This is a genomic window from Streptomyces sp. NBC_00250 (assembly GCF_036192275.1).
In the GTDB taxonomy this organism is placed as follows: domain Bacteria; phylum Actinomycetota; class Actinomycetes; order Streptomycetales; family Streptomycetaceae; genus Streptomyces.
This window is the reverse complement of sequence record NZ_CP108088.1, coordinates 227258-284928: the sequence shown is the minus strand read 5'-3', so window position 1 is coordinate 284928 and position 57671 is coordinate 227258. Positions and strand designations below refer to the sequence as shown.

50 protein-coding genes and 1 pseudogene (2 of these 51 running past the window's edge) are annotated in these 57671 nt (G+C 72.3%); 16 read left to right on the top strand and 35 right to left on the bottom strand.

Annotated features, from left to right (window positions below; genetic code table 11):
- The 6 genes from OG259_RS01300 to OG259_RS01275 all read left to right on the top strand — a co-directional run.
- Positions 1 to 1750 carry the 3' portion of a discoidin domain-containing protein gene (locus OG259_RS01300; RefSeq protein WP_328940464.1) on the top strand. The gene continues 2258 nt to the left of window position 1, outside the view, so 1750 of the gene's 4008 nt are visible here — the last part of the coding sequence; its start codon lies beyond the left edge, outside the window; the stop codon is at positions 1748 to 1750.
- A gap of 350 nt (positions 1751 to 2100) precedes the next feature.
- Positions 2101 to 3516, top strand: a complete 1416-nt coding sequence (locus OG259_RS01295) for an extracellular solute-binding protein (RefSeq protein ID WP_328940463.1) — start codon at positions 2101 to 2103, stop codon at positions 3514 to 3516.
- 92 nt (positions 3517 to 3608) lie between these two features.
- The gene (locus tag OG259_RS01290; RefSeq protein WP_328940462.1) at positions 3609 to 4577 is read left to right on the top strand and encodes a carbohydrate ABC transporter permease; all 969 of its coding nucleotides are present in this window, start codon (positions 3609 to 3611) and stop codon (positions 4575 to 4577) included.
- A gap of 16 nt (positions 4578 to 4593) precedes the next feature.
- The gene (locus OG259_RS01285) at positions 4594 to 5469 is read left to right on the top strand and encodes a carbohydrate ABC transporter permease (protein ID WP_328940461.1); all 876 of its coding nucleotides are present in this window, start codon (positions 4594 to 4596) and stop codon (positions 5467 to 5469) included.
- 201 nt (positions 5470 to 5670) lie between these two features.
- Complete coding sequence (locus OG259_RS01280; protein ID WP_328940460.1) at positions 5671 to 7281, top strand: glycoside hydrolase family 13 protein; 1611 nt, start codon at positions 5671 to 5673, stop codon at positions 7279 to 7281.
- A 143-nt stretch (positions 7282 to 7424) separates the two neighbouring features.
- Positions 7425 to 9035: a serine/threonine-protein kinase gene (locus OG259_RS01275; RefSeq protein WP_328940459.1), complete on the top strand. Its 1611-nt coding sequence runs from the start codon at positions 7425 to 7427 to the stop codon at positions 9033 to 9035.
- Positions 9036 to 9053: 18 nt separating this feature from the next.
- Here the strand turns inward: OG259_RS01275 and OG259_RS01270 are convergent, their stop codons facing one another.
- The 16 genes from OG259_RS01270 to OG259_RS01195 form a co-directional block, all read right to left on the bottom strand.
- Complete coding sequence (locus OG259_RS01270; RefSeq protein WP_328940458.1) at positions 9054 to 9806, bottom strand: NUDIX hydrolase; 753 nt, start codon at positions 9804 to 9806, stop codon at positions 9054 to 9056.
- Positions 9807 to 9895: 89 nt separating this feature from the next.
- Complete coding sequence (locus tag OG259_RS01265) at positions 9896 to 10192, bottom strand: NUDIX domain-containing protein (protein ID WP_328940457.1); 297 nt, start codon at positions 10190 to 10192, stop codon at positions 9896 to 9898.
- An 81-nt stretch (positions 10193 to 10273) separates the two neighbouring features.
- The gene (locus tag OG259_RS01260) at positions 10274 to 11317 is read right to left on the bottom strand and encodes a phosphotransferase enzyme family protein (protein WP_328940456.1); all 1044 of its coding nucleotides are present in this window, start codon (positions 11315 to 11317) and stop codon (positions 10274 to 10276) included.
- Positions 11318 to 11451: 134 nt separating this feature from the next.
- Complete coding sequence (locus OG259_RS01255) at positions 11452 to 12855, bottom strand: hypothetical protein (protein ID WP_328940455.1); 1404 nt, start codon at positions 12853 to 12855, stop codon at positions 11452 to 11454.
- A gap of 104 nt (positions 12856 to 12959) precedes the next feature.
- Positions 12960 to 14228 carry an NADase-type glycan-binding domain-containing protein gene (locus OG259_RS01250; protein ID WP_328940454.1) on the bottom strand — a complete coding sequence of 423 codons (1269 nt, stop codon included), beginning with the start codon at positions 14226 to 14228 and terminating at the stop codon, positions 12960 to 12962.
- A gap of 5 nt (positions 14229 to 14233) precedes the next feature.
- Positions 14234 to 14827 (bottom strand): phage tail protein, encoded by a 594-nt coding sequence (locus OG259_RS01245; RefSeq protein ID WP_328940453.1) that lies wholly within the window; start codon positions 14825 to 14827, stop codon positions 14234 to 14236.
- The gene (locus OG259_RS01240) at positions 14824 to 16812 is read right to left on the bottom strand and encodes a putative baseplate assembly protein (protein WP_328940452.1); all 1989 of its coding nucleotides are present in this window, start codon (positions 16810 to 16812) and stop codon (positions 14824 to 14826) included. Before OG259_RS01240 ends, OG259_RS01245 begins: the two co-directional genes overlap by 4 nt.
- A gap of 10 nt (positions 16813 to 16822) precedes the next feature.
- Positions 16823 to 17221: a GPW/gp25 family protein gene (locus OG259_RS01235; protein ID WP_030317086.1), complete on the bottom strand. Its 399-nt coding sequence runs from the start codon at positions 17219 to 17221 to the stop codon at positions 16823 to 16825.
- A 49-nt stretch (positions 17222 to 17270) separates the two neighbouring features.
- Positions 17271 to 19085: a VgrG-related protein gene (locus OG259_RS01230; RefSeq protein WP_328940451.1), complete on the bottom strand. Its 1815-nt coding sequence runs from the start codon at positions 19083 to 19085 to the stop codon at positions 17271 to 17273.
- Positions 19082 to 19822, bottom strand: a complete 741-nt coding sequence (locus OG259_RS01225) for a CIS tube protein (RefSeq protein ID WP_328940450.1) — start codon at positions 19820 to 19822, stop codon at positions 19082 to 19084. Before OG259_RS01225 ends, OG259_RS01230 begins: the two co-directional genes overlap by 4 nt.
- 1 nt (position 19823) lies before the next feature.
- Complete coding sequence (locus OG259_RS01220) at positions 19824 to 20261, bottom strand: phage tail protein (protein ID WP_266900547.1); 438 nt, start codon at positions 20259 to 20261, stop codon at positions 19824 to 19826.
- Positions 20262 to 20314: 53 nt separating this feature from the next.
- Positions 20315 to 21061 (bottom strand): hypothetical protein, encoded by a 747-nt coding sequence (locus OG259_RS01215; RefSeq protein ID WP_328940449.1) that lies wholly within the window; start codon positions 21059 to 21061, stop codon positions 20315 to 20317.
- Positions 21062 to 23356: 2295 nt separating this feature from the next.
- A complete protein-coding gene (locus OG259_RS01210; protein WP_266900549.1) occupies positions 23357 to 23509 on the bottom strand; it encodes a DUF6760 family protein in 153 nt (50 codons plus the stop codon).
- The gene (locus tag OG259_RS01205) at positions 23506 to 23925 is read right to left on the bottom strand and encodes a hypothetical protein (protein ID WP_266900550.1); all 420 of its coding nucleotides are present in this window, start codon (positions 23923 to 23925) and stop codon (positions 23506 to 23508) included. Before OG259_RS01205 ends, OG259_RS01210 begins: the two co-directional genes overlap by 4 nt.
- Entirely contained in the window at positions 23925 to 24368 is a 444-nt protein-coding gene (locus OG259_RS01200; protein ID WP_073814308.1) for a phage tail protein, read from the bottom strand. The genes OG259_RS01205 and OG259_RS01200 overlap by 1 nt, the downstream gene beginning before the upstream one ends.
- 92 nt (positions 24369 to 24460) lie before the next feature.
- Positions 24461 to 26047, bottom strand: coding sequence for a phage tail sheath subtilisin-like domain-containing protein (locus tag OG259_RS01195; protein WP_328940448.1), 1587 nt, complete (start codon positions 26045 to 26047; stop codon positions 24461 to 24463).
- A gap of 399 nt (positions 26048 to 26446) precedes the next feature.
- Here OG259_RS01195 and OG259_RS01190 point away from each other — a divergent pair, with 399 nt between their 5' ends.
- Positions 26447 to 28117: a COG1470 family protein gene (locus OG259_RS01190; RefSeq protein ID WP_328940447.1), complete on the top strand. Its 1671-nt coding sequence runs from the start codon at positions 26447 to 26449 to the stop codon at positions 28115 to 28117.
- Between the two features lie 90 nt (positions 28118 to 28207).
- Here the strand turns inward: OG259_RS01190 and OG259_RS01185 are convergent, their stop codons facing one another.
- The 5 genes from OG259_RS01185 to OG259_RS01165 all read right to left on the bottom strand — a co-directional run bounded on the left by OG259_RS01185 (position 28208) and on the right by OG259_RS01165 (position 35138).
- Positions 28208 to 30208, bottom strand: a complete 2001-nt coding sequence (locus OG259_RS01185) for an ATP-binding protein (RefSeq protein ID WP_328940446.1) — start codon at positions 30206 to 30208, stop codon at positions 28208 to 28210.
- Positions 30205 to 30888: a DUF4255 domain-containing protein gene (locus OG259_RS01180; RefSeq protein ID WP_328940445.1), complete on the bottom strand. Its 684-nt coding sequence runs from the start codon at positions 30886 to 30888 to the stop codon at positions 30205 to 30207. Before OG259_RS01180 ends, OG259_RS01185 begins: the two co-directional genes overlap by 4 nt.
- Positions 30888 to 31538, bottom strand: coding sequence for a helix-turn-helix transcriptional regulator (locus OG259_RS01175; RefSeq protein ID WP_266900555.1), 651 nt, complete (start codon positions 31536 to 31538; stop codon positions 30888 to 30890). Before OG259_RS01175 ends, OG259_RS01180 begins: the two co-directional genes overlap by 1 nt.
- Positions 31539 to 31843: 305 nt before the next feature.
- A complete protein-coding gene (locus OG259_RS01170; protein ID WP_328940444.1) occupies positions 31844 to 33991 on the bottom strand; it encodes an FUSC family protein in 2148 nt (715 codons plus the stop codon).
- A 148-nt stretch (positions 33992 to 34139) separates the two neighbouring features.
- On the bottom strand, positions 34140 to 35138 hold the full coding sequence (locus OG259_RS01165; RefSeq protein WP_328940443.1) for an ArsR/SmtB family transcription factor: 999 nt from the start codon (positions 35136 to 35138) through the stop codon (positions 34140 to 34142).
- Between the two features lie 252 nt (positions 35139 to 35390).
- Here OG259_RS01165 and OG259_RS01160 point away from each other — a divergent pair, with 252 nt between their 5' ends.
- Positions 35391 to 36365 carry a hypothetical protein gene (locus OG259_RS01160; protein WP_328940442.1) on the top strand — a complete coding sequence of 325 codons (975 nt, stop codon included), beginning with the start codon at positions 35391 to 35393 and terminating at the stop codon, positions 36363 to 36365.
- Between the two features lie 115 nt (positions 36366 to 36480).
- Here OG259_RS01160 and OG259_RS01155 read toward each other — a convergent pair whose 3' ends face one another.
- From OG259_RS01155 to OG259_RS01135, 5 genes are read right to left on the bottom strand one after another with little or no spacing between them, the layout of a single operon-like run.
- Positions 36481 to 37911, bottom strand: a complete 1431-nt coding sequence (locus OG259_RS01155; protein ID WP_328940441.1) for a cellulose binding domain-containing protein — start codon at positions 37909 to 37911, stop codon at positions 36481 to 36483.
- A gap of 55 nt (positions 37912 to 37966) precedes the next feature.
- Positions 37967 to 39472, bottom strand: coding sequence for a beta-N-acetylhexosaminidase (locus OG259_RS01150; RefSeq protein WP_328940440.1), 1506 nt, complete (start codon positions 39470 to 39472; stop codon positions 37967 to 37969).
- Between the two features lie 9 nt (positions 39473 to 39481).
- Positions 39482 to 40315 (bottom strand): carbohydrate ABC transporter permease, encoded by an 834-nt coding sequence (locus OG259_RS01145; protein WP_328940439.1) that lies wholly within the window; start codon positions 40313 to 40315, stop codon positions 39482 to 39484.
- Positions 40312 to 41238, bottom strand: a complete 927-nt coding sequence (locus OG259_RS01140; RefSeq protein ID WP_328940438.1) for a carbohydrate ABC transporter permease — start codon at positions 41236 to 41238, stop codon at positions 40312 to 40314. Before OG259_RS01140 ends, OG259_RS01145 begins: the two co-directional genes overlap by 4 nt.
- The gene (locus OG259_RS01135) at positions 41235 to 42494 is read right to left on the bottom strand and encodes an extracellular solute-binding protein (RefSeq protein WP_328940437.1); all 1260 of its coding nucleotides are present in this window, start codon (positions 42492 to 42494) and stop codon (positions 41235 to 41237) included. The genes OG259_RS01140 and OG259_RS01135 overlap by 4 nt, the downstream gene beginning before the upstream one ends.
- Before the next feature lie 180 nt (positions 42495 to 42674).
- Between OG259_RS01135 and OG259_RS01130 the strand changes: the two genes are divergently transcribed.
- A complete protein-coding gene (locus OG259_RS01130; RefSeq protein WP_328940436.1) occupies positions 42675 to 43442 on the top strand; it encodes a GntR family transcriptional regulator in 768 nt (255 codons plus the stop codon).
- 34 nt (positions 43443 to 43476) lie between these two features.
- On the top strand, positions 43477 to 44256 hold the full coding sequence (locus tag OG259_RS01125) for a GntR family transcriptional regulator (RefSeq protein WP_328940435.1): 780 nt from the start codon (positions 43477 to 43479) through the stop codon (positions 44254 to 44256).
- Between the two features lie 120 nt (positions 44257 to 44376).
- Here the strand turns inward: OG259_RS01125 and OG259_RS01120 are convergent, their stop codons facing one another.
- Positions 44377 to 45333, bottom strand: a complete 957-nt coding sequence (locus tag OG259_RS01120) for a TIGR03620 family F420-dependent LLM class oxidoreductase (protein ID WP_328940434.1) — start codon at positions 45331 to 45333, stop codon at positions 44377 to 44379.
- A 104-nt stretch (positions 45334 to 45437) separates the two neighbouring features.
- Here OG259_RS01120 and OG259_RS01115 point away from each other — a divergent pair, with 104 nt between their 5' ends.
- Both OG259_RS01115 and OG259_RS01110 read left to right on the top strand, forming a co-directional pair.
- The gene (locus OG259_RS01115) at positions 45438 to 46025 is read left to right on the top strand and encodes a TetR/AcrR family transcriptional regulator (RefSeq protein WP_328940433.1); all 588 of its coding nucleotides are present in this window, start codon (positions 45438 to 45440) and stop codon (positions 46023 to 46025) included.
- 242 nt (positions 46026 to 46267) lie between these two features.
- Entirely contained in the window at positions 46268 to 47119 is an 852-nt protein-coding gene (locus OG259_RS01110; protein WP_328940432.1) for an MBL fold metallo-hydrolase, read from the top strand.
- Between the two features lie 247 nt (positions 47120 to 47366).
- Here the strand turns inward: OG259_RS01110 and OG259_RS01105 are convergent, their stop codons facing one another.
- Together OG259_RS01105 and OG259_RS01100 are read right to left on the bottom strand one after the other, a co-directional pair.
- On the bottom strand, positions 47367 to 47774 hold the full coding sequence (locus tag OG259_RS01105) for a hypothetical protein (RefSeq protein ID WP_328940431.1): 408 nt from the start codon (positions 47772 to 47774) through the stop codon (positions 47367 to 47369).
- A 2-nt stretch (positions 47775 to 47776) separates the two neighbouring features.
- On the bottom strand, positions 47777 to 48685 hold the full coding sequence (locus OG259_RS01100) for an ADP-ribosylglycohydrolase family protein (protein ID WP_328940430.1): 909 nt from the start codon (positions 48683 to 48685) through the stop codon (positions 47777 to 47779).
- Between the two features lie 167 nt (positions 48686 to 48852).
- Here OG259_RS01100 and OG259_RS01095 point away from each other — a divergent pair, with 167 nt between their 5' ends.
- The gene (locus OG259_RS01095) at positions 48853 to 49071 is read left to right on the top strand and encodes a hypothetical protein (RefSeq protein WP_328940429.1); all 219 of its coding nucleotides are present in this window, start codon (positions 48853 to 48855) and stop codon (positions 49069 to 49071) included.
- A gap of 69 nt (positions 49072 to 49140) precedes the next feature.
- Here OG259_RS01095 and OG259_RS01090 read toward each other — a convergent pair whose 3' ends face one another.
- The 4 genes and pseudogenes from OG259_RS01090 to OG259_RS01075 form a co-directional block, all read right to left on the bottom strand.
- Entirely contained in the window at positions 49141 to 50340 is a 1200-nt protein-coding gene (locus OG259_RS01090; RefSeq protein WP_328940428.1) for an ABC transporter permease, read from the bottom strand.
- Between the two features lie 245 nt (positions 50341 to 50585).
- Positions 50586 to 51314, bottom strand: a pseudogene (locus OG259_RS01085) (ABC transporter ATP-binding protein); the annotation flags it as partial.
- Positions 51311 to 52405, bottom strand: coding sequence for an efflux RND transporter periplasmic adaptor subunit (locus OG259_RS01080; RefSeq protein WP_328940427.1), 1095 nt, complete (start codon positions 52403 to 52405; stop codon positions 51311 to 51313). The pseudogene OG259_RS01085 and the gene OG259_RS01080, both read right to left, overlap by 4 nt.
- On the bottom strand, positions 52402 to 52917 hold the full coding sequence (locus OG259_RS01075; RefSeq protein ID WP_328940426.1) for a hypothetical protein: 516 nt from the start codon (positions 52915 to 52917) through the stop codon (positions 52402 to 52404). Before OG259_RS01075 ends, OG259_RS01080 begins: the two co-directional genes overlap by 4 nt.
- Before the next feature lie 89 nt (positions 52918 to 53006).
- Between OG259_RS01075 and OG259_RS01070 the strand changes: the two genes are divergently transcribed.
- Positions 53007 to 53666 carry a response regulator transcription factor gene (locus OG259_RS01070; RefSeq protein ID WP_266900576.1) on the top strand — a complete coding sequence of 220 codons (660 nt, stop codon included), beginning with the start codon at positions 53007 to 53009 and terminating at the stop codon, positions 53664 to 53666.
- 92 nt (positions 53667 to 53758) lie between these two features.
- Positions 53759 to 54979 carry an ATP-binding protein gene (locus OG259_RS01065; protein ID WP_328946957.1) on the top strand — a complete coding sequence of 407 codons (1221 nt, stop codon included), beginning with the start codon at positions 53759 to 53761 and terminating at the stop codon, positions 54977 to 54979.
- 115 nt (positions 54980 to 55094) lie between these two features.
- Here OG259_RS01065 and OG259_RS01060 read toward each other — a convergent pair whose 3' ends face one another.
- Positions 55095 to 55322, bottom strand: coding sequence for a VOC family protein (locus OG259_RS01060; RefSeq protein WP_328940425.1), 228 nt, complete (start codon positions 55320 to 55322; stop codon positions 55095 to 55097).
- A 137-nt stretch (positions 55323 to 55459) separates the two neighbouring features.
- Between OG259_RS01060 and OG259_RS01055 the strand changes: the two genes are divergently transcribed.
- The gene (locus OG259_RS01055) at positions 55460 to 56707 is read left to right on the top strand and encodes a glycosyltransferase (protein ID WP_328940424.1); all 1248 of its coding nucleotides are present in this window, start codon (positions 55460 to 55462) and stop codon (positions 56705 to 56707) included.
- Between the two features lie 58 nt (positions 56708 to 56765).
- On the opposite strand, the gene OG259_RS01050 is transcribed toward OG259_RS01055, so the two are convergent.
- Positions 56766 to 57671, bottom strand: the 3' portion of a protein-coding gene (locus OG259_RS01050) for an MFS transporter (RefSeq protein WP_328940423.1). It continues 384 nt past the right edge of the window; 906 of the gene's 1290 nt are visible here — the last part of the coding sequence; its start codon lies beyond the right edge, outside the window; the stop codon is at positions 56766 to 56768.

Below are 57671 nucleotides of genomic sequence, written 5' to 3'. Positions count from 1 at the left end.
TGCCGACGACGCCGACGAACTCCCGGTCAAGCGCGCCAACAACACCTCCACCCAGCCCCTCTTCGTCGGCCGCGGCGCGAACATGCCGTACGACATGTACGAGGCCGAGGACGGCACCGTCGGCGGCGGAGCCACCGTCGCCGGGCCCAACCGCACCATCGGCGACATCGCGGGCGAGGCCTCCGGCCGCAAGGCCGTCAGCCTGGACGCGACGGGGGAGTACGTCGAGTTCACCACCCGGCGCTCGACCAACACCCTGGTGACCCGCTTCTCGATCCCGGACTCCGCGGGCGGCGGCGGCATCGACTCCACCATCAACGTGTACGTCGACGGGGTGTTCAAGAAGTCGCTCCCGCTGACGTCGAAGTACGCCTGGCTGTACGGCGCCGAGGCCGGACCCGGCAACTCCCCGGGCTCGGGCGCGCCGCGCCACATCTACGACGAGGCGCACCTCCTCCTCGGCGAGACCGTCCCGGCGGGCAGCAGGATCCGGCTCCAGAAGGACGCCGCGAACACCTCCACGTACGCGATCGACTTCGTGAACCTGGAGCAGGTCGCCCTGGTCGGGAACCCGGACCCGGCCACCTACACCGTGCCTGCCGGATTCGGGCACCAGGACGTGCAGAACGCCCTGGACAAGGTCCGGATGGACACCACCGGCACGCTCGTGGGTGTCTATCTGCCGCCGGGCGACTACCAGACGGCGAGCAAGTTCCAGGTGTACGGGAAGCCGGTCAAGGTGGTCGGCGCCGGACCGTGGTTCACGAGGTTCCACGCGCCGTCGACCCAGGACAACACCGACATCGGCTTCCGCGCCGAGGCGGCGGCCAAGGGCTCGCTGTTCAAGGGCTTCGCCTACTTCGGCAACTACACCTCGCGCATCGACGGACCGGGCAAGGTGTTCGACTTCGCGAACGTCTCGGACATCGTCATCGACGACATCTGGAACGAGCACATGGTGTGCCTCTACTGGGGTGCCAACACCGACCGGATGACGATCAAGAACTCCCGGATCCGCAACATGTTCGCCGACGGAATCAACATGACCAACGGCTCGACGGACAACCACGTCGTCAACAACGACGCCCGGGCGACCGGTGACGACAGCTTCGCCCTGTTCTCCGCGATCGACGCCGGCGGCGCCGACATGAAGAACAACGTCTACGAGAACCTCACCACCACCCTGACCTGGCGAGCGGCGGGCGTGGCCGTCTACGGCGGCTTCAACAACACCTTCCGCAACATCCACATCGCCGACACGCTCGTCTACGCGGGCATCACCATCTCGTCCCTGGACTTCGGCTACCCGATGAACGGCTTCGGGACCGAACCCACGACCTTCGAGAACATCTCCGTCGTCCGGGCGGGCGGCCACTTCTGGGGCTCCCAGACCTTCCCCGGCATCTGGGTGTTCTCCGCGTCGAAGGTCTTCCAGGGCATCAGGGTGAACCATGTGGACATCGTCGACCCCACGTACAGCGGGGTGATGTTCCAGACGAACTACGTGGGCGGTCAGCCGCAGTTCCCCATCAAGGACACCGTGTTCACGGACGTCTCGATCACGGGGGCGCGCAAGAGCGGCGACGCCTTCGACGCCAAGTCCGGATTCGGCCTCTGGGCCAACGAGATGCCCGAGTCGGGGCAGGGGCCCGCCGTCGGTGAGGTGACCTTCAACGGACTCCGGCTGAGCGGCAACGCCGTGGACATCCGTAACACCACGTCCACCTTCAAGATCAACGTCAACCCGTAGCCCCGGTCCAGTCAACGTCAACCCGTAACCCCGGCTCAGTCAACGTCAACCCGTAACCCCGGCCCTCCTACCCCGCGAGACCGATGCAGGTGGCTTGCAGTCACTTGCATCGGTCTTGCGTGCGTTCTGCCCACCTCGTGAAACCGCCGAGCCTCTCGAAGGCTACGACAGACCCCTGAACTGTCGGTTTCCTGAGCTACTGGCCCCGCTCATCTCCTGGCGACTGTCAGGCAATTACGAAATCAGCGCGATATCTTGCGTTCACTTGTTGAGGGTGGTTGAGTGTGCGGCGCCCCACAACGCACAGGCGGTGGGGCGACCTCCACGTTCAGGCCCGAAGGGGACCACCCATGAGAAGAGCCCGGTTCCGCCGTACGCGCCGCGCCAGCGCGGTCACCCTCGTCTCCGCGCTCACGCTGACCGCGCTCGCCGCCTGCGGCACGAGCAGCAGCAACAACGGCAGCGGCGGTTCCGAGGGCGGTGGGTCCTCCGACCCCACCGCCCCGCTGGACCCGAAGACCAAGGTGACGCTCACCATCGACTGCATGCCCCCCGCGGCGAAGGCGGCCGAGCTCAAGGAGTGGAAGGAGGACGTCGCAGAGTTCAACAAGACCTATCCGAACGTCACCATCGAGGGCCGCTCCACCCCCGGCCAGTGCCTGGAGCCGCCGCGGTTCACCGCGATGCTCAAGGCCAAGTCCCAGCCGGACGTGTTCTACACCTACTTCACCGACCTGCCCCAGGTCCTCGACAACGACGGCGCCGCGGACATCACCGCGTACGTCAACGACAAGAGCGTGCCGCTCCTCAAGGACATCGACCCGAACGTCCTCGACTCCCTCAAGCAGGACGGCAAGCTGTACGGCCTGCCCACCAGCAACTACACGATGGGCCTGCTCGTCAACCGCAAGCTGTTCACGGACGCCGGCCTGGACCCCGACGCCCCGCCGCGCACCTGGGCCGAGGTCCGCACCGCCGCCAAGAAGATCGCCGGGCTCGGCAACGGCATCGCCGGCTTCGGCGAGTACAGCGCGGGCAACACCGGCGGCTGGCACTTCACCGCGCAGATGTACAGCGTCGGCGGCGAAGTCGTCGACGCGAGCGGCAAGAAGGCCGCCTTCAACAACGAGCTCGGCAAGCAGGTCGCGAAGAACCTCCACGCCATGCGCTGGGAGGACGACAGCATGGGCAAGACCCAGCTGCTCAAGTGGGGCGACCTGCAGAAGCAGATAGCCACCGACAAGCTCGGCATGTTCCTCGCCGCCCCCGACGACATCGCGTACATGGTCCAGCAACTCGGCGCGAAGTACGAGAACTTCGGGATGGGACCGATCCCCGGCGAGAAGAACACCCTGGCCGGCGGCAACAACTACATGATCAAGAAGGGGATCTCGGGCGACAAGATCAAGGCCGCCGTTGCCTGGCTCAACTTCAAGAACCTCACCGTCGGCAAGGGCCAGTTCGACTGGGCCCGCACCAAGCAGGACTCGCTCCCCGTCGGCGTCCCGCAGCCCAACTTCTGGCTGAACGACTCCAAGGCCGAGGACGACGCCGCACGCGTCACCCACGCCACCATGCCGGTTCAGAACTTCAAGTCCTTCATGGACAACCCCGTCGCCGGCAAGGCCGAGCCGCCGAAGGCGCAGGAAGTCTACAAGGTCATCGACAACGTGATGTCCGGCCTCCTCACCAACAAGGACGCCGACATCGACAAGCTCCTCGCCACCGCCGAGGCACAGGTCAACCAGGTCCTCGCACAGCAGTGACGGGCCCCGGCGGGGGCGGATCGGACCGCCCCCGCCGGCCCCCGCACCCCACCCAGGACTCCACCCCGGCAGACCAGCACCAAGGAGCGACGATGTCGGCCCCCAGCGTGACCCCGAGCAAGGCGGGCAGCCCCCGCCACTCCCCGCCGCCGGCGACGGCGGGCCCCGAACTCCCCGGTGGCCGTGACCGCTTCGCGAAGAGCCTGCGGCGCAACCTCACCGCCCACGGCTTCCTCATCGGCGCCGTCCTCTGCTTCGCGTTCTTCTCCTGGTACCCGATGGTCAGGGAGTTCCTCCTGGCCTTCCAGAAGACCGAGAGCGGACACACGACCTGGGTCGGCCTGGACAACCTCGTCACCGTCGTCAACGACCCGGCCTTCTGGCAGGCCTGGCGCAACACGCTCCTGTTCACCGTCCTCGCGCTGGTCTTCGGCTTCGCGGTGCCCTTCGCCGTCGCCCTCGTCATCAACGAGTTCCACCACGGCCAGGGCTATCTGCGGCTGCTCGTCTACCTGCCCGTGATGCTCCCGCCCGTCGCCTCGGTCCTCCTCTTCAAGTACCTGTACGACCCCGGCTACGGACTCCTCAACGAACTCTTCCGCTTCCTCCACCTCCCCGAGCAGCAATGGCTCCAGGACCCCGACCTCTCCCTGCTCTCCGTCGTCATCGCGTCGACCTGGATGAACATGGGCGGCGCGGCCCTCATCTACCTCGCCGCGCTCCAGAGCATCCCCGGCGAGCTGTACGAGGCGGCCGAGCTCGACGGCGCCGGGCTGTTCCGCAAGATCTGGCACGTCACCATCCCGCAGACGCGCCTGATCCTCTCCCTGATGCTGCTCATGCAGGTCATCGCCACCATGCAGGTCTTCGTCGAACCGTTCCTGCTCACCGGCGGCGCGGGCCCCGAGGGATCGACCACGACCGTCGTCTACCTCATCTACCAATACGCCTTCAACTTCAACAACTACGGTGCCGCGGCGGCGCTCGGTCTGCTCCTGCTCGTACTCCTCGCCGGATTCTCGGCGGCGTACGTGAAGCTCAGCCGCGCCGAGGACGAGTAGGACCGGGGAGACCAGCATGTCCACACGCACACTCATCTCGCCCGCGCAGCTCGCCCGCCCGCGTGGCAAGGTCCTCTACCGGGTGGTCTTCGCCGTGGTCGTCGGCGGCTTCACCCTGGCGTTCCTCGGCCCCCTCTACTGGATGGTGTCCAGCGGCTTCAAGGACACCCAGGAGGTCATCCGGACGCCGCCGACCCTGGTGCCGGAGACCTTCGCACCGGAGAACTACTCCCGCGCCTGGGAGGTCATGGACCTCTCCACACTCCTCTTCAACACCCTCTACTACGCGTTCGGCGCGCTCGCCTTCCAGCTCGTCCTGGACGTGGCCGCCGCCTACTCCCTCTCCAAGCTGCGGCCGATCTTCGGCAAGGCCGTGCTCGGCATGATGCTCGCCACCCTGATGATCCCGGCGACCGTCCTCGTCGTGCCCCAGTACCTGACCGTCCTGGACCTGCCGATCTTCGAGCGCAACCTGCTGAACTCACCCTGGGTGATCTGGCTGCCCTCGGTGACCAACGCGTTCAACATCTTCCTGCTCAAGCGCTTCTTCGACTCGATCCCCAAGGAGCTCCTGGACGCCGCGTCCATCGACGGAGCGTCCCCGATGCGGATCCTGTGGTCGATCGTGCTGCCCATCTCGCGGCCGATCCTCGGAGTCGTCTCGATCTTCGCCGTCGTGGGGGTCTGGAAGGACTTCCTCTGGCCGATGCTCACCCTGCCCGACCCGGCCGGCCAGACCCTCAACGTCGGCATCTACTCGCTCTCCAACGGTGTCCCGGTCAACGTCCTGATCGCCGCGCTCGCCATCGCGTCCGTGCCGACCCTCCTCATCTTCCTTGTCTTCCAGCGCAACATCATGAGCGGCCTCACGGCGGGCGGCCTCAAGGGCTGACCGCCCTCCCGGGCCACGCGGGCCACCCGTGCCGTCCAGGCCGGCCGCGCCACCCGCGTCACGCCGGCCACCCTCACCACGGCCGCCCGCGCCCCCGGCCCCTCCGCACCACCCCATGCCTTCGTCGCCGGCCCGTCCTCCATGCCCCGCAGCATCCGGGCCGGCGACGAAGAACCCCGACCTGCCCGAAAGGACCGTCACGTGGCAGCCCCTCACTCGCATCGCACCGACGACTGGTGGCGCGACGCCGTCATCTACCAGGTGTATCCGCGCAGTTTCGCCGACGGCGACGGTGACGGCACCGGGGACCTCGCGGGAGTCCGAGCGAGACTGTCCTACCTCGCCGAACTCGGCGTCGACGCCGTCTGGTTCACACCCTGGTACCTCTCGCCGCTGGTGGACGGCGGCTACGACGTCGCCGACTACCGCACCATCGACCCCGCCTTCGGCACCCTCGCCGAAGCCGAGAAGCTGATCGCCGAAGCCCGCGAGCTGGGCATCCGCGTCATCGTCGACATCGTCCCCAACCACGTCTCCGACCAGCACGACTGGTTCCGCGCCGCCCTCGCGGCCGGCCCCGGCAGCCCGGAGCGGGAACTCTTCCACTTCCGGCCCGGCCGGGGCGAGAACGGCGAACTCCCGCCCAACACCTGGCCCTCGCAGTTCTCCGGACCGACCTGGACCCGGGTCGAGGACGGCGAGTGGTACCTCCACCTCTTCACCCCCGAACAGCCCGACCTCAACTGGGCCCACCCGGCGGTCCGCCGGGAACACGAGGACGTCCTGCGCTTCTGGTTCGAACGAGGAGTCGCCGGAGTACGGATCGACTCCGCCGCGCTGCTCGCCAAGGACCCGGCACTCGCCGACTTCGTCGAGGGCGTCGACCCCCACCCGTACATCGACCAGGACGAACTCCACGCCATCTACCGGTCGTGGCGCGCGATAGCCGACGAGTACGGCGCCGTCTTCGTCGGCGAGGTCTGGCTCCCGGACTCCGAACGCTTCGCCCGCTACCTCCGCCCCGACGAACTCCACACCGCGTTCAACTTCAACTTCCTCTCCTGCCCCTGGGAGGCGGACCGGCTGCGCCGCACCATCGACGACACCCTGGCCGAGCACGCCCCCGTCGGCGCCCCCGCGACCTGGGTCCTCTGCAACCACGACGTCACCCGCACGGTCACCCGGTACGGGCGCGCCGACACCGGCTTCGACTTCGCGACGAAGACCTTCGGCACACCCACGGACCTCGCCCTCGGAACGCGACGGGCCCGCGCGGCGGCCCTGCTCACCCTGGCACTCCCGGGATCGGTGTACGTGTACCAGGGCGAGGAACTGGGTCTGCCCGAGGCGGAGGTGCCGCTGGACCGGATCGAGGACCCCATGCACGCCCGCTCCGGCGGCACCGACCCCGGCCGCGACGGCTGCCGCGTACCCCTGCCGTGGACCGCCGGAGCACCCTGGTACGGGTTCGGCTCGGACTCCGGCTCCGAGCCGTGGCTTCCCCAGCCCCGGGACTGGGACGACCACGCGGTGGACCGACAGCAGGCGGACGGGGCGTCGATGCTGGCGCTGTACCGCGAGGCACTGAGGCTGCGCGGCTCGGTCGAGGGCTTCGGGGACGGTGCCATGACCTGGCTGCCCGCGGCGGACGGAGTACTCGCGTTCGCCCGCGGCGAGGGCCTGCTGTGCCTGGTCAACCTCTCCACGACCCAGGCCGAGCTCCCGGCGTACGAGCGCCTGCTCCTGGCGAGCGGCCCCCTGGCCGCCGACGGCCGCCTGCCCACCGACACGGCGGTGTGGCTGCGCACCTGAATCCGGCGGGCGACCCTCCGGGTGCTCCCGGCACCGACACCGGCGCCGGGAGCGCCGTTCCGCGTCCGATAGTTTGACCGGCGTCACGCATCGGCGGCCGGCTCGGGGGACTTGAGGTGTCGGCCCTGCACAGGGGGAAGCACATGCGGCAGCTCACGCCCGACGATCCGACACACATCGCCCGCCACCGGCTGCTCGGCCTGCTCGGCGAGGGCGGGATGGGCCGGGTGTACCTCGGGCGGTCCGAGAGCGGGCGCACCGTCGCGGTCAAGGTCATCCAGCGGGAGTACGCGCGGGACCCCGAGTTCCGGCGACGGTTCGCGCGCGAGGTCCAGGCCGCCCGCAGCGTCGGCGGGGAATGGACCGCCGCCGTCCTCGACGCCGACACCGAAGCCGCCGTGCCCTGGGTCTCCACCCAGTACGTCCCCGGCCCCGATCTGCACACCGTCGTCTCCCGGGACTACGGCCCGCTGCCCGAGCACTCCGTCCGTACCCTCGCCAACCGGCTGGCGCTCGCGCTCCAGGCCATCCACGGCGCCGGCCTTGTCCACCGCGACCTGAAGCCCTCCAACGTCCTGGTCACCGTCGACGGCCCCCGTGTCATCGACTTCGGGATCGCCCGCGCCCTGGACGCCCTCGCGGGGGACACCGTCCTGACGCGCAGCGGAGCGATCGTCGGCTCGCCCGGGTTCATGTCCCCGGAGCAGGTGAGGGGCGAGGAACTGACCCCGGCCAGCGACGTGTTCTGCCTCGGAGCGGTACTCGTGTACGCCGCGACGGGCCGCCAACCCTTCGGCGGCACCGCCGGTGGCAGCCCGCACGCCCTGATGTTCCGCGTCGTCCAGGAGGAACCGGATGTCACCGGTGTCCCGGACACCCTGACCGCTCTCGTACACGCCTGCCTGAGCAAGGACCCCACGGCCCGGCCCACACCCCGGCAGATCGCCGAGGCGACCGGCACCCTGCCCGCCGGGACATGGCTGCCCGGCGAAGTGCTGGCCCAACTGGGCAGCCACGCCGCACGATTGCTCGACCTGGAACCGGGGCCGGAACCGCAGCCCGCCCGGCCGACACCGACGGCGTACGACAACCCGGCGGCTCCCCTTCCGGCCGCACCGGTCCCCACGTACGCGCAGCCCACGCAACCGGCCGCCGTGCCGCCTCCACGACCGCCGATGCCGGCCGCTCCGCCGGCGGGGGGACCCCAGGGGCAGCCCGGCGCCCCGGTGCGGAAGGTCCGACGCGGCCCCCTCGTGGGCGCGGTACTGACCGTGCTCGCCATGCTGGCGCTGTGGGGAGGCGCCCTGCCGCTGATGGCCTTCCAGATCCACCTCTGGACGGGCGACGGGCGGAGCATCGACGCCAACGAGTCGACATACGAACTGCTGGGCCTCGACCAGTTCCCCGAACCGGCCCCGCAGAGCAGCCTGCTGTCCTGGTCCTGGCTGCTCCTCGCGCTCCTCGCGCAGGCCGTCCTCGTGTACCGGGCGACCGAACCCCGGCTCCAGCCCGTCCTCTTCCTGCGCCTGCTCGGCTACGCGTGCGCGCTCGCCCTCCCGGTCCGCCTCACCGCGGCCCACCTGTCGTGGGACGTCCGGGACCTGACCAGCTCGCTCCCTTCCCACGTCGCGGAGAGCGCCACCCTCTCGTACGAGGGCGGCTGGTGGCTCCTGCACGCGGGCGCGCTCCTCGGTCTCGCCGCCTTCGTCTGGCAGGACCTCCGTTCCTTCCGTACACCAGCGCCCCGGCTCTGATTGCCGCCGGGCGCCGACTCAGACCGAGTCGCCGTACCGGCGGAGGACCTGGGGCAGATAGTCCGCGCCCGGGCCGAGGCGCGCCGCCTCGGCGGGCGAGGCCACGAAGGCCACCGCGTCGAGCTCGGGCCCGGCGCCACGCCCGGTCTCCGCGGCGACGAGCTCGGCATGGCGACGGCGCACGAGGGCGCCGGCCACGGGCGGAGCGAGAAAGTGGAACCCGAGGCTGCCGAACCGGCGCCCCCGGGTGACCGCGAACAACCGCAACTCCTCGGCGGCGATCCGGACCCCGACCTCCTCGGCCAGCTCACGCACCGCCTCCCGCCGCAGGCCCCCCGCATCGAGGGGCCGACCCTCCTCCGGTGGCTCGACCGCGCCTCCGGGGAGAGTCCAGCCGCCGGGGGCGGCAGTGGAAGGCGACCCCCGCCCGACCACGAGACCGGCCTCGGTGGGCAGCAGAACGGTGACGTAGAGAGATCCGGGCACGTCCTCGGGAGGCCGGAGCCGCCGCAGCGCCCGGTAGCGGTAGGTGACCCGAGCCCATCGCGCCACCAGCGCACCAGGTGCGGGGAGTTCGATGCCCAGGCTGGCGACCAGCGGGCCGTCGAAGGTGTCGGGGTCACGGGCCCGCGTACCCACCCAGATCCGGTCCATCTCCTTCCGCTCCGCCGGTGACAACACGGGTGGCGGATGCTCGACGAAGGTGATCCGGCGGGCATCGAGAAACTCGACGGGCGCGATCGGGCCGAGCCGGGTGGGACGGTCACTCATCAGGGGCGAGACCTTTCGTCGGGAGGGGGCGGAACGAGGACGGACTCCATCCGAGCCCTCCGTCCTCCGGCGAGCCGTCGTTCACCGAGTCACCGTCGCTGCCGGGCGACGTCCACGTCGTGGACGAGTTCGACGTCGCCTGGTTCGATCAGGAGCCCGGCTTCCTCCCGTGCCTCACGGACGCGGCACGCGACGGCCGACTCGGCCTCGCAGTGCCCGGCCAGGAAGTGCCAGGTGTTACCCGCGAACGCGGAATCCGGGTGGCGAAGCCCCAACAGGACCTTGCCGTCGCGCTCCAGGAACAGGTGCACGCCGACGACGTGCAGCACGGTTCCGTCCCGGTGCGCGGTGTTCGGGTCGATGCCGAGGGGAGGCGTGGGTGACACGGGCGGTACCTCACGTGGGTAGGGGAGCGAGTGACGGGGGCTTCGGAGAGTGGGTGACGGGGACCGAGGACAAGGCGCGCGCTACCTGAGGTGGTCGCGGAGGACCTCCTCCGCCTCGTCGAGGCGCTCGCGCAGTTCGACCGCCGCCAGGGCGCGACTCCGGGCGTACGCCTCCAGGGACGGTGTGACCGGTCCCAGCCCGTCGGCGACGGTGTTCAAGGGGTAGACCGCGCACCCGAGGTACGCGGCCGTCAGCCGCACCACGCTCACCAGCTCCTCCACCGGCAGCGTCGGGTGCAGCTCGTGGTAGGCGGCGGCGAGGCGGGCGAGTCCTTCCGGCCAGTCCGCTTGGGTCAGCACGGTGCGCGGGTCGAGCGCGAGGCGCCCCAGCTCCCACATCGGGTCGCGCCGGCCCGGCGGGTGGAAGTCGATCACGGCGGCCACGCGGTCACCACGCAGCAGCACGTTCGGCCCCGACAGGTCCCCGTGCACGATCTGCGACGTCGTCACCGACGGCGCCTTCTCGAGCAGCCGTTCCACGAGCGGCAGCGCGGCCAGCCGTTCCCTCGCGGTTCTCGACGCCCACTGCTCGAAACCGCTGCGCGGCGGCTCCACCTCGTACCGGCGTACCAGGTCCGCGAGGCGCACACGGGCGCGCGCCGGGTCGAAGGACCGATCCCGCGCCCCGAGCGCGGGCGGGCCCAGCGGGTGGCGGGCCAGGCCCCGGTGCAGACGCCCGACCGTCGCGCCGACCGTCTCCCATCTCCGGCCCACGAGCTGTCCGTCGGCCGTGACCGCCCCGGCGACGTAGGCCGTCACGGAGAGGGCCGTTCCCTTGTACGAGGCGACCAGTCGCTCCTGGTCGACGACCGGGCGGGCCCGCGCCACGGGGACGCCGCAGAGCCGGGCGTACTCGCTGAGCCCGGCCGCGGCCTCGGCCCGCGCGAGATCCGTCCCGGCCGGGTACGTCTTCACGAACCAGCGGTCGCCCGCGGCCGTCTCCGCCACGTAGTTGCGGGTCGCCGTACCCGCCGGCCCCTCGGCGAGGGAGGCCGGAACGATGCCAAACTCGCCGGCGAGCAGGAGTGTCACTCGGTCGAGCAGGGAGCGGGAGCTGATGGTCACGACACAGCCTTCCCGTTGCACACGGCGATATACGTGAACCAGCCGTCTCCGGATCTCCTGCAACGCCTGCCACGTTCCGCGTCGTGACACGTGGGAACACAGGGGGTGGCTGATCCTGCGTGCCGCAGGGCCGCCTAGAGCCGGGCTTCGTCCACCCTCACTCCCGCATCCCGGATCGTCACCATCACCGCCCCCGACACCGCCTGCATCCGGGGCTTGCGGAGGTCGAGGACCGGCGTCGGGTTCGAGACGCCGTGGGCGACGAGCAGGTTCATCAGGGGCCAGAGGGCCTCGGAGCGTCTCGGCAGGGGGATCACGCGACCGTCCGGCGCGACGACCCGGGCCGTCGTGACGCCGGCGAGAAGATTGGTGCGGGCCCAGTCGACCACCTGGGACCTGCCGTTCGGGCTGACCCGGAGGACGACGTCCCTCGTGTGGTGAAGGACCGAGAGGTAGTTCATCGGGACGGTGAGACGCCGGGTCACGTCGTACGCGCGAGAGCCGTCCGCCGGACGGACGCGCAGCAACGTGTCCAGGACCGGACCGTGGTCCTGGAAGGTGGTCCGCCCGCGCAGTGCCAGGAAGCGGGCGAGCACCAGGTGCCCACCGCGGCGCGACCAGCGGCGGGGGACGGAGCCGAAGGCCCCCTCGTCCCCCGGGAGGAACTCCGCGAGCCGGCGGGCCTCCTCGCCCGGCTCCGCCACCGGCGCCCGTTCCTCGGTGACGTCGCGGGCGACGGCGGCGTACCGAGCCGCCGTGTCCGGGTCGAGCAGCCGGAGGTCGATGAGGTCGCCGTCCATCACGACGCCGCCGACCGACCGTGAGATCCGCATCTGCTCCAGCTGACGACGGGCGTGACGGGTCACGTCGGTCATGTGTCCGTCGAGGTCGATCACCCGGCAGGTTCTCGTCCCGGCGAGGAGGAGGCTGCGCGGCCAGTGGACCGTGACCCTCCCCGGCGTCGGCGCCTCAGGGGGATCGACGAGGACGGCCAGCCGCCCCGCCGTGACCGCCGACAGGCACAGGGACGGCACCTGGACCTCTTCGGTGACCTCACGGCCCCCGGAACCCCGCCCGGGGTCCTCCCCGTCGTGGACCGACAGCCTCAGCCCGACGGTCGCCTTGAACTCCGCCGGATCGTGATCGCCCCCGTACGTCGTGAACGTCGCACCCCCTTCGGGGCTGTACCGCACGAACGACGCCGCCAGGACGTCCGCCCGTACCAACCGCGCGCCCGGTGCACCCTGCGGGGACCGGGGCGCCCACACCACCGAGGTGTCGTCCCCGTACGCGGGGCCCGCGTCCCCCGCACGGTTCCGCCGGGTGATCCGGGGAAACTCCTGCCGCGCGCTCCGGACGGCAGTGAAGGGGATCATCGCCGTGCCCACCGCCCCGATGCCCGACGCGCCGGCCACCCAGAACCATTCGGCGCCCTCGACCCAGGCGACATACGCCACGACGAGGAACACCGGTCCGGCCAGCCCGGCGAACGCGGCGAGGATCAGATTGCCGATGAGCACGCCGGTGTAGCTGCGCATGGCCCCCTCCTTCAGTCAGGTACCCCGGGGATCATCGTTCTTCCTCGTCCCGTGCCTGAGAAGGGGTCCCGGCGCGATTTCCGGCCTTTCCCGCTCGCACGCGGTCAGGACACGGACCTGCCGAAGAACTCCAGCTCCGCGACGGCCACCTGCTTCGTCGGGTCGGCCCGCCACGCCGTGCGCAGCACCAACTGCACCGTCAGCGCGTCCCGCACCCGCACGTCGACCCGCTGGGTGCCGCCGTCGTTGATGCGGTGCTGCGAGACATGCGTCTCGCCCGAGGAGTCCTTGACCACGAGTTCGAACGTGCGCGGGGTCGCCTGGCCGTCCGCCTGCGTGGTGTTCTTCGAGCTGCCGGGGGTGATCAGGACGCTCAGCAGATCGGTCGGCTCGGCGAACCGGGCCTCCATGTACTGTCCCGCCGAGTCGCCCGCGTACCCGGTGCCCCACCAGGTGTTGGAGTACCCGTCGCCCGCCAGCTTCGCGTCCTGCTTCGGCGCCGAGTGGGAGGCCGCCCAGGCCACGGGGTGGACCGGAACCCGCTTGGCGAAGTGGTCCTGGACCGCGCGGACGGCCGGCGGGCCGCCGACGATGCCGCCGACGACCACGACCACGATCCCGGTGACGATCAGGGCACGGACGATCCATCGGCTCCGGTCGCGGGCGAGCCCGGGGCGCCGGCCCGCGTACGGGCCCTCGGCCGTCGACAGCTGCTCCGGGACCATGGGGGTGGCGCAGAAACGGCAGAAGTGTCGGCCCGGGGTGTTGGCGAGCGAGCAGGCCGGGCAGGGGGTGCCGCCCTCCACGGGGGCGGGCGCACCGGCGGCCCGCACCGTCGGCCGGGCGGCCTCCGGTCGCGCGGGGAGCACGGGCGCGGCGACGGCGGGCTCCGCGGGCCTGTTCCCGGGGACCGGGACGAGGAGGGACCGTACGAGCGTGTCCGAGGGCCCCTCGGTCGCCGGGCTCGCCTCCGGTACGGGGGTGGGAGCGGGCGTGGGTGTCTCCGAGGCGGGAGACACGGCGGGCAGCGGGGCGGTCACCTCCTCGGGGCCGACGGAGGGTTGGCCGTCCGTCGCTTCGGCGGGGGAGTCGGCCGGACTCGGCGCAGTGGCGGGCTGCGGCGCTTCGTCCGCCGACGCGGTGTCCGGCTCCTCCCGGACCGTCCCCACGGATTCCGAGGCAGACGGGGCGGACGGGGCTGACGCGGCGGCCGCGGCGGACGGGGCGGCGGCGGACCCGCCCTCCGTGCTCGCCGCTCCGGCCGGGCTGTCCCAGCGCAGGAACGCCCCGCAACTGTCGCAGAACGACTGGTCCACCGCACGCACCGGGCTCGCGCAGTCCGGGCAGGGACGGGACTGGGGCGCGTCACTCATCAGGGTCAAGCTCCTTCGGATGTACGGGAAGAGGTCGCCGACGGCGGCGGGGAGGTCGTCACCGAGACCGTGAACGGCAGGTGCGCGGGGCGGGCCGCGGCCACGACCGCGCGCAGTCGGTGCGGATCGACGGAGGCGGGGTCGGCGACCCTGAGAACGACGTGCAGCCCGGCCACCGGCGCCCCGGGGAACGGACCGAGCGGCGCGGCCGACCAGCTCGCACCCCCGCTCTCGGTGATCTCCGGAGGAACACCGAAGGCGAGCCGGACCGCGGCCGCCAGACCCTGCCGGGTGCCCCGGACCCGGTGCAGCGCCACGGCCGAGGCGACCGCGTGCCGACGCAGCGCCAGCGGCTCGTCGCCGTCCAGCTCCGCGCCGACCCAGGTCGCGAGATAGTCCACGAAATCGTCGGGGGCGAGCGCGGGCGAGAAATACGCCTCCAACGAGTCGAGGACGTTGAAGAGGGGAGCGAGGACGACGTCCAGACCGGACACGAACCGCTGCCCGAAGTCGTCCTCCGCGTAGACGGCGGGCAGCGCCGCACCCAGCGGGTACGGGGTCGCGAGCCCGGGAACCGTACCCCGCGCGGACCCGCTCACCGCGCCTCGATCACACGGACACGGTGATCGAACGGGAAGAGCAGCGCGGACGGCGTCAGCTCGATCCGGTCCGTCGTGTCACCCCTGCGGCCGGTCAGCGGGTCGGCCGGATGCAGCAGGACCTCGTCCACCAGCTCCACGCCCGGCACCCGCTGGAGCGCTGCGAAGACCTCACCGGCCCGCAGCGGACGCCCGAACGGCCAACCCTCGCCGTGCGCCCCGCCCGTCAGCGGGTCCAGGTACGCGTACAGCGTGTCGAGCGCGTCGGCACGTACGCGCTCCGCCTCGGCCGCCCGGAAGGAGTGCAGCGTCGCCACCACCGTCACGCCCTGGTAGAACGGCGGTCCGACGGCGAGCCGGGTGCCCAGCGGGCGCCTCTCGTCGAGGAAACCGGTGACCCGGGACAGGAGTTCCTCGCCCGGGACGAGCTGCTCGAACCGCAGCCGGCCGCCCCGGTCCGGAACGGCCTGCGGCACGACCAGGACCCGGACCGCGTTGTCACCCGCCTCGGCCGCGTCCGCCGCCAGGCAGGCGATACGGGCGGCCTCGGGCGCCGCCCGTCGGGCCAGCTCCTCGTAGTCCCGGGCGGTGACCGCCCGTTCCTGTGCCCGCAGGCTGATCGGCGCCCGGGACTTGGCCTCCTCGACGGTCTCCCCGTCGACCCCTCCCCGTGCCGCCTCGCGGTTCTCCACCCGCGCGATGTACGGGATGGAGCTGCGCAGCACCGTGATCGTGGAGCGGGCCACGTTGCCCGCCCGGCCGCCACCGGTCCCGTAACGGACCGCGCGGATCGCCGCGCCCTTCGGCGGCACCGCCCCGAACTGCCGCAACGTGCCGTCCGGTTGACGTACACACGGCCCGAAGGCGATCTCCCCGGTGGTCGCGTCGAGGGTGAAGTGCCGGTCGCCGGGGCGAGAGGAGGCGAAGTCGCGGACGACGGTCCACTCCTGCCAGCCGGCCTCGGGGTCCTCCTCGTCCATGCCGCCGTCCGCCCGCTCGGCGACCTGGAGCAGCAGCGGCGGCCGGTCCACGACCGGCGCGTGCGCGAGCCGCACCCGCTGCGCGGGGACGCCCTCGGACTCGCCGAGCTGCTCGCTCCGAACCGCTTCGGCGTGCGCCGCGCGGACCGTCCCGCCGATGGTGAACGCCCCCGCCGCCCGTACCGTCGGCGACTCGCTGTACGAGGGCAGACCCGCGGCGGGCTCCACCACCCGGCAGCGCACCCAGCCCGCCTCGTGCCCCCCGAGGCGGGAGACCGCGTGACCGGACGGCATGTGCAGGACCACCTCGCCCGGGCGGTTGAGCCCGCCCGTGGAGTCCTCGTCGATCTCGCACACGACCCAGCCCTCGGACCCGGTCCACGCCTCCCACACCAGCGGAGGCCGGCGCGGGTCCACGCCGACGCCGTCCACCCGGCTGTCCAGATCGAGGACGAGCACACAGTCCGGCACGGCCGCCGAGAGGCCCAGCAGCAGCAGATCACCGACGCGCGGCAGCGGAGAGAAGGCGGGGACGTCCTCACCGCCGAGCAGATCCTGCGAGCGGTCCTCGGGGGAGCCCCCGGCCTCCTGGCGCAGGAGATGGGTCAACGAGCAGGGCACGACGGTCAGATCCGCGGACGTCGCGAAGACGACCGCCTCCTCCGTCTCCGTACGCCCCGTGGACACCTCCGTGCCCGTGGGCAGCACCACGGGCTCCGGCTGCGGCGCGGAGAGCCGGAAGGTGATGTCGGCGCGGGCGGCGGCGGGCGGGAACAGCGTCACCCCGAGCAGGTCGAGGAAGGCCAGATGGTTCTTCTCCGGGACCCGGTTGAGGCGGTAGACCAGCTGGTCCGCCATGTGCGCGACCGCCTCGACCAGGGTGACACCCGGGTCCGAGACGTTGTGGTCGGTCCACTCGGGGCACGCCTGCTGGATGTAGCGCTTGGCGTCGTCGACGAACTGCTGGAAGCGGCGGTCGTCGAGATGGGGTGCGGGCAGGGCCATGGCGGCTCTTTCAGTCCTCGGAGGGGATGACGTAGAAGGGGAAGACGAGGTTGCGCGGGTTGTTGGCACCGCGCACCCGGTAGCGGATGTCGATGAAGAGGGTGGTCGGTTCCCCGGGGGCGGGAGAGACCGTGACCTCCTCCACGTCGATGCGCGGCTCCCAGCGGTCGAGCGAGGACATCACCTCGTACCGGACCCGGCCCATCGTCGAGTCGTTCACCGGGGCGAACACCAACTCGTGGACCGCGCAGCCGAACTCGGGCCGCATCGGCCGCTCGCCCGGTGCGGTGGCGAGGACGAGCCGCATCGACTCCTCGATCTCCCGGTCGCGTCGGACGAGCGCGATGGAGCCGCTCGGACCGGTCCGCAGCGGGAAGGCCCAGCCCGCGCCGACGAAGTGCTCACTCAAGGGAAGGTCCTCCTCTGGATTCCGTGGGACGGGGCGGTGGGGGCTGTCATCAGAGCGGCATGTTCGCCATGACGGGATTGGGGAACGGGGCGGTCGACGTGTAGAAGAACGGCGAGTTGACGACGGCCTGCGTCAGCGCCGACACCTTGAACTTCGCCCCGGCCTTGATGTCCACACCGAGCCCCGCGTTCAGCGTGATCCGCCCCTTGGCGGAGAGCGTCAGATCGGTCCCCGACTCGACCGTGACCCCCCGCGCCCCCGAGATGGTGACCGTGCCGTCGCTGTCGATCGTCAGGGTGGTGCGCGCCTCGTTCAGCTCGACGCTCAGCGCGCCCTTCGCGGTGCGCAGCCGGATGCCGTGCGAGGCACGCGTCCGGCCGCCCTCCTCGCGCAGCTCCACGGTGTGGCCGGTACGGGAGGTCAGAGCGCGCCACTGGACCCGTCCGCTGGTCGGGTCGACCGGCGGCACCCGGTCGGTCGCCGGAGTGTGCTTGTCGACGCCGTTGTACAACCCGGCCAGGACATAAGGGTGTTCGAGGGAACCCCGGTCGAAGGCGCACAGCACCTCGTCGTCCACCTCGGGAAGCATCAGGCCCCCGCCACCGCGTCCGCCGAGCTGGGCGACCCGGCACCAGCCGCTCTCGTACGTCGCCGAGAGCCACGGGAAACGCAGTCTGACCCGGCCGAGGGAGAGCGGGTCCTTGGTGTTGGTGACCAGCGCGACCGCGACACCGGGCATGGGCGGCGCCGCTTCACCGCCGCCGGACGCAGTCCCGTACAGCGAACGGAACTGCCGGCCGGACACGGTCAGCCAGGTCGCGAACTGCCGTCCCGACGCGAAGACATGACGCACGCCCGTGGCCGTGTATCGCCCCTCGAAGGGGAAACCCGCGCCCTTCACGGCCACCGGCTGCCCCGGCTTCAGGGACGGATTTCCGGTGACGGCGACCTCCACCTCCGCGAACGAACCCGTGACGTCGTCGGCGAGCGCCGTGGCCGCCTGCGTCACCTCCGACTGGGTGGTGAACGGCGTGTCCGTCACGGCCAGTTCGGCCGGACCGAACGGGGCGGAGAGCTGCGCCGGGGTGATGTCGGAGACGATCTCCTTGCTCGCCACGGCGGGCGTCGGCGAGGACAGCGCCTGCTTGGTACGGGGATCCCAGCCCCGCACGTCCACCTTCCCGACCTGCCCGGCGGCGGTGACCGACACCCGGCTCTGCAGGGTGTTGCTCCCGAAGTCCAGGACGTACGGGCTGGCCGCGGCCGGCGTGGTGTCGGCGGGCGCGGAGGAGGCCGGGGGCAGCGCGGCGAACACCAGGCGCCCCGCCGTGTCGAGGGAGAGCCGGACGTCGTTCTCCCGCGCGAGCCGGGACAGGAAGTCCCAGTCGGTGATGTTCGGCTGGGTCGCCAGCTCGTACACCGTCGGAGTCGCGTCGATCCTGCCCAGTGGAATGCGGTTGAGTCCGGCGAGCTTCCGGACGATGTCGGACGCCGTCATGTTCGGGTAGCCCTCGACGCGCCGGCTGCGCAGCAGACGGTGGCCGGGGTCGTAACCACGCACGATCAGATACCGGCCGTGGCCGGGAGCCGCGTCCACCTCGACGGCCGTGACCTCGCCGGTGAGCATGGGCTCGCCGAGCTTCCCGTCGGTGAAGGGCGACAGCACCGCCATCGCGCCGACCTTGAGGAACGGGAACTTCGTGGTGAGGGTGCCGTCCTTGTCGCTGAAGGTCAGCTGGAAGGCCGACGGGACATTGACACTCGCGTCCACCCAGCCCTCGGTGAGGCGGACCGCGAGCGGGTCCGGCAGCGGCGTGCCGTCGAGCTGCACGTGGAGGACGGTGGTGAAGGTCTTCTCGCTCATGAGGCGCCCTCGGTCTCCGGCGTTTCGGTGGTGGACGGGAGCAGCAGTTCCGTGCCGGGCCGCAGCCGCATCGGATCGTCGATGCGGTTGGCCTCGGCGATGACACGCCAGCGGGTCGCGTCGCCGTACTCGCGCCAGGCGAGGGAGGCGAGGGAGTCCCCGGCGACCGTGCGGTGCACTCGACGGGCCGAGAGCGCGCCGGACGTCGGATTCTGCTTCTTGGTCGCGCTGGAGATCTCCGTGAGGGAGAGCGAACACGTCGCGCGGATCGGAATGCCGCTGGGGCTGAAAAGGGTGTACGTCGCCGACACGGAGGTCACGTACGCGACGAACTGCACGGTCGAGAACGACCCCCAGGAGAACTGCACCCACGGCGGCGACGGCGCCTTCGCGGCGATGCTCTGCTGGGTCACCTCGCAACAGGAGAGCAGCAGTTCCACCTGCTGCTGCACGTCGTTGGAGGACGGATCACCCGAGCGGTCCAGGAACACCTCCAGCTGGAGCTGGGCCGGCTCGCTGCCGGTGAACTTCGGCGGCGCACCCCGGTCGTACGCCACGGCCTGCTCGGTGAACCAGTGTGCGGACCTGCTCAGTTGGAGCTGGTCCGGATTGAACTCGAACTTCACCTCGCCGAGCTTCCCGCCGTACGAACTGGAGAGGTCGGTCGGCGGCTGGTGGATGGCGAGCGAGGCGCGGGAGAGCCCGCTGGCCATCAGCCCGCCGAAGGACGGGGCCATCTCAGGCGCCTCCCGCGTCGGTGAAGCCGTGGTGCGCGATCTCCAGGGTCTCGGTCGCGACGGCCGGGTTGGCCGGGTCGAGCGTCGGCCCCGTCCAGCGGACCGGCAGCACCTCGACCAGGCCCCACTGGGCGACCGTCGAACCGTCGGCACGCAGCGCCGCGATCTGAGCGGTCGGACGGGTGATCCCCGTGGCGAGCGACGAGATCCAGGCGGCGACCTGTGCCGTCTCGGGAGTGAGGGGGCGGGTGAGACGGATGGTGGAGAACGTGACGCGGGTGGGCAGCTGCCAGACGAAGCCGTTGTTGCCCCCCTCCCGGCGCTGCTCCACCTCCACCTCCGAGGCGAGACCGTCGCAGCTGTTGAACAGGCCGAGGTCCTCGCCGTCGATGGTGAGCTTGAAGAAGACGGTGGATGCGGGGTCCAGCTGCTGGGGCATGGTGGCGGGTCTCTCGGATCGTCGGTCTGTGGTGGTGGTTGACGGGCGGTCGGTCAGCGGCCGTGGTCGCGGAGGCGGCCCACCCGCTCGCGGTCGGCACGGAGCTCGGCGCGGAGGAGCCGCGAGAGCGGGGTGACGAGACGGCGGGCCAACTCGTCCAGCTGGGTGGGCGATTCGGAGTCGGCGGGGGCGGGGCCCGGGGAACGCTGCACGGCGACCTCGGCGGATGTGGTCCGGCTGACCGTGGTGACGCGCGGGGCGTGCGAGGCCGGAGCAGGGGTGGCCGAGGTCCGCTGGAGCGGGGTCGGGGCCGGAGGCGGGGTCAGGGCCGGGGTCGCCACGGGAGGGGCCGACCTTGAGGCGGTCACGGCTGCCGGGCCGGCCTCGGGAGCGCTCTGACGCTGGACCACCACCGGCCGGGCGACGGGCCGCGCGGCGGAGGGCGGGGCGAGGGGGACGACGGGACGGGGGGAGGTGAGGGGTGCGACGGGAGCGCGCTGGACGGTGGGGGTGGTCGGCGCGGTCCGGGCAGTCGAGCCGGTCGAGCCGGTCGAGCCGGTCGGTACGGAAGGGGCGGGGGCGGCGGCGGTCGGCGAGAAGAGGGGAACGGGCGCGGGCGCGGCCGGCTGGTGGCCGGGTGAGGTGCGGGCGGCCGGGCTGGAGGAGTTACGGGGCTGGGCGGGCGCGCTCGCACTGCTCGGCAGACTCGGGGTGAGCGGCCGGTCGGTGGCGAGCGGAAGTGTGGCCCGGCGCTGCACGGTGGGCGCGGTGGCCCGGGGGAGGTCGGCGACCGTGACCACGGGCGTGGCGGGCTTGGTGGCGGGTACGCGGACGGGCGGCTGCGCGGCGGACGGGGTACGCGGGCCGGTGGCCGCCGGGGGAAGGGGGGAGTCGGCGGGGCTCTGAGGTCGGGGTGTGGCCGTGGCGCGCTGGACGACGGGGGGAGCCGGCGTGGCCGGAGGGTGACCGGCTGCGGCGGCTCGCGGAGCCGAAGCAGTCGAGGGGGCGGCCTCTGCGTGGTGCTGGTGCGCGGCCGCCCGCTGCAGGGGCGCTGGTGCGGCCGGGCTCGGGGCCGCGGCGGCCCGTGGGGGCGCCTGCACCGGCAGCGGGGCACCGGCGACGGGGTCGACCGACTGAGGGGCGGGCGAGGCGGGACTGCCAGGGGCGGGCGAAGCCTTGACCGGAGGGGCGGTCGTCTCCCGGCTCGTGGACGCACGCGTGATCGGCGCGCCGATCGGGGACCGTCGCGGAGCGGGGTTCGCCCGCGGTGCCGGTGCTTCGGCGGTGGCGCGCTGAACGGGTGCACCGAGTCCCGGCCGGACCGGGGGAATTGCGGTGGCCGGGTTCGGCCGAGCTGCCGGGGCCGTCGGGGTGACGGGGTTGGTGGCGGGGGCCCGAGCGATCAGGGGAGCCGGGGCTGCCGGGCTCGCGGGGGCCGTCGCCGAGGTGGGAGAGGCGGGACGTACGGGCGTGGCCTTGGCCGTCGGCAAGGTGGCAGCAGAGGGGGCGGGGGATGATGCCGGGGCCGCCGGGGGCGTCGAGGATGCCGGGGCCGCGGGAGTGGCGGGGGTCCGAGCGACCGGTGTCGCCGGTGTCGAGGGGTGCGTGGGTGTGGCGGGACCGGCTTCGGGTGCCGCAGCCCTCGGGGGTCCGGGCGTGACGGGGGTCCTGGCCACCGGGGTGGCGGGCCCTGCCGGAGCGGTGGAAGCAGCCTTGGGTCGCGATGTCAGAGGCCCGGTGGGTGCGGCGGAACTGCTCTTCGGCGCCGGACCTGCCGGAGCCGCCGGACCGGAGGGAGCGGTTGCCGACGCAGGACCGGCGGGGCTCGCCTGCGGTCGTGGAGCCACCGGGGCCGGCGGGGCGACTGGGGCCGTCGGAGCCACGGGAGCCGCCGGGGCCGCCGGAGCAACAGGCGGCGTGGAAGCCGTCGTGCTCCAGTCGGCGCCCGGGGCGCGTCGCGAGCGCCGTACGGGAGGGCGTCGCTGCACCGGAGTGCTCGGCGCGCCGTCGGGAGTCCCGGGCCCTACTACGGGGGAAGCGGGGCCCGGGACGTTCTGGGGCCGCCCGGCAGCCGAGGGCTCCGGTGCGGCGGTGACGGGCGCGGGCAGGGGCGTCGCCGCGCTCTCGGGTGTACGGGCGGGTTCCGCCGCCCGCTGGACGGGGGGTGTGCCGACAGGCCGGGTGGCACCGGCCGGGGCGAGCTGCCGGGGCGGTTGTACGGGCCGGGCGGAGACCAGCGGCGAGCGTCGGACGGGCGCGGGACGTACGGGGCCCGGGCGTGGGGCATCGGCGGACGGCATGGCCGCACCAGGCTTGTCCGCGCCCGGGGTCGCGGAGGTCCGAGCAGCCCGGTCCGGACCACTGGCGGGCACAGCGGCACGCTGAACCGCCTGAGGCGCGGACGGGGACGCACCCGAGGCCGCCGTCGCCCGCCGCTTGCCGCCACCCCGTACCGGAGCGGCCGGAACCTCACCCCGTACGGGACCGCCGGACTCACTCCGTACGGGACGAGGGGTCCCCACGCTCCGACCGTCCGGCGCCGCGACCGCGCGCTGGAGAGCCGACGGCGTGGCGCCACGACTGCCCGCATGCGCACGTGCGCCCGCACCCGGGGCCGACGGCCCGGGGCCGCCCGCGGCCGCAGCGGACGGCGAAGGCCTGGCGGACTCCGCCGCCGGGCCCGCACCCGTCGCCGAGCCCGCCACCGGCAGCCGCAGCCCCGGCAGCTCCGCCCTGTCGGCGGGGCCCGTCGACTCCCGTACGGGAACGGGACGTACCGCGTCCAGCATCACGCCGCCGGGCGCGTCAGGTACCGCCCCATGGCCCAGGTCGGTGTGGAAGGAGGGGTTCCACTGGGTGGCGAGCGAGGTGGCGAAGCCGTGCTCCGAGACCGTGCGCGGACCCGAGTCCAGCACCCGCTGCACGGGCGGCAACCCTCGCCACGCGTCCCCGGGCGCCGCCGCGGGCGCGCCGGGAGCCACGCTCTCGGCGGGCGCGCCGGCCCCCACACTGTGCGACCCGCGCGATCCGCGCGCCGCCCGCCACTTCCCGAACATCCCCACTGACTCCTCCAACCTCCCTTCCCTGTCCTGCTGTTACGCCTGTGACCGCTCCACCAGCGAGGCCACCTGGGCCACGTACTTCCGCCGGTCCGCGTGTTCCAGATCGAGGATGTCGTCCATGCCCCAGTGGAAATGGAAGGCGAGGTACGCGGTCTCCTCCTCGATCCGGTCGGCCGCGTACGTCACGATTCCCCCAGGCGGCTCCCGGCCAGCTCGACCTCGAAGGACTCCTCGCAGTGCGGGCAGGCGACGGCGGCCCTGGTGTGGCCCTCCGCGTTGATCTGCCGGTAGAAGTCCTGGAGGAACGCCAGGTCGGAGGCGAACATGTTCTCCACCGTCCCGTCGTGGACCGACGGGAGCGTGCCGAGCCGGGTGATCACCCGGCCGAGCAGCACCACGGACAGGTACGCCGGGTTCTCGCGGACCCGGATGTCCCGCAGCGGGAGCAGTTCGTCCCTGGCCGTGGCCAGCCGCATCGCCCCGTTGCGGTGCACGGTGCCCGCCTCGTCGACGAACCCGCGCGGCAGCTCGAACTCGAACTCCGTCCGGAGCGGCTCCTGTTGGCGGCCCTGCAGTGCTCCCGCCGATCCCTCGCGTCGCATCAGCCGAGCGTCAGCTCTTCGAAGGTGATGGTGACCTGCTCGGTCAGGGCCGCGGCGTCGCCGGCCTTGGTCGCGCTCAGCTCCACCTTGGTGCACCAGGCGTTGCGCAGGTTGTACCGCTTCACCTCGGTGAGCTGGTAGTCCAGGAAGATGATGGACGCGTCCTTGCGGGCCGAGCCCATGTCGCCCGCGATGGAGGACGTGATCCACTCGGTGAAGGCGGCGGACTGGGTGGCGCCGCGGGTCACCGTGCACTCGCCGGCCTTCTTCACGCCGGGAAGCTTCTTGATGATCGGCTTGCCGTCCGCCGAGACCTGCTGGAACTCGATGACGTCCTGCTCCATCGAGAGGCCGCTGATCTCCTGCAGGGTCTCGACCATGACGCCGTCGATCTGCAGGCCGAAATTGTGGGTAGTGAGGGCGTCACCGGTGTCGAGGGACATGGGGGTTCACTCCTGTTCAAGGGGTGGATCCGCGCGGCAGGCGCACGGACCCGAGGTCGGAAGGGGGCGGGGCGACGAGAGGACGGGGAGGACTACTCCTCCAGCTCGCCCCCACCGCCCTGGATCTGCGCGAGCCGGAAGACCACGAACTCGGCGGGCTTCACCGGGGCGATGCCGATCTCGCAGACCACGCGGCCGAGGTCGACGGACTCCGGCGGGTTGGTCTCGGCGTCGCACTTCACGTAGAAGGCGTCCTCGGCACGCTGGCCGAACAGGGCCCCCTGACGCCACTCGTTGACGAGGAAGGCGGAGATGTTGCGGCGGATACGGGCCCACAGCGACTGGTCGTTCGGCTCGAAGACGACCCACTGCGTACCGACGAGGATCGACTCCTCGAGGTAGTTGAAGTAGCGGCGGACGTTCAGGTAGCGCCACGCCGGGTCGGAGGCCAGCGTCCGCGCGCCCCACACCCGGATGCCGCGGCCCGGGAAGGCGCGGATGCAGTTCACGCCGATCGGGTTGAGGAGGTCCTGCTCGCCGCGGGTGATCTGGAGCTCCAGGTCGACCGCGCCACGCACGATCTCGTTGGCGGGGGCCTTGTGGACTCCGCGCTCGGCGTCGTTGCGGGCCCAGACGCCGGCCATGTGGCCGGACGGCGGAACCGTGCGGGTCTGTCCGCCGGCCGGGTCGAAGGACTTGATCCACGGGTAGTAGAGGGCCGCGTAGGCGGAGTCGTAACCGGCGAGCTCCTGACGCCACTTGCGGACGTCGCGGGCGTTGAGCGACGGCGGCGGGTCGAGGATCGCCATCCGGTCGCCCATCAGCTCGCAGTGCGCGATGAGGCCGATCTGGACCGCCTTGACCTGCTCCAGGTCGATGAGGCCCTGCTGGTAGGCGGCCATCAGGTCGGGCACGGCGACCATGTTGATCTCGTCGTACGCCTCCAGGCCGCCGAAGCCGGTGCGGTCGGCGGAGTCGCCGATGAACTGCCCGGACTCCAGGGCGGCGACGTCGGCCCGCGCGTCGACCTGCGCCGGAATCTGCACGGGCGGGGCGAGGGTGACGGACTGCGCGTCGGGCTTGGCGAGCTGCCCGCCGGCCACGGCCTCTTCGAGGACGATGGTCTTGGAGCGCTGCTTGACCTGCGCGACGACGTAGTTGCGGGCGCTCTTCTTGGCGGAGGCGTCGAAGCTCTCGACGACCTTCTCGCCGTCCTTGACCACCAGCTTGAAGCGCTCGGTCTCGCCCTCGACGTCCTGCACCTCGACGGTGAGTGCCCCGCCCGCCTCGGATCCGGCGGCGATCGCGGCGACCTTGAAGGTGCCGAGCGCGACGGCCTCACCGGAGACGAGCTGCGGCGCGGCGGCGACGGCGGCCGCGGCCGATCCGACGGCCCGTGTGGAGCCCTGTGCGTCCCCGCCGCCGACGCGCACGACGTACGCGGCGGTGCCGCCGTTGTTGAAGAACCCGTACACGGAGTGGGCGAGGTAGTACCCGTCCGTGAAGTCACCGAACGACGCCACGTACTGGGACCAGTTGGTGACGAGCACGGGCTCGTTGAGCGGCCCGACGGGCGAGAGCCCGACGAACGCGGCGACAGAGGTTCCCAGGCCCTCGATGGGACGGGAGCCGCTGGCGACTTCCTCGACGTAGACGCCGGGGGACAGGTACGTGGGCATGGTGCGTGTTCTCCTCGGAGAGCGTGGTTCTGCGGAAAGCGGTGGCTCTGCGGTGTCACAGCGTGGGGCGTGCGGTTGCCCGCGTCCGGCGTGCTGCGGTGCTCGACCTCATCCCGCTCGCCCTCCCCCCGACCGTGGACAGCGGTCGTACGCCTCCGACTCTCGCCGAACCGCGCCGCCCCGAGCAGGGGAGAAGGGGCGCTCACGAGGGCAGGGCCGATTGCCCTCGCGGACATCGGACACCCGACGTCCGACCCTCGGTTCGTGTGCCGGGGGCCCCGAGCCCGGGCGCTGCCGCGGGCCCCCCGCCGCCGACGGGCCGCCGGGGCACGTCGCGCTGCCCCCGAGCAGGGACTTTCGGGCAGCCGGACACCACCCGCGCGCCCTTAACGTTCGCCCATGACCATGTGGACCTCTCTGGACCCGGCCGAGGTGACCGTCGAGCCCGGAGCACGGGCCGGCGCCCGACTGCGGGTGCGGAACACCGGCGACACCGTCGAGGAATACCGCCTCTCGCTCGTCGGCAAACCCTCGGGCTGGTCCCGGATCGAGCCGGACGTGCTCCGCCTCTACCCGGGCAGCGAGGGAACCGCCGAGATCTCCTTCGCCCCGCCCCGCTCCTCGGACGTGGAGGCAGGGCCCGTCGCGTACGGCATCCGTGTCGACCCCCGGGAGAACGCCGGCGCCCGCGACGTGGTGGAGGGCCGGCTGACCATCACGCCCTTCACCGAGACCCGCGCCGAACTGCTGCCGCCCGCCCTCCTCGGCCGCTTCCGCGGACGCGCCCGGATCGCCGTGGACAACCTCGGCAACATCCCGCTGACCGCGTCCCTCGTGGCGCGCGACGAGGCGAACCGGCTCACCTTCGACGTCACACCGAACGCCGTACAGATCGCCCCGGGCCGAGCCGCCTTCGGCGAGCTCGTGGTGCGACCGCAGGCCGTGCGATGGACCGGGGCCGAGGAGTCGCACCGGTTCACCGTGGCCGTACGGCGGGCCGGCGACGACACCGCCCTCGACCTCGACGCGACGTTCGACCAACGCCCCGTCTTCGGGAACTGGCTCGTGGTGGCGGGCGGACTCCTGCTGACCGCCGTGATCGCCTTCATCGTGCTCTGGATCAACTTCTCCCCGACGATCGTCAGCGCGGCGAAGGAGGCCCGGGCGACCAACGCGCCCAGGCCCGCGCCGCAGGGCAAGGGGGACACGCTCCCCGACGCGCCGCCGCCGCCCGGCGAGTCCGGTGGACCCACCCCCGGCGGGCCGCCGCCCGGCTCCCTTCCTCCCCTGACGGACGACGGGCCGCCTCCGGGTGGCGGAGACGACGGGACGGGTGACGGCCCGGGCGGCGGCGGACCGACCGACGGCGGCGCCCCCGGAGGTGGTGGCGGCAACGGCGGTGGTGGTGGAGACGGCGGTGGCAACGACCCGACCGAAGGCGGCCAGGACCCCGGTGACGGCGGGGTCCAGCAGCCCCTGGCCCCGACCGCGCCGGCACAGCAGGTCACCGTGCCGCCGTGGCGCACCGGCTACCCGAAGGACCCGGTCGTCGAGTTCGCCCAGGAACGCCTCGCGGCCCTGGGGAACAACGCGTGCACGCTCAAGCCGGGCTGGAGTCCCGGTGTGATCGACGCGCGGACCCGGGCCTCGATCGCCTGCTACCAGCACGCCGTCGAGGACGACGGAGTCAACAACAACAAGAACTCCGCCGCGATCCTCAAGACGGACAAGGAAGGCGAGCTCGGCCGGGCCACCCTCACCTCCCTCTGGGCCCAGCGCATCACGCCCGACTCGGTGAAGTCCGGTTCGAGCACCATGCAGACCACCCAGCTGATGGCGGCCTTCTGGTGGGCGTACAACCGTCAGTTCAGCCCGAGCGACCTCGACAAGGCGCGTGAGCGCGCCCGGATCGGCATCGACTACTTCCGCACCGGCAAGCAGACGCCCACCCGGTACGGCAGCAGCGTCGCCGAGCACATACGCCAGTACCAGACGGCCGTGGGACTGTCCCCGACCGGCACGGCCGACTGGGCCACGATCCGCATGATGGTCGGCGGAAGCGTCATGTGACCTGACGGGCAAGGGATCCGACAGCGCACGAGAGGGGGCCACCCGCACCGGGTGGCCCCCTCTCGGCTGCCTCTGCAACCCTTCACACCGTTACGGGGCCCAGGGCGCCCCCGCGTCCGGGACCAGCCGCCCCGCCTTCCGGTACTCGCGCCGCGCCCCGGCCCGCACGTCCTCGCCGGTCACCGCCGAACCACGGGCCGCCGCCAGATACCCGGCCGTCACCGCGGCCGACCGGATCGCACCGCCCGCCAGCTCGAACTCCTCGGCGCAGCGGACGATCTCCTCCTCCACGTCCCCCGCCTTCGGGGTGCCCGCGAGGCAGGAGTGCCAGAGCGAGACCCGCTGCTCGGGGTCCGGGAACGGAAAGTCCACGACCAGGTCGAGCCGGCGCGTGAACGCGTCGTCGATGTTGGCCCGCAGGTTGGTGGTGAGCACCGCGATCCCGTCGAACGCCTCAAGACGCTGAAGCAGGTACGCGCTCTCCAGATTGGCGTACCGGTCGTGCGAGCTCTTCACCTCGGACCGCTTGCCGAAGACCGCGTCGGCCTCGTCGAAGAGCAGCACGCAGTCCGTGCGGTCCACCTCGACGAAGATCCGCTCCAGGTTCTTCTCCGTCTCGCCGACGTACTTGTCGACCACCGACGAGAGGTCCACCACATAGAGGTCCAGGCCGAGTTCGCCCGCCACCACCTCGGCTCCGAGCGTCTTGCCGGTGCCCGACTCCCCGGCGAACAGCGCGACGACACCGCGCCCCCGCCCGCCGCCGGTGCGCAGCCGCCACTCGCCGAGCACCCGGTCCCTGTTGCGGGCCCGGCCGGTCAGCTCGTGCAGCAGCCCCAACGGCTCCTCGGGAAGGACGAGATCGGGGAATCCGACCGCCGGCCGGATCCGCCGCGCATGACTGTCGAGCAGCGGCGCGGAGACCAGCCGAGCGCTCTGCTGCACCTGCGCCAAGGTCACGGCGGTGCCCTCGAACGCGGCGAGGGCCCGCGCCGCCCGCGCCGCACGACGGATCTGATCGCCGCTGAGGCGGTACGGGGCGGTGGCCTCGGTCAGATCGAAGTCGCCTTCCAGCGCATCGAGTTCGCGATGCCACAGACCGGCCGGTCCCGCCCCGGCATCCGGTGCTTCAAGGGTCACGAGCTCCGCGTCCGGCGCCCATCCGGGGTCGGGCGCGTCACCGCCGGCGAGGACCACCGTCGTACCGGACGAGGCGAGTACCCGCACCAGCGGTCCGGGCCGCGACGGCAGTGGCTCGACGACCACGGCGGCGCCACGCAACCGGGCCTCGCGCAACAGCGCCCGCGCCACCACCACGTCGACGGAGTCAGGGCGGTACCGCAGCACGGGCCGCCCGGCGCCGAGCAGCGCGGCCACCACGTCTTCGGTGGCGGCCCCGGGGACCCGCTCCCGCAGATGGACGGTGACGGGCCCGGCAGCGGCGACACGAGCGCCGAGGGAGGAGGGGGCCGCGTCCGACACCGCACCGACGGAGAACGGCATCAACAACTCCACGCCGACTCCGGCGAGTTGAGGATCCATCCGGGTGTCGTCACCCAACAGGTGCGCCACCACCCGCTCCGGTACGCGCAGCGCCCGCCCCGGCAGCGGCCGGTCCTCGTCCTCGACGTCGAGCAGACCCCCGGAGCGCAGCGGCGCGGCCGGATGGAAACGGTCACGGCCCACCGGGTCGTGGGGACCGGTACCCGCGAGGTCGAGGGCGAGCGCCACGGTGGCGCGCCGCCGCCCGACGTCGTCGTTGAGATACCCGTACAGCGCCTCGAAACCCCGGTCCACGTCGGGCGCGAGCGCCGCGAGCAGGATGTGCGCGTCGAGCGAGGACAGCCCGAAGGCCCGCGCGAGCGCGCCGAGCCGATCGTCCCGACCCAGGTCCGGCAGCGGCACGCCGACGGCGTGACCCGCGTGCCCGTCCGGCCCCGAGGCGATCCGACGGGCCGCCTCCTCGGTGACGTAGAGCCCGCGCATGGGATCGCCGGCCGTGGGGTCCCCGGCACTCCGGGCGTCCACGAGCGCGGCGACCCGTGCGCGCAGGGCCTCGATGGAGTGGAGGACGACGGAAGGCTCGCTCATGTGTCGCCGCCCCCGTCCCGCGATCCGGCGACAGCGCTGCCGCTCTCCTCTTCCTTGCTCTCCCCGGTCTCCTTGATCACCGGGCGCCGGATCATCCGGGGCCTGGACGCGGCGGGCGCACCGCCGATGCCCCGTACGACGATCTCCCCCTCGGTGACCGGCGGCGCCACCTCGTACACGGGCGTGACCGGGAACGGAGTGGTGATCACGACGTCGAGCGAGGGCTTGAGCTCGCCGCCGAGCGCCGACCAGATGTCGGCGAGGGAGCGCGACTCGGCGGGCGGGACCGCGACGGAGATCGGCAGGGAGGTGGCGATCGGGCGCACCGACTCCGGTACGGCGTCCCTGGGCAGCACCTCGTGGGGGAGCAGCAGTGCCATCGCCCCCGACAGCAGCCGGTGCTCGTCCTCGGGCCGGGAGGTCCAGGCGGTCACCAGGTAGGAGAGCCGGAACCATCGCGGCGGCTGGCGCCTGCGCGTCACGATGCCCTGCGCGTCCCACTCGGCGTAGGCGCCGCGCTCCCGCCGGGCCACGTCCTCCCGGATGTCGTACAGATAGGCGTTGAGGGTCGGGGCGTTGCGGCGGGCCGCCCAGTCACGGGTCGGCGCGTCGAACGCGACGTCGCCGGTGACGGCGGGCGTGAGCAGACGGCGCAGCGCCTCGTCTATCTCATGGATCATCAGATGTAGCCTTCGCGGAGCGCGTACGCGACGGCATGCGCCCGGTTGGTGAGCTGCAGACGCGTCATCAGCGCGTGCAGGATGTTCTTGACGGTGCGTTCGGAGTAGGCGAGCTTCTCGCTGATCTGGCGGGTGTCGAGGCCCTCGGCGAGCAGCCGCAGGACGTCCACCTCACGCGGCGCCATCCCGAAGAGCGGCGCCGCCCCACCGGTGGCCGCGCCCGCCGTCGTCGCCCGCTGCAAGCGGCCCACCTGGTTCAGGAGACGGCTGACGAGATCCGGCGGGAGCTCTCCCTCCCCGCGTGCCGCGCTGTGCACGGCGCTCAACAGTCTCTGCTCGGTGGCCTGATGGCGCCAGATGATGGCCCGCACCCCGTACTCGACCACGGCCAGCAGGTCGGGCTCGCGCAGTTCGCGCGCGACGAGCACGACCCGCTGGTCCCTTCCTCGCAGCAGGCGCCGCAGTTCGGCCGTGGTGGGATCGTCGATCCGTTCCGCGAGCATCACCGCCACCGCCGGGGCGTCCCGGCACCCGTCGTCCTGGTCAGGAACGACGTCTATGGTCGGCTGGTGCCGCAAGTGGCTGATGAGGCCGGCCCGACTGAGTGGGTCGGATGCGTGGACGGTCACCGTCACCCGCTTGGTGAGCACTTCCGCTACCTGCTCTTTCTCACTCGCCTCGACGTCCGGGCGCGGCCGGGACGCCCGGCCGCGGCCGCCGAGGCGACCGCTCCGTCGTCTTCCGGCCGATGGTCGGCACGCATGGTGAGGTCCCCGTGGTCTGCTGAATTACCGGTCTGCTGTGGTGCTGTCCGTGGCCGGCTCGCCGGCCACGGTGGTCCCCTCCAGGTTCCCGTGCGCCGCTCACGTCCCGCTGCCGCCGTGCTAACGCATCGCTGTCGTCGTTCAGAACCAGGGCGCCAGGGCCTGAACAGCCAATCCTCATGTGGTTCAGCTCACTTGTGGCCGTCTGTGATCCGCTCCACGTCCGCCATCAGCGAATCCAGCCACTCCACGGCCGCGTAGTACGGCCGAGGAGCACCCGGTGGCTCGGCGTCGAAGTCGGAGAAGGCGCGTGCGCCGAGGGCGACCGGTGCGCCGGGTGTGTCACCGCTGGGGTCCAGACGGGCGGAGACCAGCAGCATGCCCGCGGCCACCCGGTCGCCGATCCGGGTGACCGCCTCGGCCGGTTCCTGCGGCAGGGGCGGGACGACGGCCGGCTCGGGCGGCACGAGCAGCCGGTCCGCACCCCACAGGGTGTGGTGGCCGGACATCAGGGCGGCCTGCCAGTCCCGTGCGTCGTCCGGCGGCGCGTTCAGCTCCTTCGGCTCGCTCCGGTACTGCGCGTACGCCGCTTCCGCCATGATCAGGGCGTGCTGCAGGGACCGGTGGCCCGGCGCGGTGGGCACAGGGGCACGGGCACCGCCCGTGGCGAGCTCTGCGGTCGTGGCCACCACGGTCTCCGCGGCGCTCCGGAGCATCGTCGCCACAGACCGCCGCAACTCGTCGTGGGCGCCCCGGGGCCAGGCGAGCAGCCCGAACACGGCGCCGACCGCGCTGCCCGCGATCACGTCGAGGAGCCGGAACTCGGCGAGCCGCCAGGTCGCGGGGGCCAGCTGGGCGAAGACCAGCGCGATGACCATCGTGAACATCGCCTGGGCCCACCCCACCCCCTTCACCGGCCCCAGCGTGAAGGCGACCAGCATCAGCGGAGGCAGCGCGGCGGCGTACACCGTCGTGTCCGTCCCGACCAGGGCAAGGAACGCGGCCACCACGAGCGCCCCCACAAGGGTCCCGGTGAGCGCCACCCGCACCGTGCTCCTCGTCTCCCGCGCCGTCGTACGGGTCAGGGTGAGCGTGGCGAGAAGCATCCAGAATCCGTGCGGAAGCGTGTCCAGGCCGGCGATCGTCCGGGCCGCCGCGAGGGCCAGAGCGATGCGCACCGCGTTCTGGAAGAACACCGACCGCTGCCCCGCATGCCCGGAGAGCCGCCGCCACCACAGTTGGGGCGCCCGCATCCGCGCGTACCAGAACCGCCCCGGGGCCGCCGCCGGGGCCGCCCTGCCCCGGACGGCGATCTCCGCCGCCATGGACATCGCAAGCGTGGCGTCGGCCACCTCCAGGACCGCCGCGTGGCGGCGCAGCGCGGCGGCCGAGGCATCCGGCTCGGCGCCCGCGGCCAAGGCCTGACGGGCCTCCTGGAGCCGGGAGCGGGCGTCTCCGGACTCGGCGACCGCGTCCCGGCCGCGCAGCAGGGACGCGGTCTCCAGGGACGTGTCGCGCACCGCGAGCAGCACCTCCGGCCCCGCCCGGCCCACCCCGGGGTCGCCGGAGAGCCGCGGGAGCGACGTCAGCCGTCCGAGGAGGGTGCGGGTGGCCAGACCGGTGTGGGCCAGGGCCCGGGCCCTGACCCCGGGACCGGCGGGACGTTCCGCCTCCGGCACCCGCGAGGACCGCAGTCCACCGCTCACCTCGCGGGCGGACCGCAGCGCCGTGTCGCCGAGCGTGTACGGGGCGGCGGCCAGCTCGTCGGCGCAGCGTCCCGCGCGGTCGGCGGCCCGGGCGGCCAGCTCGCGGTACGGGACACGCGGCGCGCGATCGGGCAGCAGGAACGCCTCGGCGAGGATCAGCAGGGCCAGGCCGACCGTCGCTCCCACCAGCCGCTCGCCGAGCGACTCGGGGACGTAGGGCGGGAAGGACGGCAGGATGTACATCAGTTGGAGCCCCGGAGCGGCCCCGGCCGGCCGGGGCCCTCCCACGGCCATGAAGGTCAGGACGAATCCGACGACCAGCATGCCGAGGACCGCACTCCACGTCCGTACGGACAGGTAGGTGCCGATCGTGATGAGGATCCAGCAGGCGGGCACCACGGGCAGCAGGGTCGCGGCGCGTTGCCGCCCGGTGCCGGGGATGTGCGACAGACCCGCCATCGCGACCGCGGCGAAGAGGGCGTAGGTGGCGGCGACGGCCGAGTCGAAGCCGTACAGGAAGAGATAGAAACCGGCGGTACCCGCGAGCGTGACGCGTACCGATCGCCGTACGGCAGCCGCGTAGGCGGGCGGGAGCCGGGCCTTCGACGGCCGCACCCCGGGAGTGCCACCCATACCCCCAGGATCCACCGGGACGCTCCGTCCGGCATGTGGCGGCGGTCCTGCCACCCTGCCGAGCGGTGAGCGGCCTCCGGGCCGGCGGAGGGCCGGGAGAGCGGGGTGGAGACCACCGCCCGGCTCTCACACGGCGTGTCGCCGTCGCTCAGACCCCGGCCAGCAGGGAGGCGCCGAGCGGCGTCACGCTGTGGAGCACGGACGTGCCCGTCCGTACGGTCGTGATCAGCCCCGCTCCCCGCAGGACACCCGCGTGCTGGCTGGCGGCCGCGAGTGAGACTCCGGCGCGCTCGGCGAGGGCCGTCGTGGTGGCCGGAGCACGCAGCAGGGCGAGCACCTGCGCCCGGGTGCGGCCGAGCAGCGCCGCCAGCGCCTCCGGCCGGTCGTCGGACCCGCCCGCCGAGCCGGCCCCGGCACCGTCGTCGTACATGGGGTAGACGAGCACGGTCGCCTCCCCGGGGCGGTACATCACCATCGGACCGGTCGCGAACCACGAGGGGACGAGGTGCAGTCCGCGCCCGCACAGCGGGATGTCGTACGTCGACGCGGAAGGCAGGTGGAGCGTCGGCGCCTGCCAGCACCAGGTCGTGCCCAGGGTGGTCAGAAGGGCGTCGACACCCCCGCGCAGCAGCATCTCCGCCCGTAGCGCCCGATCGGTCAGGGCATCGCTCCGGATCCGTGGCCAGAGCGGTTCCACCGCCAGCCGGAAGTAGCGGCGCGTGTCGTCGACCAGCGCCGTGGACGCGGCGGGGACGCCCTGGGCGAGCTCGTGCGCCCACCGTCCGGGCTTGGCCAGAGCGCCGTTCCAGCCGGAGGCGTCCGGTATCCCGAGGTCGAGCGCCAGCCGCTCGGTGGGCGTCGAGGCCGCCGACTCCAGGGCGTCGCCGAAGTCCCGCGCCGACGGCTGCGTCAGGAAGTCGGGGACGAAGCCGTCCTGGGTGACCAACTCGGCGAGAACGCCCGCCCTGGCGCTCGCGCCTCCCGGCAGGGACCGGTGCCACTGCCGGGCTGCCGTGCGCGGCCGCCCGGCACGCGGACCGGTACGGAGGCCGAGGCGCAGGCTCAAGGCGGTCTCCGAGAGCGCGTCGGCCGTCGGCGCGAGCGTGACCCGGCGCAGATCGGCGGCCGTGAAGTGAAGGCGGATCATGCCGACCGATTATCGGCCCGACGGACCCGTTCACCCAGAGGTGAGAGCAGAACCCTTTCACCCAGACGTGAAAGGCCATGCGTTCGGCAGGACGACGGAGCACGCTCCCGGTGTCCACCTCGCCGAACTCACCCGCGCCGGGCACCGCCCGCCGTCACCCTGCTCGCCGCATTCCTGCTCGCCGTAACCGCGCTCCCCGCATCCCAGCTCGTCGTCCCCCTGCTCGCCGTACCCCCTCCGGAGGTCACATCCATGCGCCGCGCCCCCACCCGTACCGCCTGCGTCGCCGCCGCGGTCCTGCTTGCCGCCCTCGCCGGCGCGCCCGGCCCCGCCGCGGCCCGGGACCTGCCCGACACCTATGTCGTCTCCCGCGCGCCCGGGGTGCTCCCCGAAGGGATCGCCGTCACTCCTGACGGCACCCTGTACGTGTCCTCGGACGGCACGGGCGCCCTGTACCGCGGCCACATCGGCCGCCCGGATCTGAGGCCGTTCCCCGCGCGGGGCCTGGAGAGTCGTCCCAGCACCCTCGGCGTCCACACCGACCGGCGCGGCCGGGTCCTCTCGGTCGGCGGAGCGACCCTGACCGTCCACGACCGGCACGGGCGGCTGCTCGCCACCCGCACGGCCCGGAGCGGCCCGCTCGGCGCGCCGCACCTCAACGACCTGGTCGTGACGAAGGACGCGGTGTACGTGACCGACTGGGCCAACCCCGTGGTTCACCGGGCGGAGCTGAGAGGCGGCACCGTCGGCCCCCTCGAACCCTGGCTCGACATCCGCGACGCCTTCCCGCAATTCCCGGCACAGTACTGGCTGTTGAACGGCATCGTGGCGAACGCGTCGGGGAGCACGCTCCTGGTCGCCTCCAACGGCACCGAAGCGGTCTGGCGGATCGACACGGCCGATCGGAAGGCCACTCGACTCGACCTGGGCGAGCAGTCCTTCGGAGCCGACGGCATGGTGCTGCGCGGCCAGACGCTCTACGCCGTGCTCAACTATGGTGCCCCGCACGGCGTCTACATCGCCCGCCTCGACGAGGAGCTGCGTACGGGCACGGTGACCCACCGCCTGACGAACGAATCCCTCGGCGGTGAACCCTTCGACCTGCCGACCACCCTCGCCCGGCACGGCTGCCGCCTCTACGTGGTGAACAGCCAGCTGGACGAGCCGCCGGGCCGGCCCCCGTACACCGTGAGCGCGCTCGACGACCCGACCTGTGACACCCCCTGAGGCAGCCGGACCCACGAACCCCACGACACCTCGGCACCCGGCCCGACCCGCGACCACCTCCTGCCGCAGCCCGGCGGGCCGCCGCCCCCGCGGGGCGACGGCCCGCCGGAACGTCCTACTGCGCGGACGGCACGGTGTCCTCGAAGGCCGTGCCCGCCGCCCGGTAGGCCCCGACCTTGGCGGCCACCTGGGCCGGGGTCAGGACCTGGTCCTTGACGTGCAGGACGTAGTCGACCTTCTGGTCGTAGGCGCGCGGGGTCGTCGAGGTCTGGCCCGCGAGGTCGATCAGCCACTGGTTGAAGTTGATGGACATCGGGCGCTCGGGCAGGTAGCGGGCGTCGTGCCGGCCGAACTCCTGGCCGTCGACGTAGTAGACGATGGTGTTGTCGTCGATGGTCAGCACGAGGTCGTGCCAGCCGGCGTAGCTCGTCCGGGACTCCGAGTGCTGGTTGACGGCCTCCCAGGGGTCGGGCCGGTACGTCTCCCACGAGGTCGTGTAGAGGATGTCGGCGGGCTCGCCCCAGCCGCCGTTGGGGAGGTACTCGAAGTCGTACTCGGCGTAGTCGTCGGCCATCGGCGCCTTGAGGTCGTTGATGGTGAAGAAGGTCTGCACGACACGGTCGCCGTCCGGGCCGGACACCGGCGCGTCGGAGAAGCGCACGCGCGCCGCGTAGGTGCCGTTCTTGAACTTCGTGGCCCGCGTGAGGATCTCGGTGTGCCGGGTCGACTCGCCGGTTCCGGTGGTCGAGCTCCGCAGGTTCATGATCGAGTTCGTGCCCTCCTTGGCGAAGGTGACGTTCTCGGGGGCCCAGGTGGCGCCGGGCACTCCGGGACCGCCGGAGTTGGAGCGGACGCTCCAGCCGTGGGCGTCGATCGCCGGGTCGGTGTGGCCGGTGTAGTCGAAGTCGTCGAAGAGCGCGGCCCCGGCGGGCGGCGGGGTCGTGGGGTCGGTCGGTGTGGGCGTCGGGGTCGGTTCGTTGCCCGCGGGGGCGGCGCCCCAGACCGGCACGCCGCCCACGGTCGCCGTGACCTTGGACCAGTTGGCGTACGTCGTCTGCGCCGGTCCGAAGGAGTAGTCGTCGTTCTGGTTCAGCGGCTGCCAGTTGGAGCGGTGGAAGCGCAGCTGCATGTCACCGGTGTCGGCGCCGGGCGCGAGGGAACCGGCACCGGCGGTGAAACCGACTTCCAGGTAGCGGTCGGCGGTCGCCGTCGGGTTGGCCGGTGTGCCGAACGTACCGGTGAGGTTCGCGCAGCCCTTCACGGCCCAGGAGCAGGCGTAGGTGTACGAGGCTCCCGCGTCGGCCTTGAAGTAGTAGCGCACCTTGACCTGGCTCAGCGGGACGCTCGACGAGCCGGTGTTGACCACCTTGAGCCAGGGCTCGACCTGGTCGCTGCCGGTGGCGCTCTGCCGGTACTGGACGGTGACGGCCTCACCGGCGGCCGCCGCCGGAAGTGCGGTGAGGGCGGTGGCGCCGAGCCCGGTCACCGCGGCGACGGCGAGCGCGGCACGGATCCGCAGGTTCCTGCTCCTTGTGGTGTCGTTCATCGTTGTTCCTCTCCTCGGGTGGGGTGGTTCCCCTGCACGGGGTACGGGCGGGTGGTCATGGAGCGGGGGTGAGGAGCGGCGCCGGAGTGGTGGCCAGGCGGCGCGGCACCCCGAGGACGTCGAGCCGCGTCCTGTGGTGGCGCAGGCGTTCCTGGAAGCCCGGCCAGTCGTGGCGGCCGGTCCAGACGACCTCGGCGAGGGCGCAGAGCCGAGGGAACGTGAGGTACTCGGCGTGCGCGGTGGTGGGCACGTACTCGGTCCACAACTGGACCTGGGAGCCGAGGACCCGGTCGGCCTCCTCGGGGCTCCAGTCCGCCGGCGCCGGTTCGTTGCCGTGGACGGTGCGCAGGTCGACGACCTCGCCCGCCTGCCCGGGCGGCTCCGTGGGGCTGGTGGACTGCGGGTAGTCGAGGTAGGTGGTGCGGTGCGGCGCCATGATGACGCGGTGTCCGCGGCGGACGGCGGTGCGCCCGTGGTCGGCGTCGCGCCACGGCATCACGGTGAAGTACGGCGGGAGATCGGCGCCGTTCTCGGTCCAGCTCAGCGGCCGACGGCCGGCGTCGACGAGATGGCGCCCGATCCGCTCCATGAACCAGCCGTGCAGGGCTGCGGGGCCCGGCAGTCCCTCCTCGGCGGCCCGTCGGCGCGCGGCGGGCGAGTCGTGCCACTCGGTGGTGGGGCACTCCTCGCCGCCGACGTGGACGTACGAGGACGGGAAGACGTCCATCACCTCGTCCAGGACGGTGCGGCAGAAGTCGAGCGCTCCGTCGTGGACGCCGAGGATCGTGTCGCACACGCCCCACCGCTCCCAGACGTCATAGGTGCGGCCCGGGTGGTTGCCCAGCTCGGGGTAGGCGGCGAGGGCGGCGCGGACGTGGCCCGGCATCTCGATCTCGGGCACGACGGTGACACCGCGCTCCGCCGCGTACGCCACCAGACCGGTGAGTTCCGCACGGGTGTAGGCGCCGCCGTGCGGCAGCCCGCCGATCTCGGTCAGCCGGGGGAGCGCGGCGACCGGCATGCGCCAGCCCTGGTCGTCGGTGAGATGGAGGTGGAGGACGTTGAGCTTGTGGAGGGCGAGGAGGTCGACGTACCGCCGGAGATAGGAGACGGGGCGGAAGCGGCGGGCGACGTCGAGCATGGAGCCGCGCCAGGGGAAGCGGGGGGTGTCGGTGATCTGCACGCAGGGCACGGACCACACGACTCCGGGCACGGGTTCGGCGCGGAGTGCGTCGACGGGCAGCAGCTGGCGGAGGGTCTGGACTCCCGCGAGGAGCCCCTGGGGTCGGGCCGCCCGCAGCAGCACCCCTTCGGCGCCGATGGTGAGGCCGTACCCCTCCTCGCCGAGACCGGTGAGCGCGCCGTCGAGCGCCAGGACGACGGAGCCGTCCGCACGCGCGGGCAGCGGCAGTCCGGTGGCCGGCCCGAGGAGGGTGCGCAGCAGCCCGGCCGCGCCTTCGGCGCCGGGCGAGACCTTGAGCGCGGTCGAGTCGTCGAAGGTGAACCTGCCGGGCAGGAGCTGGAGATGGGTGGGTTCGGGTACGAGTCGGGGCTGGGGCATCGCTGAGCGTTATCCCTTCACGGCTCCGCCGGTCATTCCGGCGGCGACCCGGCCCTGCAGGACCAGGAAGAGGACGAGGACGGGCAGGGCGAAGAGGGTGGAGGCGGCCATGGTGGCGCCCCAGTCGGTGCCGAAGACATTGGAGAAGGACGAGAGCCAGACGGGCAGCGTGCGGTCGTCCTGGTTCTTGATGATGAGCATGTTGGCGAAGGCGAACTCGTTCCAGGCGGTGATGAATCCGAAGAGCGAGGTCGCGAGCAGCCCGGGGGCGAGCAGCGGGAGGGTCACCCGGCGGAAGGCGGCGGCACGGGTGCAGCCGTCGACCTGCGCGGCCTCTTCGAGCTCGGCCGGGACGGCGGCCAGGAAGGAGCGGAGGGTGACGATGGTGAAGGGCAGGGTGATCATGAAGTAGATGAGGCTGAGGGTCGCGAGCCGGTCGAGCAGGTCGGCGTCCCGGGCGATCACGTACATCGGGATCAACAGCGCCTCCCAGGGCGCCACTTGGGCGATGAACACCATGAGGATGAAACCCCGCCGGCCGCGCCACCGCATCCGGGCGACGGCGAACGCGGCGGCGAGCGCCACCACGAGGGCGAGCAGGACGCACCCGGCGGTCACGAGCAGGCTGTTGCGCCAGAAGGTCCAGAAGCCGTCGGCGGCCACCGCGTTCCGGAAGTGCTCCAGGGTGACGGACACGGGCAGGAACCGCGGGGTCTCGGACTGGATGTCGCGGGTCGGCCGGAAGGCCGTGAGGACCATCCAGTACACCGGGAAGACGGCCAGGGCGAAGACGAGCGCCGCCGCGGTGTTCAGGGGGAGTCGGCGCAGGGCGCGCGGGGTCACCGGTCGGCCTCCTGTCGGAGCATCTGACGGAAGTAGGCGATCAGCACGGCGACGAGGAGAAGGACGGTGAGCGTGGAGACCGCCGCCCCGAGGTCGTAGCGGTGCAGCGACTGGGCCACGCGGTAGGCGTACACGGGCAGGGTGGTCGTCGCCTCGCCCGGCCCGCCCTTGGTCACGGCCCAGATCTGGGCGAAGCAGCGGAACACCCAGATGACCTCCAGGCACAGGACGAGACCGAAGATCGGGCGCAGCAGGGGCAGCGTCACCGAGCCGAAGATCCGCCAGCCCCCGGCACCGTCGAGCCTGGCCGACTCGTAGAGCTCGGCGGGGACGGTCAGCAGCGCCGAGTGCAGGGTGATCGCGGCGAAGGGAACCGACTGCCAGACCACGAGCAGCACCATGACGGTGAAGGCGGCGGGGCCGTCCGCCAGCCAGGAGTAGCCCTCGAAGGACTCGAACCCGAGCTGGACGAGCACCCAGTCGACCACGCCCAGACGGGACGCGAAGAGCCACTGGAAGACGGTCGTGGTGGCGATGACCGGGCTGGCCCACGCGAGGACGAGTCCGGTCGTGACGAGGATCCGCATCCGCCGCCCGAGCCGCTGCATCATCAGGGCGACCAGGGTGCCGATCACCATGATCAGTACGACGTTGACCAGGGTCCACCAGAAGGTGCGGCGGACGACCTCCCAGAACTCGGGGTCGGCCAGGACGGCCCGGTAGTTGTCGAGCCCGACGAAGTCGGCGTCGCCGCGGATCAGTTCGCCCATGCCGTACTGCTGGAAGGAGATCAGCAGGTTGCGGACGAAGGGGTATCCGAGCAGGAGCGCGCCGCCGAGGACGGTGGGGGCGACCAGGAGGTAGGGCCAGAGGGCGGCTCCCCGCGGCGGGCGCGGCCACCCGGGCCGGTGCGGCCGTCTCACGAGCCGAGGGTCTTGGTGATGCTCTGCGAGGCCGTCGCGGCCGCCTGCGCGGGATCGGTGCCGGTGAGCACCGCCGTCATGTACTGCTTGATCGGGTTGGTCGCCTCGACGGCCGCCCACTGCGGGGAGTTCGGCGTGGCCCGGCCCTGGGCCGCGCCGGCGGCCATGGCGGCCGTGCCCTCGTCGTCCTGGATGACGCGCGCGAGGGAGGTGCGGTTGGGGACGTAACTCATCGTCTTGGCCATGTCCGTCTGCCACTTCTCGCCCGCCAGCGCCTTGACCACCTCGTACGCGGCGTCGGGGTGGGTCGACGCCTCCGGCACGATGAGGTCGGAGCCGCCGGTGAACACCGCACCGGGCTTCCCCGCGGTCTTGCCGGGTACGGGGAAGAAGCCGAGCTTGCCCTTGAGCGCCGGGTTGATCTCCTCGACGATCTTCGCTCCGCCGGGAACGGCGATGATCTGGGCGACCTCACCCTTGGCGAACACCTCCGCCTGCGGGGGCTTGGCCTCGTCGGCGTCCTTGGGTCCCTTGCCGAGGGCCTGGAGCCGACGGTAGAAGTCCATGCCGGCGAGGGCCTGCGAGGTGTCGAGCGCCCCCTTCCACGCGGCGCCATCCTTGACCGCGAGGTCGCCGCCCTCCTCCCAGACGAACCCGGACAGGGTGTACCAGTTCTGGCCGGGCAGGTAGATGCCCTGCGTCCGGCCCTTGTCGAGCTTCGCGGTGACGGTGAGCCACTCGGCCTGCGTCTTCGGGGGAGTGGTGACGCCCGCGCGGGCGAAGAGGTCCTTGTGATAGATCACGACGCGGTTGGCCGCGTACCAGGGGATGCCGTACTGCTTGCCGTCGACCTTCCCGGGCTCGGCGAGCCCCGGCAGCCAGTCCGCGCCGCTCAACTCGGCGGTGCGGTCGCTGAGATCACGTACGCCGCCGCTCGCCGCGTACTGCGCGACCTGGGTGTTCCCGACCTCGATGACGTCAGGGGCGTCCTTGCTGGCGAGGGCGGCCGTGACCTTCTCACCGATGCCGTCCCACTCCTGGATCTGGATGTCGAGGTCGATGTCCTTGTGCTCCGCCTCGAAGCCGGTGCGGAAACGGGTGAGGAAGGCGTCGGTGACGCTGTCCTTCATGATCCATACGGTGACCTTCTCCGGTCCGCCGGAGACTGCCGGGTCGCCCGACCCGCCACAGGCGGTGGCGGTGAGTGCGACGGTCGCGGCGAGCGCGACGGGGCCGGCGAGGGGACGACTCTTCACGAGCACCTCGATGGATGGTTGACCAATTGGTCAAGTGGTCAGGTGTGTGACCAGAAGGTGGCATGGACCGCTGGAGTCGTCAATCCCTTGAAAAAGATGGGTTGTTCACCCAGTGACAGGTCAACCGCTTCGGCTAGTATCGGACTTACCAGTTGACCAGTCAGGGTGAGGGTGGGCGGCATGAAGGACGGCTCCTCCAGCGGGGTGCTGAAGAGGGAACGGGTGCGGGAGCACCTGCTGGGCCTGATCGAGGCGGGCGGCCCCGGCGACCCGATCCCCTCCGAGCGCACGCTCTGCGCCACCCTCGGTGTCTCCCGCCCCACCCTGCGCGCCGCGGTCGACGAACTCGTCGCCACCGGCGCGCTGGTGAGGGAACACGGCCGCGGCATGTTCGTCGCCCCCGCCAAGATCACCCAGCGGCTCGCCCCGGACGACGCGGCCTTCACCGTCCCCCGCGCGTCGGGCACCTGGTCCAGCGCGGTCCTGGAGTCCGCCACGGTCCGGGCCGGAGCCCGCATCGGCCGCAGGCTCCGCCTCTCACCCGCCGCCGAACTGCTCTACGTCGCTCGCCTCCGCCTCGTCGACGGCTCACCCATGGCCATCGAGCACCTGCACATCCCGGCGGACCTGGTGGGCGCGTCGCTCACCCCGGAGGAGCTCGAAGCGGGCGACCTCTACGACCATCTGCGGGAGCACCACCGGGTCCACGTCCGAGAAGCCACCCAGTCGATCGAGCCGACCGTCGTCAGCGAGGACGAGGCCGCGCTCCTGGACGTCCCCGTCCTCTCGCCCGCCCTGCTGATCGAACGCCTCACCCTCGACACCGCGGGCCGCCCCGTCGAGTACGTCCACTCGGTCTACCGGGGTGACCGCTACCGCATCGTCTCCCGGCTCGACTTCACCGGCGACGGTCTCGTGACCTCCTCCACGGAGGGGGATGCATACTGACCGGCAGCGAACGGCGTACGGGGGAGTGGACGGCATGGAGCTCAAGCGGGAGCGCGTACGGGAGCATCTGCTGACCGTGATCGAGAGTCGCCGCCCCGGCGACGCCATCCCCTCCGAGCGCACCCTCTGCGCCACCCTCGGCGTCTCCCGCCCCACCCTGCGGGCCGCCGTGGACGAACTCGTCGCCACGGGCCTGCTGGTACGGGAGCACGGCCGCGGCATGTTCGTCGCACCCGTCAAGGTCACCCAGGAGCTGGTCGCCGAGCACCAGGCGGCCGGCGCACCCCGGAGCCGGGGCGACTGGACGAGCACGGTCCTCGAACTCCGCACGGTACGGGCCGGCGCCCGGATCGGCCGCAGACTCGCGATCTCCCCGGCGGCGGAGCTCGTACACGTGACCCGGCTCCGGCGCGTCGACGGCGCTCCGATCGCCCTGGAGCACCTCCACGTCCCGGCCGACCTGGTCCCCGGACTCACCGCCGCCGACATGGAAGGCGGCTTCTACGCCCACCTGCGCGAGCGGCGCGGCATCCGGCCGGCCCACGCGGTCCAGTCGATCGAGCCGACCGTCCTGAGCGAGGAGGAGGCGGCCCTCCTCGACGTGCCGGTCCTGTCACCCGCACTGCTCTTCGACCGGACCACCACGGACCCGAGCGGCAGACCGGTCGAGTACGTCCGCTCCCTCTACCGGGGCGACCGCTACCGCATCGTCTCCCGCCTGGCCCTCGGCGACGGCGCGACCGACGACCCGAAGGGCGACGGTCCGAGGGCCGACGAGGCGCGGGGTGGGACGTGGTGGGGGACGGTGGAGTGACGCCGCTCATCCGTCGAGCGAGGTGCCGAGGCCGGTTCCGCGCGGTGGGGATCCGCCGCGAAGTTCACCGGTGCCGGCGGTGAGGGGACCGTCCGGCGCGTGACCGTGAGGCGGTCGCCCTCACACCCGTTGGCCCGCCGTCGCCGTGGCGGCGTGGCGTGAACCGGGCACCAGCGCAGGGGCGAGCTCGCGCCACTCGCGCTCGGGCAGCGCGGCCGGGTCGGCCGTCAGCACCTGCAGGCAGACGTGGTCGGCCCCGGCGTCGAGGTGCTGTCGTACGCGCCGCAGGGCGGCGTCGGTGTCGCCGTACGCGACGATCGCGTCCACCAGCCGTCGGCTCGGCCCGCCGACGAGGTCCTCGTCGCCGAAACCGAGCCGACGCATGTTGGCCGCCTGGTGCGGGGCGGCGGCGATGTACATGGCGACATGGGCCGTGGCCACCTCCCGTGCCCGGTCGACGTCCGTGTCCAGGACGACGGCCTGCTCGACGCCGAGAAACGCCTCGGGGCCCATGATCCGGCGTGCCCGCACCGTGTGCTCCACCGGCACGAAGTACGGGTGCGCACCCCAGGTGCGCGCGGCGGCGAGCTCCAGCATCTTCGGGCCGAGGGCGGCCAGAACGCGGCGCGGCGCCGGGTCCGGCACCGGCCCCTGGGCGGGGGCGGCGTCCAGGGCGTCCAGGTAGGAACCCATCGTGGTCACCGCCTTGCCCCGGGTCGGTACGGGGAACCCGTCGACGTGGTGAACGGTCTCGTCGACCCGGTGGCCGCCCAGACCCAGCAGATACCGCCCGGGAAACGCCTCGCCGAGGGTGCGCTCCGCCGCGGCGAGGGTGATCGGCTCCCGGTAGGCGATGTTGGCGATGCCGGACGCGACGGTGATCCGGCGCGTCGCCGCCAGCAGGAGCCACGCCTGGCCGATCGTGTCGCGACCGAACGCCTCGCCGTGCCAGATGGCTCCGTACCCCAACTCCTCCAGCTCCGCGGCCGATTCGCGCACCCGCCCGGCGGGGTGTCCCTCGTAGGCCATGGTCCAGATCCCGACCGGGCCGAACGCGGCCCGTGCAACGTCTGTCATCGAGTACTCCTCGCAAAGCAAACCGGAGAGGTTCTCCGTTTGCTGGAGGGTACGATACGGAGAAGGTCTCCGTTTGGCTACGGGGATGATCGAGAGGCAGGACGATGTCGACGAGCCAGGGCAGCACCAGCTCCGCCCCACCCCCACGGCGCACCGACGCACGCCTCAACCGGGAACGGCTCGTCGCCACGGCCCAGGAGGTGTTCGCCGAGGCGGGCCCGGGAGCCTCGCTCAACCAGATCGCCCAACGCGCCGGTGTGGGCCCGGGGACGCTCTACCGCCACTTTCCGAACCGCCAGGCACTCCTGGCCGCGGTCCTGAGGGACCGGATCGAGAAACTCGTCGAGCAGGCGGACGTCCTGATCGCCACGGAGCCACCCGACGAGGCCCTGACGCAATGGCTGCGCGCCCTCCTGGCCCACGCCCGCCTGAACCAGGGCATGGGCAGCGCGCTGATGGTGGAAGATCCCGAAGCGCTGGGCATGGACTGCCATCGCCTCATCCTGGACGCGGCAGAGGCGGCCCTGGCCGGAGCCCGGACCCGGGGCACGGCCCGCGCGGACCTCGCGGCGGCGGACCTGGTCCAACTCGTCGCCGGAATCGCCCTGTCAACGGCCCACACCCCGGACCCCGGCCAACCGAACCGGCTGCTGGAGCTGGTGCTGGACGCGACGTTCGGGACAGCGCGCTAGATCGTGTCCGGAAATTCCCGCCTGGCCCGCGGGCAGTCGGCGCTGTCTTCCGGACACGACCCAGGGGGTGTTTGAAAGGTTGACGGCCACCTGGCCAAGCACGGCCAGGGACCGGCCGGCGCCGACCGTGCACCCCTCGTCACGCACCGAAGCCCGGCCAGGTCCGCGCTTGACGACAGCCCGGCACGGGGCTGGACTGGACTCATGGACGCTGCGGCAACTCCGTCCTAGGGAGAGCAGCGATGACAACCACGGAGAGTTTCGACCTTCTGCAGCCGTACAAGATCGCCGAGGAGACGTTCGTCATCCCGTGGGCCCTTGAGGCCCCGCCGGTCGGCCACTTCCCGATGAACTCGATGGTGATCCGGGGAACCGAACCGGTCCTCGTGGACACCGGGGCGCCCGCAGTGCGCTCCCAGTGGCTGGAGGCGGCCTGGTCCGTCGTGGATCCCCTGGACGTACGGTGGATCTTCCTCACCCACGACGACCGCGACCACGCCGGCAACCTCCTGGCGGTCCTCGCGGAATGCCCGAACGCGACCTTGCTGACGACATGGTTCTCCATAGGCCGCATGGCCGAGGAGTGGGAGACTCCCATCAACCGGTGCCGCTTCATGACCGACGGCGACACGATCGATGCGGGCGATCGCACCCTGGTTGCCAAGCGACCACCCCTGTACGACAACCCCACAACCCGCGCCCTCTTCGACCCGAAGGCCAACGTCCTGTGGGCCGTGGACACCTTCGCCACGAACGTGCCGACCCCCATGCCCGAAACGGCAGCGCTGTCGCCGGACGAATTCCGCGACGGCCAGCTCTTCGGCGGAAGGCTGGTCTCCCCCTGGGTATCCCTGCTCGACGCCCAGAAGTTCGGGACGGTCGTCACCGACTTCCAACACCTGAACGCCGAGGTCATCGCCGGCTGCCACTGCCCGGTCCTCCGCGGGGCCCAGATCCCCGAGGCCTACGACCTCCTCCGCCGACTCCCCGGAATCCCACCCTGGACAGAGTTCACCCAGACCGACCTGGACCAGTGGATGGCGGTTGCCGAGAGCTCGGTTCCGCCGGAGCAGCCGCGACCGTCGGGGACGTGAGCGGCTCTGCCGCGCGGCGTGGGGATCTGCTGCCCTCCGGCGCCTCAGACCGGAATCCTGCCGCGCGGCCAGGTCGTGCTTGGAACGTGGCTGAGCCTGGGGCCGTGCGGAGTGCCGCGCCGGGTGACCTTGTCATCGGTGCAGGCTCCGCTCGCTTGCGAGAATCATGCGCTCTCACCGCATGATCTCACTCGACCGCTCCCGCAGACTGCGTCGGAACCGTCGGTGAGACTGCCCGGAGGAGCCCCTACGACTGCCGCGGCCCCCGAGTGGCGGTCCGCGACAGCCACTGCCGCACGCTCGGGGACGTGTCCAGGAGGCGTCCGACCCGCAGCCCCTCGGCGCGCGAGGTCACCTTCGGCAGCGGCGCGAAGTCCTCGGGCAGGACGTCCAGGAGGCTCATCACGTGCTCCTCGTCGCGAAGCGTGATCAACAACTCGCACCGCAACTGCCTCGGGACCTCAGGGCGATGGGGCAGGCTGTTCCACAGTGCGGGCCACAGATGGTGCCTACCGCCGGGTGCCGCGTGCGCCTCGACCCACACCGGATCCAGCCGCTGATGGAGCCCGAGCCCCAGAGCCCGCTCCTCCAGCGCGAGCAGCGAACCCGTGTCCAGGACCTTCAGTTCACGCGGCACCGACGCGTCGGGATCCATCGTCACGGCACGCCCGGCGGCAGCGGTTCACGGGCCGCGTGCCAGGCGGCGGGGAGGTCGTCCACTCCCGTGCGCGCGGCGATCACCCCGCCCGCGATGGCGCACGTCGTGTCGATGTCACCGCGCCCGGCGACGGTGATCCACAGACCCTCCTGCAGGTCGTCGAGGTGCCCCGCCGCGCACCAGAGGGCGTAGGGGACGGTGTCGGGCCCGGACATCCTGTACCCGGAACCCAGGACCTCCGCGGCGTGCCGGACCGAGGTGTGCTCCGGCATCCGGGCCGCGACCCGGATGCCGGACCGGACGTCGCTGTCGGGAAGCCGAGCAGCGACCGCCCGGAGGAACTCCGGCCGCGCCAGAACGGGTCCGCCCCGGCTGCGTGTTGCCAGCGCCGCGGCGAGGGCGACCGCCACAGCCCCGGCTACCGCCTCCGGATGGTGGTGCGACACCGTGCTCTGGCGGGCGGCCTGCTCGGCGACGGCGTCGAGGTCGGCGGCGTGCCAGGCGCCGAGCGGGGCGACGCGCATGGCTGCGCCGTTGCCCCACGAGCCCTGGCCGCCGAACTGCCCGGCGACCACGTCTCGCCAGGACTCGCCGGCGCCGATCCGACGGAGCACGTCATGCATCGAGGCGCCGTATCCGCGGTGCGTGTCGTCGGCGTAGGCCGCCGCCAAGCGCCGGGCGAGGCGGTCCTGGTCGACGCTGCCGCCACCGTCGGCGAGCTCCCGGACGAGAACCAGTGCCTGAGCGGTGTCGTCGCTCCACTGCCACAGGGACTCCGCGGGCAGCGTCCGCGCCTCCAGAGCCGCCGGGCCGTCCCGGCGCAGGATGCCGAACCACCGGTCACCGAAGGCGTCACCGAAGGCAAGCCCGTGCAGCGAGTCGAGGACGGCGTGAGGGACGTTGATCATCGGATGAGTATCACAGCGGGACGAGGCTCCCGGCACGGCGTTTTCGAACCGACCCGCTCCTCCCGCCGAATCCGTCGTCTCCCGCCGCCTCCACCGAATCCGCCGCCTCCACCGAACTCCGGCGGCTCGGTCGGCACCTGCGGCACGATTCCCGCAGCTCACGCTCGATGGCGACGCCGACGCCGACGGAGCTGCCGACTCCGACCGGTGATGGCGACTCCGACGGTGACGGCGATGGTGATGGCGCCGTTCTCGACCTCGGCGGTACGCACGTCCTGCTGGACCTCGACCACGACGGCCCGCGCCCTCCGGTCGGGCCGGGCGGCTCCTGGGTCGGACTCCGGGTCCCCGCCCACCTGCCGACCTACTGGCCGTACGACCTCTGAAGCCCCCGGCCGCACGGCGGTGAGCCGAGCGGCCGGGGGCGTGCGGAGAAGCCGAGCGCCTTGGCGTTTCTACGCCGCCGCCAACGCCAGCGTCGGTGACAGTCGTGACGCCCTGACCGCCGGGTACAGCCCCGCCACCGTACCGATCGCGAGCGTCGCGCCGAAGCCGCCGCCCACCGCCCACAGCGGTACGACCCACGGCAGCCCGCCGGTGGACGCGTACACGCCCGTCGCCGCTCCACCGAGCGCCACGCCCGCCAGGCCGCCGAGGCCCGACAGCATCAGCGACTCCGTCACGAACTGGATCCTGATCTGGCCCCTGGTCGCGCCCAGGGACCGGCGCAGGCCGATCTCGTGACGGCGCTCCAGGACCGAGATGATCATGGTGTTGGCGACGCCGACCCCGCCCACCAGGAGCGCGATTCCCCCCAGCCCGAGAAGCAGCGTGGAGAACGCCCCCTCCGTCGCCGCCTTGGCCTTGAGCGCCGAGGACGGATCGCCGACCGACACGTTCTGCGGGTTCTGCGGGTCGATCGTGGGGGCGAGGAGCTGCTGGACGTCCTCCACGGACGCGTCCGTGGACCGCTCGTACACGGTCGTCGGATGCCCGTCGAAGCCCAGCAGCCGCCCCGCACCCTCCCAGCCGACCAGCGCCGAGCGTTCGATCTCGGGCGCGAGCGGCAGCGGATCGAGGATTCCGATGACCGTGAAGTACCGGTCGTCGACCCAGACCTGCCGGCCCGGCTCGGTGATCCCGAGCCGCTCGGCCGCGACGTGGCCGAGGACCACGGACGGGTAGCGGCCGGTGGCGGCGTTCAGCCAGGTGCCGGACGCCGGCCCGCCCCTCAGAACGTCCAGGAGGCCCTCTGTCGCCGCCTTCACCGCGATTCCGCCTGTCTCCGCCTCGGGGATCTTCTCGGAACGGCGTACCGAGCTCTTGAGGTCACCGGTCCCGGCGGCCTCCTCCACCCCCTCGATCCGGCCGACCATGCCCACCGCGTCCTTGGGCAGCTTGACCTCCTGCCCGCTGAACATCCCCTCGCCCGGCTTCGCGACCAGCATGTTCGTACCGAGCGCGTCGAGCTGCCGCAGCAGCTGGGCCTGGCTTGAGGCGGAGATGCCGACGACCGCGATCATCGTGGCGATCCCGATGGCGATGCCGAGCGCGGACAGCACCACGCGGACGGGCCGGCTGCGCAGCCCGGCGGAGCCGACATGGAGGACGTCACGCGGGCCGAGCCGAGCGGCCGTGAGTTTCGTACGGGCCATCAGACGGCGACCTTCCCGCCACCGGAAGCGCCGGAAGCGCCGGAAGCGCCGGGCGTGCCGGGCGCACCAGGCGTGCCGGACGTGCCGGATGCAGCGGTCCTGCCGGATCCGGGGCCGGCTGCACCGAACCCACTGGTCCCACCGCCCGCTCCAATTTCGCCGGTCCCATCAGCCACACGGGTCCCACCAGCCATACCGGTCCCGCCGATCTCCTCGTACGCGTCCGGGCCCATCCCTTGGCCCCCGGAGCCGCTCCCCGTGTCCTCCACCACCCGCCCGTCCAGGATCCGCACCTGCCGTGGCAGCCTGCCCGCGATCTCCGTGTCGTGCGTGATGACCGCGATCGTCGCGCCCTCCGCGTTGAGCTCGTGGAGCAGGTTCATGACCGCCTCCCCGGACGCCGAGTCCAGCGCGCCCGTCGGTTCGTCGGCGAGCAGCAGCGCCGGTTCGCCGACCACCGCGCGCGCGATGGCGACGCGCTGCTTCTGGCCGCCCGACAGCTCGTGCGGCCGGTGCTTCATCCGGTCGGCGAGGCCCACCCGGGCCAGCGCCTCGGCGGCCATCTTCCGCCGCCGGGATCGGGGAAGTCCGGAGTACAGCAGGCCCTCGGCCACGTTCTCCAGCGCGCCCACACCCGGTACCAGGTGGAAGGCCTGGAAGACGAAGCCGATGCGCCGGGCGCGCAGCGCGGACAGCCTGCGGTCCGTCAGAGAGGCGATGTCGTGCCCGGCGATCTCGACCGTCCCGGCGCTCGGCCGGTCCAGGGTGCCCACGATGTGCAGCAGGGTCGACTTCCCCGAGCCCGACGGCCCGACGATTCCGAGCAACTCCCCTTCCCCGATGGTGAGATCGACGCCGTCGAGGGCCCTGACGCCGCCCGCGTACTCCTTGGTGACTCCGCGGAGCCGTACGACCGTGGCCCCGGGCGTGGCGGCGGCAGCGGTCGTGGTGGCCGTGGCCGTGGTCGGGGTCATGCGGACGGCACCCCGACCTTCATGCCCTCGCGCAGCCCGTCACCGCTGACCTCGACCCGGCCCTGCCCGAACATGCCGAGCTCGACCTTCACGTCCCGGGCCGCTCCGCTCTCGACGACCTGGACGCCGAAGCCGCCGCCGGGCAGGGCGAGCAGCGCGTTGACGGGTACGGTCAGGACGTCCCGGCGCGTCTCGCCGGTGAGGTCGACGGTGACCGGGGACTGGTCGATGCCTCCGACCTTCTCCGGCTGGTCGAAGGAGACCGTCACGGGGACCTTCGGGGTGCTGTCCTGCGGGTTGTCGCCCGCCGACGCGGTCTTCCCGACGGCCGACACCTTCCCCGGAAGCTCCGTACCGTCCGGCAGTCGGACCTTCACCCGCGTGCCGGTCTTCGCCGACTCGGCCTCCGACACCGGGATCTCGAAGCGTACGACGCGCTCGGAACCGGTCACGGTGAGCACCGGACCACCCGGCCCGATCCGGTCGCCGGGCGCCGCGGTCGCCTCCTTGACCCGTACCGCACTGCCCGCGAACGCGATCCGGTCCGGCCCGAGGGTGCCGGTCTGCTTCAGATCGTGGGACTTCTGCCAGCGCTTCACGGCGGCGGCCGTCTTGGCCGTGTACTCCTCGTCGACGTCGAAGCCGACGTAACCGAGGGCCGCGAGGTTCTCCTCCAGCTGGCGGACGTCCTTGCCCTTGTCGCCCGTCTTCAGCGTCCGGTACATGGGCTCGGCGCCGTACATCAGCCGTACCGGACCGCCCTCGACCTCGTACAGCCGCTCGTCCCGCTCGACGACCGAGCCGGTGGCCGCGATCCAGGTCAGGACCCCGGCCGGACCCGCGTTGATCTTCCGTTCGCCGAGGTGGCCGAGCGTGCCGTCCTGCTGGGAACTGCTGCTGAGATCGCCCCGGGTGACGGGGGCGGTCTCCGCCGGCAGCCCCTTGGTTCCGGTGGAGCTCCCGGACCCGTCCTGCGCCTTGTCGGGCGCGGACACGGCGGTGACGGCCGCGCCACCGCCCGCGACGGCGACGATCGCCGCGAGGGCGAGCACCAGCCGACGGCGGGCCATCGGGCGCTCGCGGCCGCTCATCGGGCCACGCTCTCGCACGCCTTGGCGGCCTTGTCGAACTTCTGCTTCTCCGCGCCCTGCGGTATCGGCATGGCGGCCTGCGCGCCGCCGTCGAACTTCGGGTCGGGCATGTTGAAGCCGTTCTCGCGCATGCACTTCGCATACGCGAGCGCCTTGTCCTTGTCGGCCTGCGTCGGCTCCTTGCCGAAGCCTGCGCCTCCGGCCTTGCCCTGACAGGCCTTGAACGCCTTCTCCATCTTCTCCTTCGACATGCCGTCACCGCCGATGGTGAGCCCGACGCCCTGCTCGCCCGGCTTCGGCTCGGGGACGTCGAGACCCTGCTCGCGCAGGCACTTGCGGTGCTCGAAGGCCTGGTCGGCCTTCTTGCCCTCGTCGCTCACGCTCCCGTCCTTCTTCCCGCTCCCGGAGGAGGCGGAGTCGGAGCCCGATCCCGAGCAGGCGGTGGCGAGGAGGGCGAGGGCGGCGGCCAGTGAAGTGGTGGCGGCGGCCCGGGTGATCCGTCGAATCATCATGGCGTGGAGCGTGCCGCGAAGGGGTGTTTCGTTTCTCTCAGCGGTTTCGTTTACATCGGCGAAAGGTCCCTTTCGGATACACAGGGGTCATGCGCGTACTGGTGGTGGAGGACGAGGCGTTTCTCGCCGAGATGATCGCCGAGGGGCTGCGCCGCGACGCGCTCGCCGTGGACATCGCGGCCGACGGCCTCGAAGCCCTGCGGAAACTGCAACTGGGGGAGTACGACGTGCTCGTCCTGGACCGAGACCTGCCCGGGATACACGGGGACGACGTCTGCCGCCGTGTGGTCGAGCAGCGGCTGATGACCCGGGTGCTGATGCTGACGGCGGCGGGTACGGTACGGGACCGCGTCGAGGGCCTCGGCCTCGGCGCCGACGACTACCTGGCCAAGCCCTTCGCGTACGACGAGCTGCTCGCCCGGGTCCTGGCCCTGGGCCGGCGTGCCAGGCCCGCGCTGCCTCCGGTACTGGAGCGGTCGGGCATCGTCCTGGACACCGCCCGCCGTCAGGCCAGCCGGGACGGGCGTCATCTGCAGCTGTCGCGGAAGGAGTTCGCCGTCCTGGAGGCCCTCCTGCGGGCCGAGGGCGCGGTGGTCAGCGGCGAGGACCTGATCGAACAGGTCTGGGAGGAGCACACCAGCTACCGCACGAACGCGGTCCGGGTCACGCTGAGCAAGCTGCGCGCGAAGCTGGGCGAGCCGCCGGTGGTGGAGACGGTTCCGGGCTCGGGCTACCGGATCGGGTCGTGAAGCCGGTGACGAGGGCGGCCACGAAGCGGGTCACCGGGCCGGTCATGAGGTGGGTCTCCGAGTCGCTCGTGAAGCGGGTGACGACGCCGGTCATGAAGCGGGTGACGACGGGGGAGCGGGCCCGGCTGACGGCCCTGTACGGCGGGCTCCTGCTGTTCGCGGGCGCCCTGCTGACGGGCGTCGTCTACTTCCTGGTCAAGGAGGGCCTGTACTCGTCCATCAGCCTGGCCGTCACCGGGACCGTACCGGCGCGGCGGCTGGAGGAGCTGCCGACCGCGTATCCGACGGCCTTCGCCAGCGCCGTTCCGGCCAGTCCGGTACCCGCGAGCCAGGCCCCGAGCGGCGCGGCCCGGATCCCCAGCGAGGTGCTGGCCATCACGCGGTCGGTGAGCGGCGCGGCCGAGTCGGCGGCCCTGGAGCGTCTTCTGACGGTCTCGTTGATCGTCCTGCTGGTGTACGCGCTGCTCTCCGTCGTCCTCGCGTGGTGGATGGCGGGCCGGGTCCTTCGGCCGGTGGCCGTGATCACGGAGACGGCCCGCCGGCTGTCGGGCGAGAACCTGCACGAACGGATCGCGCTCGAAGGACCGCCGGGCGAGCTGAAAAGGCTCGCGGACACGTTCGACGGGATGCTCGGCCGGATGGAGGGACTGGTCTCCGCCCAGCAGCGGTTCGCGGCCAACGCGGCACACGAGCTGCGAACGCCTGTGGCCGTCCAGCGCGCGGCGGCCGAGATCGGGCTCGCGGGGGAACCGTCGCCGGAGCGGGTCGCCCGCATCCGGGCGAAGCTGATCGAGGTCGCGGACGACAGCGAACGGATCATCGAAGGCCTGCTGCTGCTCGCCGCCTCCGACCAGGGCCTCCGGGAGCGACGTCCGGTGGCCGTCCACGAGGTGGCCCGCCAGGCCGTGGACGCGTTGGCGGCCGAGGCCGCGGAGCACGAGGTGACGGTCTCGGCGCGGACCGGGCCGCTGACGGTCGACGGCGACGCGGTACTCCTCGACCGGCTGGTCCACAACCTGGTCGTGAACGCCGTACGCCACAACCTCCCCGGCGGCCGAGTCGAGGTCCGTACGGGCCGAGGAGTCATCGAGGTGTCGAACACCGGCCCCGATGTCCCGCCCGCCACGGTCCCGCTGCTCTTCGAGCCCTTCCGCCGCCTGACGGAGCGTACCCACGCCCCCGGCGAGGGTGCGGGCCTCGGCCTCTCGATCGTCGAGTCGATCGCCCGCGCCCACGACGCCACGACGGAGGCGTTCCCGAACGCGGAGGGCGGCGGGCTGACCGTGCGGGTGCGGTTCGGTACGAAGGGCTGACGCCCGGCGCCCGAGGCCGACGGTCGAGGCCTGACGCCCGGAACTTGACGGTCGAGGCCTGACGCCCGGCGCTTGACGTCCGGCGCCGGTCCGTTCCGGAAGAGAGGAACCGACGTCAGCCGACGGTGGCGGGCCTGCCCTGTTCCCCCAGCACCTCCAGGTAGTGCGGGTTGTGCATGATGCCGAGGACGACGCCGAACGGGTCGAGTACGGCTCCGGCGCGGAAGTCGGCGTAGTCGCGCAGCGGTTCGTGCTCCTTCGCGCCGAGGCGCAGCAGCCGTGCCAGTTCGGCGTCGACGTCGTCGACGGCCAGGTTCCGTCCTCGATCACATGCGAGTCGCACGCGTCGCATCTCGCCGGCCGCGCGGCAGTTTCATGATCAACATATAGGGCGTCGGGGGGCTTGTGGCAAGGCCGGGAGCGTGCCGCAGAATCACCGACCGAGACCCAGGACGTGCTGAGGAAATGGGGAGCCGCGAGATGCGTGTGTTGCTGTCGACGTACGGAGGGCGCGGGAGCGTCGAACCGATGGTGGGACTCTCCGTCCGGCTGCGGGAACTCGGTGCGGAGGTCCGGGTGTGCGCGCCGCCGGACGACGAGTTCGTGGATCTCTTCGCCGGGGTCGGTGTGTCCCTGGTGCCGGTCGGCCGCCCCGTGCGTCCCATGGTGGCCTCCGTGGAACCGGGCTCGGCGGTGGGCCTGGCCCAGCGGGCGGCGGAGCTGATCGCCGCGCAGTTCGGCACGGTCGCCGCGGCGGCCGAGGGATGCGACGCGCTGGTGGCGACCGGTCCGTTGCCGGTGACGGCCGGCGCGCGATCGGTGGCCGAGAAGCTGGGCATCCGTTATGTCCACGCGAGTCACCAGCCGATCATCCTGCCCTCGCCGCACCAGCCGCCGCCCGCGCGGCGGGGCCGGCCGCTGCCGCCGGGGGTGACCGACAATCGCGAGCTGTGGGACGTGGACGCCCGGAACGCGAACGACATGTTCGGTGCGGCGATCAACACCCACCGCGCCGCGATCGGCCTGCCGCCGGTCGACAACGTCCGCGACTACGCCTTCGGCGACCAGCCGTGGCTGGCGACGGACCCGATCCTCAGCCCGTGGCCGAGGCTGACGGAGCTCGACGTCGTGCAGACCGGTGCGTGGACGAGGCCGGACGACCGCCCGCTGCCGCCCGGCCTCGTGGAGTTCCTGGACGCCGGCGCCCCGCCGGTGTACGTGGGCTTCGGCAGTACGCCCCTGGGCGCCGACGCCGCGAGGAACATCGCCCGGGTGGCCGTCGAGGCGATCCGCGCGCAGGGTCGCCGTGCGGTCGTCGCCCATGGCTGGGCCGGTCTTGATCTGATCGACGACCGGGACGACTGCTTCGCCGTGGGTGAGGTCAACCAACAGGCCCTGTTCGCCAGGATGGCCGCGGTCGTGCACCACGGCAGCGCGGGCACCACGACGACGGCCACCCGGAGCGGCGTGCCTCAGGTGGTCGTCCCGCAGGGTGCGGACCAGCCGTACTGGGCGGGTCGGGTGGTCGACCTCGGCATCGGAGTGGCACACGACGGCCCGACCCCGACCCTCGCATCCCTGTCGGCGGGCCTGGAGACGGTCCTGGCGACCGCGACCCGTGCCCGTGCACGGGTCGTCGCGGCCACGATGGGGACCGACGGCGCGATGGTGGCCGCGAGGCGTCTGCTCGGCGAGACCGGCGGCGAGGGCCTGCGGCTCCTGTCGTGAACCACGGCCGGCCTGCCCGGGCAGCTCGGGCACCGCGGCGGCTCCGGCACCCGGGCGGTCAGTCCGCCCGGACCGGGGCCGTACGTGCGAAGTGGCGGACGGTGGGTACGAGGGCCGCCGCGGCCGGTACGAGGAAGCAGGCCCCGGCACACGCGGCGAGGACGGCTGTCACGCCGAAGTGCTCGATGGCGGGGGCGATCAGGGCGAGGCCGACGGGTGCGAGGCCGTAGGACACCAGGAAGTCCAGCGACGAGACACGGGCCAACTTGTCCGGGGCCACCTCGCGCTGCGTGGCGGTGAACCACGGCACGTTGAAGAGCTCGATGCCGATCCCGGCCACGGCGTACGCGGCCACGACCACGGCCGGGTGCACCGGCAGCATCAGGCTGAGCGGCGCGACGGCGTACGTGCCGAGCCCGGCGAGGGCGGCCCAGCCCTGGGAGCGCGGCCGCCACCGGGCGATGACGAGGGCCCCGCCGAGGGCACCCACGGTGTACGCGGTCATGGCCGCGGCCAGGACCCACTCGGTGCCGTAGCGGTCACGGCTGATCAGGGGCAGCGCGACGCTGGTGGCGGAGTAGCCGAGCGCGATGACGGCGACGAGTGCGCCGAGTCCGGCGAGGAACCAGGGATGCCGGCGGGCCTCCCGTATGCCCTCAAGGAATTCGGCGCGGAACCCGGGACGGGTCCCGGCGTGCGGGGCGGGTTCTCCGGCGGACTCCGCGTCCCCCTCCGCGGCGACGGCCGTGCCGTTGCCCGGGGCGAGTGCCGCGACCAGCCAGAGCAGGCCGATGCCGAGCAGCAGTGTTCGGACGTCGAGGAAGGCCGCGAGGAGCGCGGTCAGGGCGGGTCCGGCGAGTGTGGAGCCGCGTACCGCCATGGTCATGGCGGCGTTGGCCTGCTGGCGCCGCCCTGGTTCGACGGTCTCGGCGGTGAGTGCCTGGAATGCCGGACGGCAGGCGCC

Coding starts and splice junctions, on each gene's coding strand:
- OG259_RS01285 (WP_328940461.1), top strand. CDS start 4,594: ATGTCCACACGCACACTCATCTCGCCCGCGCAGCTCGCCCGCCCGCGT.
- OG259_RS01065 (WP_328946957.1), top strand. CDS start 53,759: ATGAAGCGGGTGACGACGGGGGAGCGGGCCCGGCTGACGGCCCTGTAC.
- OG259_RS01070 (WP_266900576.1), top strand. CDS start 53,007: ATGCGCGTACTGGTGGTGGAGGACGAGGCGTTTCTCGCCGAGATGATC.
- OG259_RS01130 (WP_328940436.1), top strand. CDS start 42,675: ATGAAGGACGGCTCCTCCAGCGGGGTGCTGAAGAGGGAACGGGTGCGG.
- OG259_RS01055 (WP_328940424.1), top strand. CDS start 55,460: ATGCGTGTGTTGCTGTCGACGTACGGAGGGCGCGGGAGCGTCGAACCG.
- OG259_RS01105 (WP_328940431.1), bottom strand. CDS start 47,774: ATGGATCCCGACGCGTCGGTGCCGCGTGAACTGAAGGTCCTGGACACG.
- OG259_RS01240 (WP_328940452.1), bottom strand. CDS start 16,812: ATGGCCCTGCCCGCACCCCATCTCGACGACCGCCGCTTCCAGCAGTTC.
- OG259_RS01275 (WP_328940459.1), top strand. CDS start 7,425: ATGCGGCAGCTCACGCCCGACGATCCGACACACATCGCCCGCCACCGG.
- OG259_RS01270 (WP_328940458.1), bottom strand. CDS start 9,806: ATGAGTGACCGTCCCACCCGGCTCGGCCCGATCGCGCCCGTCGAGTTT.
- OG259_RS01100 (WP_328940430.1), bottom strand. CDS start 48,685: ATGATCAACGTCCCTCACGCCGTCCTCGACTCGCTGCACGGGCTTGCC.
- OG259_RS01160 (WP_328940442.1), top strand. CDS start 35,391: ATGCGCCGCGCCCCCACCCGTACCGCCTGCGTCGCCGCCGCGGTCCTG.
- OG259_RS01295 (WP_328940463.1), top strand. CDS start 2,101: ATGAGAAGAGCCCGGTTCCGCCGTACGCGCCGCGCCAGCGCGGTCACC.
- OG259_RS01195 (WP_328940448.1), bottom strand. CDS start 26,047: ATGCCCACGTACCTGTCCCCCGGCGTCTACGTCGAGGAAGTCGCCAGC.
- OG259_RS01120 (WP_328940434.1), bottom strand. CDS start 45,333: ATGACAGACGTTGCACGGGCCGCGTTCGGCCCGGTCGGGATCTGGACC.
- OG259_RS01115 (WP_328940433.1), top strand. CDS start 45,438: ATGTCGACGAGCCAGGGCAGCACCAGCTCCGCCCCACCCCCACGGCGC.
- OG259_RS01090 (WP_328940428.1), bottom strand. CDS start 50,340: ATGGCCCGTACGAAACTCACGGCCGCTCGGCTCGGCCCGCGTGACGTC.
- OG259_RS01230 (WP_328940451.1), bottom strand. CDS start 19,085: ATGAGCGAGAAGACCTTCACCACCGTCCTCCACGTGCAGCTCGACGGC.
- OG259_RS01200 (WP_073814308.1), bottom strand. CDS start 24,368: ATGTCCCTCGACACCGGTGACGCCCTCACTACCCACAATTTCGGCCTG.
- OG259_RS01225 (WP_328940450.1), bottom strand. CDS start 19,822: ATGGCCCCGTCCTTCGGCGGGCTGATGGCCAGCGGGCTCTCCCGCGCC.
- OG259_RS01155 (WP_328940441.1), bottom strand. CDS start 37,911: ATGAACGACACCACAAGGAGCAGGAACCTGCGGATCCGTGCCGCGCTC.
- OG259_RS01185 (WP_328940446.1), bottom strand. CDS start 30,208: ATGAGCGAGCCTTCCGTCGTCCTCCACTCCATCGAGGCCCTGCGCGCA.
- OG259_RS01080 (WP_328940427.1), bottom strand. CDS start 52,405: ATGAGCGGCCGCGAGCGCCCGATGGCCCGCCGTCGGCTGGTGCTCGCC.
- OG259_RS01180 (WP_328940445.1), bottom strand. CDS start 30,888: ATGATCCATGAGATAGACGAGGCGCTGCGCCGTCTGCTCACGCCCGCC.
- OG259_RS01075 (WP_328940426.1), bottom strand. CDS start 52,917: ATGATGATTCGACGGATCACCCGGGCCGCCGCCACCACTTCACTGGCC.
- OG259_RS01165 (WP_328940443.1), bottom strand. CDS start 35,138: ATGATCCGCCTTCACTTCACGGCCGCCGATCTGCGCCGGGTCACGCTC.
- OG259_RS01110 (WP_328940432.1), top strand. CDS start 46,268: ATGACAACCACGGAGAGTTTCGACCTTCTGCAGCCGTACAAGATCGCC.
- OG259_RS01190 (WP_328940447.1), top strand. CDS start 26,447: ATGACCATGTGGACCTCTCTGGACCCGGCCGAGGTGACCGTCGAGCCC.
- OG259_RS01250 (WP_328940454.1), bottom strand. CDS start 14,228: ATGAGTGACGCGCCCCAGTCCCGTCCCTGCCCGGACTGCGCGAGCCCG.
- OG259_RS01125 (WP_328940435.1), top strand. CDS start 43,477: ATGGAGCTCAAGCGGGAGCGCGTACGGGAGCATCTGCTGACCGTGATC.
- OG259_RS01095 (WP_328940429.1), top strand. CDS start 48,853: ATGGCGACGCCGACGCCGACGGAGCTGCCGACTCCGACCGGTGATGGC.
- OG259_RS01255 (WP_328940455.1), bottom strand. CDS start 12,855: ATGCGCAGCTACACCGGCGTGCTCATCGGCAATCTGATCCTCGCCGCG.
- OG259_RS01290 (WP_328940462.1), top strand. CDS start 3,609: ATGTCGGCCCCCAGCGTGACCCCGAGCAAGGCGGGCAGCCCCCGCCAC.
- OG259_RS01205 (WP_266900550.1), bottom strand. CDS start 23,925: ATGCGACGCGAGGGATCGGCGGGAGCACTGCAGGGCCGCCAACAGGAG.
- OG259_RS01150 (WP_328940440.1), bottom strand. CDS start 39,472: ATGCCCCAGCCCCGACTCGTACCCGAACCCACCCATCTCCAGCTCCTG.
- OG259_RS01170 (WP_328940444.1), bottom strand. CDS start 33,991: ATGGGTGGCACTCCCGGGGTGCGGCCGTCGAAGGCCCGGCTCCCGCCC.
- OG259_RS01220 (WP_266900547.1), bottom strand. CDS start 20,261: ATGCCCCAGCAGCTGGACCCCGCATCCACCGTCTTCTTCAAGCTCACC.